Source organism: Caballeronia ptereochthonis, assembly GCF_001545075.1.
Lineage (GTDB): Bacteria > Pseudomonadota > Gammaproteobacteria > Burkholderiales > Burkholderiaceae > Caballeronia > Caballeronia ptereochthonis.
Map to the genome: position 1 here is coordinate 1 of NZ_FCOB02000040.1, position 57671 is coordinate 57671.

51 protein-coding genes and 2 pseudogenes (1 of these 53 running past the window's edge) are annotated in these 57671 nt (G+C 66.0%); 27 read left to right on the plus strand and 26 right to left on the minus strand.

Annotated features, from left to right (window positions below; genetic code table 11):
• Positions 1–115: 115 nt before the first annotated feature.
• Positions 116–859, minus strand: coding sequence for a response regulator transcription factor (locus AWB83_RS30520; RefSeq protein WP_087049363.1), 744 nt, complete (start codon positions 857–859; stop codon positions 116–118).
• Between the two features lie 540 nt (positions 860–1399).
• Between AWB83_RS30520 and AWB83_RS30525 the strand changes: the two genes are divergently transcribed.
• The 3 genes from AWB83_RS30525 (at position 1400) to AWB83_RS36575 (ending at position 4563) form a co-directional block, all read left to right on the plus strand.
• Positions 1400–2692: an MFS transporter gene (locus tag AWB83_RS30525; RefSeq protein ID WP_087049364.1), complete on the plus strand. Its 1293-nt coding sequence runs from the start codon at positions 1400–1402 to the stop codon at positions 2690–2692.
• Between the two features lie 113 nt (positions 2693–2805).
• The gene (locus AWB83_RS30530; protein ID WP_087049365.1) at positions 2806–4290 is read left to right on the plus strand and encodes an MFS transporter; all 1485 of its coding nucleotides are present in this window, start codon (positions 2806–2808) and stop codon (positions 4288–4290) included.
• A 105-nt stretch (positions 4291–4395) separates the two neighbouring features.
• Entirely contained in the window at positions 4396–4563 is a 168-nt protein-coding gene (locus tag AWB83_RS36575) for a hypothetical protein (protein ID WP_159463088.1), read from the plus strand.
• A gap of 86 nt (positions 4564–4649) precedes the next feature.
• Here the strand turns inward: AWB83_RS36575 and AWB83_RS30535 are convergent, their stop codons facing one another.
• Positions 4650–4922, minus strand: a complete 273-nt coding sequence (locus AWB83_RS30535) for a hypothetical protein (protein WP_087049366.1) — start codon at positions 4920–4922, stop codon at positions 4650–4652.
• A 124-nt stretch (positions 4923–5046) separates the two neighbouring features.
• Positions 5047–5886 (minus strand): helix-turn-helix domain-containing protein, encoded by an 840-nt coding sequence (locus AWB83_RS30540; protein ID WP_087049367.1) that lies wholly within the window; start codon positions 5884–5886, stop codon positions 5047–5049.
• 262 nt (positions 5887–6148) lie between these two features.
• Here AWB83_RS30540 and motA point away from each other — a divergent pair, with 262 nt between their 5' ends.
• From motA to AWB83_RS30555, 3 genes and pseudogenes are all read left to right on the plus strand, one after another.
• On the plus strand, positions 6149–7018 hold the full coding sequence (gene motA / locus AWB83_RS30545) for a flagellar motor stator protein MotA (RefSeq protein ID WP_087049406.1): 870 nt from the start codon (positions 6149–6151) through the stop codon (positions 7016–7018).
• Between the two features lie 33 nt (positions 7019–7051).
• Positions 7052–8026, plus strand: coding sequence for a flagellar motor protein MotB (gene motB / locus AWB83_RS30550; protein WP_087049368.1), 975 nt, complete (start codon positions 7052–7054; stop codon positions 8024–8026).
• Between the two features lie 213 nt (positions 8027–8239).
• Positions 8240–8398 (plus strand): annotated as a pseudogene (locus AWB83_RS30555) (transposase); the annotation flags it as partial.
• 47 nt (positions 8399–8445) lie between these two features.
• On the opposite strand, the gene AWB83_RS30560 reads toward AWB83_RS30555, so the two are convergent.
• Complete coding sequence (locus AWB83_RS30560; RefSeq protein WP_087049369.1) at positions 8446–9777, minus strand: Nramp family divalent metal transporter; 1332 nt, start codon at positions 9775–9777, stop codon at positions 8446–8448.
• A gap of 294 nt (positions 9778–10071) precedes the next feature.
• Between AWB83_RS30560 and AWB83_RS30565 the strand changes: the two genes are divergently transcribed.
• The 7 genes from AWB83_RS30565 (at position 10072) to AWB83_RS30595 (ending at position 19358) form a co-directional block, all read left to right on the plus strand.
• Complete coding sequence (locus tag AWB83_RS30565; RefSeq protein ID WP_244197930.1) at positions 10072–10410, plus strand: DUF4148 domain-containing protein; 339 nt, start codon at positions 10072–10074, stop codon at positions 10408–10410.
• A gap of 231 nt (positions 10411–10641) precedes the next feature.
• The gene (locus AWB83_RS30570; RefSeq protein WP_087049370.1) at positions 10642–10908 is read left to right on the plus strand and encodes a DUF4148 domain-containing protein; all 267 of its coding nucleotides are present in this window, start codon (positions 10642–10644) and stop codon (positions 10906–10908) included.
• A gap of 241 nt (positions 10909–11149) precedes the next feature.
• The gene (locus tag AWB83_RS30575; RefSeq protein WP_087049371.1) at positions 11150–14335 is read left to right on the plus strand and encodes an efflux RND transporter permease subunit; all 3186 of its coding nucleotides are present in this window, start codon (positions 11150–11152) and stop codon (positions 14333–14335) included.
• 21 nt (positions 14336–14356) lie between these two features.
• The gene (locus tag AWB83_RS30580; protein WP_087049372.1) at positions 14357–15595 is read left to right on the plus strand and encodes an efflux RND transporter periplasmic adaptor subunit; all 1239 of its coding nucleotides are present in this window, start codon (positions 14357–14359) and stop codon (positions 15593–15595) included.
• Positions 15592–17076, plus strand: coding sequence for an efflux transporter outer membrane subunit (locus tag AWB83_RS30585; RefSeq protein ID WP_087049373.1), 1485 nt, complete (start codon positions 15592–15594; stop codon positions 17074–17076). Before AWB83_RS30580 ends, AWB83_RS30585 begins: the two co-directional genes overlap by 4 nt.
• A 96-nt stretch (positions 17077–17172) precedes the next feature.
• On the plus strand, positions 17173–17886 hold the full coding sequence (locus AWB83_RS30590) for a heavy metal response regulator transcription factor (protein ID WP_087049374.1): 714 nt from the start codon (positions 17173–17175) through the stop codon (positions 17884–17886).
• Positions 17883–19358, plus strand: a complete 1476-nt coding sequence (locus tag AWB83_RS30595) for a heavy metal sensor histidine kinase (protein ID WP_087049375.1) — start codon at positions 17883–17885, stop codon at positions 19356–19358. The genes AWB83_RS30590 and AWB83_RS30595 overlap by 4 nt, the downstream gene beginning before the upstream one ends.
• Positions 19359–19392: 34 nt before the next feature.
• On the opposite strand, the gene AWB83_RS30600 is transcribed toward AWB83_RS30595, so the two are convergent.
• Together AWB83_RS30600 and AWB83_RS30605 are read right to left on the minus strand one after the other, a co-directional pair.
• Positions 19393–20004 carry a hypothetical protein gene (locus AWB83_RS30600; RefSeq protein ID WP_087049376.1) on the minus strand — a complete coding sequence of 204 codons (612 nt, stop codon included), beginning with the start codon at positions 20002–20004 and terminating at the stop codon, positions 19393–19395.
• Positions 20005–20148: 144 nt separating this feature from the next.
• Positions 20149–20856: a hypothetical protein gene (locus tag AWB83_RS30605; protein ID WP_244197931.1), complete on the minus strand. Its 708-nt coding sequence runs from the start codon at positions 20854–20856 to the stop codon at positions 20149–20151.
• Here AWB83_RS30605 and AWB83_RS37395 point away from each other — a divergent pair.
• Complete coding sequence (locus AWB83_RS37395) at positions 20807–21343, plus strand: hypothetical protein (protein ID WP_244197932.1); 537 nt, start codon at positions 20807–20809, stop codon at positions 21341–21343. The genes AWB83_RS30605 and AWB83_RS37395 overlap by 50 nt on opposite strands.
• Here the strand turns inward: AWB83_RS37395 and AWB83_RS30610 are convergent.
• From AWB83_RS30610 to AWB83_RS30640, 8 genes are all read right to left on the minus strand, one after another.
• Positions 21340–21687, minus strand: a complete 348-nt coding sequence (locus AWB83_RS30610) for a hypothetical protein (protein WP_208636823.1) — start codon at positions 21685–21687, stop codon at positions 21340–21342. The genes AWB83_RS37395 and AWB83_RS30610 overlap by 4 nt on opposite strands.
• 124 nt (positions 21688–21811) lie before the next feature.
• Entirely contained in the window at positions 21812–22159 is a 348-nt protein-coding gene (locus tag AWB83_RS30615; RefSeq protein WP_087049379.1) for a hypothetical protein, read from the minus strand.
• Between the two features lie 190 nt (positions 22160–22349).
• Entirely contained in the window at positions 22350–22514 is a 165-nt protein-coding gene (locus tag AWB83_RS36580) for a hypothetical protein (protein WP_159463089.1), read from the minus strand.
• Positions 22515–22813: 299 nt separating this feature from the next.
• A complete protein-coding gene (locus AWB83_RS30620) occupies positions 22814–25549 on the minus strand; it encodes a nitrate reductase (RefSeq protein WP_087049408.1) in 2736 nt (911 codons plus the stop codon).
• 24 nt (positions 25550–25573) lie between these two features.
• Entirely contained in the window at positions 25574–26839 is a 1266-nt protein-coding gene (locus AWB83_RS30625) for an NAD(P)/FAD-dependent oxidoreductase (protein ID WP_087049380.1), read from the minus strand.
• The gene (gene nirD / locus AWB83_RS30630; RefSeq protein ID WP_087049381.1) at positions 26836–27183 is read right to left on the minus strand and encodes a nitrite reductase small subunit NirD; all 348 of its coding nucleotides are present in this window, start codon (positions 27181–27183) and stop codon (positions 26836–26838) included. The genes AWB83_RS30625 and nirD overlap by 4 nt, the downstream gene beginning before the upstream one ends.
• Before the next feature lie 25 nt (positions 27184–27208).
• Positions 27209–29749, minus strand: a complete 2541-nt coding sequence (gene nirB / locus AWB83_RS30635; RefSeq protein ID WP_087049382.1) for a nitrite reductase large subunit NirB — start codon at positions 29747–29749, stop codon at positions 27209–27211.
• A 14-nt stretch (positions 29750–29763) separates the two neighbouring features.
• Positions 29764–31089, minus strand: coding sequence for an MFS transporter (locus tag AWB83_RS30640; RefSeq protein ID WP_087049383.1), 1326 nt, complete (start codon positions 31087–31089; stop codon positions 29764–29766).
• A 717-nt stretch (positions 31090–31806) separates the two neighbouring features.
• On the opposite strand from AWB83_RS30640, the gene cobA reads away from it, so the two are divergent.
• From cobA to AWB83_RS30690, 10 genes are all read left to right on the plus strand, one after another.
• Complete coding sequence (cobA, locus tag AWB83_RS30645) at positions 31807–32574, plus strand: uroporphyrinogen-III C-methyltransferase (RefSeq protein ID WP_087049384.1); 768 nt, start codon at positions 31807–31809, stop codon at positions 32572–32574.
• A gap of 87 nt (positions 32575–32661) precedes the next feature.
• Positions 32662–33237 (plus strand): ANTAR domain-containing response regulator, encoded by a 576-nt coding sequence (locus tag AWB83_RS30650; RefSeq protein WP_087049385.1) that lies wholly within the window; start codon positions 32662–32664, stop codon positions 33235–33237.
• A 22-nt stretch (positions 33238–33259) separates the two neighbouring features.
• Positions 33260–34390, plus strand: a complete 1131-nt coding sequence (locus tag AWB83_RS30655) for a CmpA/NrtA family ABC transporter substrate-binding protein (RefSeq protein ID WP_087049386.1) — start codon at positions 33260–33262, stop codon at positions 34388–34390.
• Positions 34391–34444: 54 nt separating this feature from the next.
• On the plus strand, positions 34445–34930 hold the full coding sequence (locus AWB83_RS30660; protein ID WP_087049387.1) for an adenosine-specific kinase: 486 nt from the start codon (positions 34445–34447) through the stop codon (positions 34928–34930).
• Between the two features lie 350 nt (positions 34931–35280).
• Positions 35281–35871 carry a DUF2760 domain-containing protein gene (locus tag AWB83_RS30665; RefSeq protein ID WP_087049388.1) on the plus strand — a complete coding sequence of 197 codons (591 nt, stop codon included), beginning with the start codon at positions 35281–35283 and terminating at the stop codon, positions 35869–35871.
• Positions 35868–37748, plus strand: a complete 1881-nt coding sequence (locus AWB83_RS30670) for an Hsp70 family protein (RefSeq protein WP_208636824.1) — start codon at positions 35868–35870, stop codon at positions 37746–37748. Before AWB83_RS30665 ends, AWB83_RS30670 begins: the two co-directional genes overlap by 4 nt.
• Positions 37749–40550, plus strand: a complete 2802-nt coding sequence (locus tag AWB83_RS30675; RefSeq protein WP_087049389.1) for an Hsp70 family protein — start codon at positions 37749–37751, stop codon at positions 40548–40550.
• 158 nt (positions 40551–40708) lie between these two features.
• Positions 40709–40867 carry a hypothetical protein gene (locus AWB83_RS36585; protein WP_159463090.1) on the plus strand — a complete coding sequence of 53 codons (159 nt, stop codon included), beginning with the start codon at positions 40709–40711 and terminating at the stop codon, positions 40865–40867.
• Positions 40868–41721: 854 nt separating this feature from the next.
• Positions 41722–43737: a hybrid sensor histidine kinase/response regulator gene (locus AWB83_RS30685; protein ID WP_244197933.1), complete on the plus strand. Its 2016-nt coding sequence runs from the start codon at positions 41722–41724 to the stop codon at positions 43735–43737.
• Entirely contained in the window at positions 43734–44693 is a 960-nt protein-coding gene (locus tag AWB83_RS30690) for a nucleoside hydrolase (RefSeq protein ID WP_087049410.1), read from the plus strand. The genes AWB83_RS30685 and AWB83_RS30690 overlap by 4 nt, the downstream gene beginning before the upstream one ends.
• On the opposite strand, the gene AWB83_RS30695 is transcribed toward AWB83_RS30690, so the two are convergent.
• Both AWB83_RS30695 and AWB83_RS30700 read right to left on the minus strand, forming a co-directional pair.
• A complete protein-coding gene (locus tag AWB83_RS30695) occupies positions 44682–45356 on the minus strand; it encodes an alpha/beta hydrolase (protein WP_087049391.1) in 675 nt (224 codons plus the stop codon). The two genes, AWB83_RS30690 and AWB83_RS30695, sit on opposite strands and share 12 nt — an antisense overlap.
• A 32-nt stretch (positions 45357–45388) precedes the next feature.
• Complete coding sequence (locus AWB83_RS30700; protein WP_087049392.1) at positions 45389–45778, minus strand: MAPEG family protein; 390 nt, start codon at positions 45776–45778, stop codon at positions 45389–45391.
• Between the two features lie 104 nt (positions 45779–45882).
• On the opposite strand from AWB83_RS30700, the gene AWB83_RS30705 reads away from it, so the two are divergent.
• Positions 45883–46278 (plus strand): PPC domain-containing DNA-binding protein, encoded by a 396-nt coding sequence (locus AWB83_RS30705; RefSeq protein WP_087049393.1) that lies wholly within the window; start codon positions 45883–45885, stop codon positions 46276–46278.
• Here the strand turns inward: AWB83_RS30705 and AWB83_RS30710 are convergent.
• The 3 genes from AWB83_RS30710 to AWB83_RS30720 all read right to left on the minus strand — a co-directional run bounded on the left by AWB83_RS30710 (position 46262) and on the right by AWB83_RS30720 (position 48707).
• The gene (locus AWB83_RS30710; protein WP_087049394.1) at positions 46262–47107 is read right to left on the minus strand and encodes a metallophosphoesterase family protein; all 846 of its coding nucleotides are present in this window, start codon (positions 47105–47107) and stop codon (positions 46262–46264) included. The genes AWB83_RS30705 and AWB83_RS30710 overlap by 17 nt on opposite strands.
• Entirely contained in the window at positions 47104–48096 is a 993-nt protein-coding gene (locus AWB83_RS30715) for a diacylglycerol/lipid kinase family protein (protein WP_087049395.1), read from the minus strand. Before AWB83_RS30715 ends, AWB83_RS30710 begins: the two co-directional genes overlap by 4 nt.
• A gap of 170 nt (positions 48097–48266) precedes the next feature.
• On the minus strand, positions 48267–48707 hold the full coding sequence (locus AWB83_RS30720; RefSeq protein WP_087049396.1) for a CBS domain-containing protein: 441 nt from the start codon (positions 48705–48707) through the stop codon (positions 48267–48269).
• A gap of 417 nt (positions 48708–49124) precedes the next feature.
• Between AWB83_RS30720 and AWB83_RS30725 the strand changes: the two genes are divergently transcribed.
• Positions 49125–50096, plus strand: a complete 972-nt coding sequence (locus AWB83_RS30725) for a chemotaxis protein (protein WP_087049397.1) — start codon at positions 49125–49127, stop codon at positions 50094–50096.
• A 133-nt stretch (positions 50097–50229) separates the two neighbouring features.
• On the opposite strand, the gene AWB83_RS30730 is transcribed toward AWB83_RS30725, so the two are convergent.
• From AWB83_RS30730 to AWB83_RS30740, 3 genes are all read right to left on the minus strand, one after another.
• A complete protein-coding gene (locus AWB83_RS30730) occupies positions 50230–50505 on the minus strand; it encodes a hypothetical protein (RefSeq protein WP_087049398.1) in 276 nt (91 codons plus the stop codon).
• Between the two features lie 319 nt (positions 50506–50824).
• The gene (locus AWB83_RS30735; RefSeq protein ID WP_087049399.1) at positions 50825–51256 is read right to left on the minus strand and encodes a response regulator; all 432 of its coding nucleotides are present in this window, start codon (positions 51254–51256) and stop codon (positions 50825–50827) included.
• Positions 51257–51322: 66 nt separating this feature from the next.
• Positions 51323–51718 (minus strand): hypothetical protein, encoded by a 396-nt coding sequence (locus tag AWB83_RS30740; protein WP_244197934.1) that lies wholly within the window; start codon positions 51716–51718, stop codon positions 51323–51325.
• Positions 51719–51949: 231 nt separating this feature from the next.
• Between AWB83_RS30740 and AWB83_RS30745 the strand changes: the two genes are divergently transcribed.
• Positions 51950–52972: a transporter gene (locus AWB83_RS30745; RefSeq protein ID WP_087049400.1), complete on the plus strand. Its 1023-nt coding sequence runs from the start codon at positions 51950–51952 to the stop codon at positions 52970–52972.
• 187 nt (positions 52973–53159) lie between these two features.
• Here AWB83_RS30745 and AWB83_RS30750 read toward each other — a convergent pair whose 3' ends face one another.
• The 4 genes and pseudogenes from AWB83_RS30750 to tssF form a co-directional block, all read right to left on the minus strand.
• On the minus strand, positions 53160–54635 hold the full coding sequence (locus tag AWB83_RS30750; RefSeq protein WP_159463091.1) for a DUF746 domain-containing protein: 1476 nt from the start codon (positions 54633–54635) through the stop codon (positions 53160–53162).
• A gap of 206 nt (positions 54636–54841) precedes the next feature.
• Complete coding sequence (gene tssJ, locus AWB83_RS30755) at positions 54842–55372, minus strand: type VI secretion system lipoprotein TssJ (RefSeq protein WP_279629101.1); 531 nt, start codon at positions 55370–55372, stop codon at positions 54842–54844.
• A gap of 201 nt (positions 55373–55573) precedes the next feature.
• Positions 55574–56680, minus strand: coding sequence for a type VI secretion system baseplate subunit TssG (gene tssG / locus AWB83_RS30760; protein WP_087049402.1), 1107 nt, complete (start codon positions 56678–56680; stop codon positions 55574–55576).
• Positions 56677–57671 (minus strand): annotated as a pseudogene (gene tssF, locus AWB83_RS30765) (type VI secretion system baseplate subunit TssF); it runs 819 nt beyond the window's last position. Before tssF ends, tssG begins: the two are co-directional and overlap by 4 nt.

Here is a 57671-nt window from a genome sequence, read left to right on the forward strand (position 1 = left end):
GGGTGTCGGCTTCTTAAGCATGACCTCTATTAAAGAACAAAGCCCTGGGCAGAGCCAGGGCTTTGTCAGCAGTCTGAATGCCGTCCCCGGGACGGCATTTTCACTTGATGAACCTTCAGGCCGCGATTTGCGCCGCCGTGGGCTCGGCGTGTTCTTCGTTGCTCTCCTTGCCTTCATCGTAGAGATGCAGGAGGCGGTATCCGCTCTTGTACACCGGCTGCAGGCGGAAGTTGTTGACCGGCTCGATCTCGAGCGCGAGACGCAGACGCGAGACGTGGCTGTCGATGGTGCGTGTGGTTTCGCGGAACTCGCGGCCCCAGACCATCGCGAAAATATGATCGCGCGACAGCACGCGGCCGATATTCGAGAAGAAGAGCTGCGCGAGACGGAATTGGGTGCCGCTCAGCTGGACAGGCTTGCCGCGCACCGTGACGGTTTGCTGGCGCGCATCGAAACGATAGGGACCGACTTCCAGACAGGTGTTGGACGTCGTGGGATACGCGCGGCGCAGCAGCGCTTCGACACGCGCGCCGAACTCGCCAGGGCGAACCGGATAGACGACGTAATCGTCCGCGCCCGCGGTCAGCGCGCAGACCACGTTGTGTTCGGCGCCGTCGGGCGTCGCGAACATCACCGGCACGCGCTCACCGAAGCTCGAGCGCACGGATTTGAGCAGGTCGAGCCCGCACAGGCCCGTGGAGTTCCAGTCGAGAATCAGCAGATCGACGGTCGAGCGAGACAGCGCCTTGGAGAGCACGAGGCCATCGCCGAAGGTCACGCACGTGTGGCCGAGTCGTTTGACGACATCGCTGATGAGATTTCGGTAGCTTGGGTCGGTTTGCAGAACGGCGACGCGCATAGTGTCTAACCTGATGAGTCCAAGGGACATTAAGCGGATGCCGCTTTTCGGCGCCCGCGGGGCGTCTCGTCGCGGGATGAGACGGGGGAATCAAGCTGCGCATTCTGGGGAGCAGCGAGAACCTTTCCCATCGGACTCGTCCGAATTGTCAACGCATGTGACTGCCCAAGCGCCTGCTCGCGTGCCGGCCACGGCGGCGTCTCATGCGCGCAACCATCTTGAAAATAGAACGGCTTTTCTGTTTTTCGCCTGCTTTCATCCTGTAACATGCCGCATCTGGCTCACCAGGTCCCGCTTCCGCCGTTTTACCGAGACGTCGCGTAGCACGCTGCGCCGCGACTGTCCGTCGCAGCCGCAGCGCGGATGACGGGCGGCGGCTCCCGAATCCGCACCCGCCCCGGTCCTTGGCCTGGTTCTTCGCTGCACCTCGCCTCGGCCTTCGCTTCGCGTCCATCCGGCGCGTCCGAGATTCCCGCAGGACAAAGCCTCGTCCTACCCGCGCGTCACGCGTGATCTTTCCACTCACGGGTTCTCTTTTCGATGCAGGCAACACCTCTGTCCGACGCCCCGCGCGCGGCCGGCCGCGCCCTGACGCGCGGCGACTACAAGACACTCACGCTCGCCGCGCTCGGCGGCGCGCTCGAGTTCTACGACTTCATCATCTTCGTGTTCTTTGCGCCGGTCATCGGCCAGCTGTTCTTTCCGCCGTCGATTCCGGACTGGCTGCGGCAACTGCAGACGTTCGGCATCTTCGCCGCGGGCTATCTGGCGCGCCCGCTCGGCGGAATCATCATGGCGCACTTCGGCGACCTGCTCGGCCGAAAGCGCATGTTCACGCTCTCCGTGCTGCTGATGTCGGTGCCGACGCTGCTGATGGGCCTCCTGCCCACCTACGCGTCGCTCGGCCTGATGGCGCCGGTGCTGCTGCTCCTTTTCCGCGTGATGCAGGGCGCGGCCGTGGGCGGCGAAGTGCCGGGCGCTTGGGTATTCGTCTCGGAGCACGTGCCGAATCGCCACGTCGGCTACGCGTGCGGCACGCTGACCGCCGGCCTGACCGCGGGCATTCTGCTCGGCTCGCTGATCGCCACCGCCATCAACAAGGCGTTTGCTCCGGCCGAAGTCGCGGATTTCGCGTGGCGCCTGCCGTTCCTGCTCGGCGGCCTGTTCGGGCTGTGCTCGGTCTATCTGCGCCGCTGGCTGCATGAGACGCCGGTGTTCGCCGAACTGCAGAAGCGCAAGTCGCTCGCGGCGGAAATTCCGCTCAAGGCCGTGCTGCGCGACCACGGCCGCGCCGTGATCGTGTCGATGCTGCTCACGTGGATGCTCTCGGCGGCCATCGTCGTCGTGATCCTCATGACGCCCACGCTGCTGCAGAAGCAGTTCCACATCGCGCCGGCGACGGTGCTCGTCGCGAATTGCGCGGCGACGCTGTTCCTCACCATCGGCTGCGTGCTGGCGGGTGCGATCGCGGGCAGGATCGGCGCGGGCAAGACGATCTTCATCGGCGGCATCGCGCTCGCCGTCTCGTACTGGATGCTGTTCCGCAGCGTCGCGCTCGATGCCTCGGTGCTCCTGCCGTGGTACGCACTGGCGGGCTTCACGGTCGGCGTGATCGGCGCGATTCCGTTCGTGATGGTGAAGGCGTTTCCGCCCGCCGTGCGCTTTTCGGGCATCTCGTTCTCGTACAACGTCGCGTATGCGGTGTTCGGCGGACTCACGCCGATCGCCGTCTCGCTGATGATGAAATCGAGCCCGATGGCGCCCGCGATCTACGTCGCCGCGCTGTGCGCGGTCGGCGCGCTGACGACGCTCTTCATCAGGGAAGCGCGTTAAGTCTCTCCCGGCCGATTCGTCCGATGGCGCACCCTTCTTGCGGTGCGCCATTTTTTCGCCCGGCTTTCACATTTCACCCCGCGCCGAAACATCGAACGGACCTCGCGCCTACGATGAGCGGCATGAACTCGAACCTTTCCCCATCCAAAACGCGTCTGTCCGCGGGACAGATGCTCGTCGTGACGGCGACCAGTGTCGGCTTCGTCGTCTCCCAGCTCGATGTCTCGATCGTCAATGTCGCGCTCGCGAGCATCGGCCACGATCTGCATGCGGGCGTCGCGAGCCTGCAATGGACGGTCGACAGCTACGCGCTCGCCTTCTCCGCGCTCATGCTCTCCGCGGGCTCGCTCGGCGACCGCTTCGGCGCGCGGCGCATGTTCCTCGGCGGACTCGCGCTTTTCGCGCTGGCGTCGCTCGCCTGCGCGTTTTCCCGCGATGCGACGGAGCTGATCGCCGCGCGCGCGCTTCAGGGCGTCGGCGCCGCGGCGATGCTGCCGAACTCGCTCGCGCTGCTGAACGCGGCGTGCGGCCACGATCGGCGCCTGCGGGCGCGCGCAGTCGGCCTGTGGACGGCGGCGGGCGCGGTGTCGATCGCGGCGGGGCCGATCGTCAGCGGCTTGCTGATCGCGGCGTTTGGCTGGCGCAGTATTTTCTGGGTCAATCTGCCGATCTGCGCAGCGGGCATCGCGGCGACCTGCAGGTGGGTCGAGAACGTCCGGCCCAAGGATGCCGGACACGCGCGCGGCATCGATCTGCCTGGCCAGGCGCTCGCCATCGTCGCGCTCGCGGCGTTCGTCGGCGCGGTGATCGAACTGCGTCCGCTGGGTCTCGCGCATCCGCTCGTCTCGGGCGGGCTCGTGCTCGCGCTGGCGGCGGGCGGCGCGTTCATCGCGGTCGAGCGCAGGAGCGCCTCGCCTCTGCTGCCGCTCGCGCTCTTCGGCGAGCGTACTTTCAGCGCGGCCGTCGTCTTCGGCATCGGTGTGAATCTCACCTATTATGGGATGGTGTTCGTGCTGAGCCTGTATTTGCAGCGGGTACTCGGCCACACGCCCTTGCAGACTGGTCTCGCGTTCCTGCCTCTGACGGGCGGCTTCCTCGTCTCGAATCTGGCGAGCGGGCCCGTGGTGGCGCGCTTCGGCTCGCGCGGCCCGATGATCTTCGGCGCGCTTCTGGACGCTGCCGGCTTCGCCGCGCTCGGCTTCGTCGATGCGACGACACCCACCGCCGCGCTGCTCGTGCCGTTCCTGCTGATTCCGTCCGGCATGGGCCTCGCGGTCCCCGCGATGACGACGGCGTTGCTCGGCACCGTCGGCCAGCAGCGCACGGGCACGGCGTCGGCGGTGCTCAACACCGCGCGGCAGGCGGCGGGCGCGATCGGCGTCGCGGCGTTCGGCGCGCTCGCGGGTCACGGTGAAAGCGCCATGCACGGCGGAGGCGCGGAACATATCGTCGATGCGGTGCGCTGGTCGGCCTGCATTTCACTCGGATTGCTGCTGTGCGCGGCGCTGGCCGCGTGTCACGTGAGCAATCCGCCGAGCGCGCGGAAGACCGATGAACGGACCCGCGCATGCGGCCCGGTTCCGGACGAAGCCGAATGACCGAACGACCCAAGCGCTGCAGCGGGAACGCCCGTTGCAGCGGCCGGGCAAAGCGCTCTGAAAAAACGAGCCAGCGCGCGCCATCGACCCATCAAGGAGAACGCCATGTCGACAATGCCTCGCTCCCCGGAGGAGCCGCGCGAGCCCGATCCGGACAAGCTGCGCGACCCGGACGCGCCGTCGAATCCCGACGACCCGGACATGCCCGACGGCCCGGATTCCGCCACGCCGATCGTGCCCGCCGATCCGCAGAACGGCGAGCCGCGCATGTAAGCCCGAGCGTTCGGAGCGCGCATGAAGCAATGCCCGCGCGGCTACCTGAGCCGCGCGGGCATTCCTGTGCCGCGTGTTGCTGGGGACTACAGGCTCGTCGTCTGCACGGTGCCGGTATCCAGCGCGCGCTCGATCAGCGCTTCCTGCTGCGCCTTGCGCACGGCATCGGCGACGAGCGTGTCGGGCGCTTCCACTTCCGCCCTGATCGTCCCGATGATGCCGCCGGCCTCGACGATCACGAGCGATTCGGCCGAATCCGCGCGACTGATGATGACGCGCGGCGGCCCGCCGCCTTCCGCGATGCTCGCGCAGAACTGCATCTTTTGCCCGCCGATCACTTGCTCGAATGTTTGAATCATCGTTGCCTTCCGTGTTGGTTGGACAAAAGCTGACCAGCTGCGCGTGATGCGCAGCCTGCTTTCTCATTGATCCGCGCGCTTGCAGCAGGTTCAATTCTGTAAGCTCGCGGGCGGCGGCGCAAGCTCAACGTCTCGCGTCGGCGAGCTGACGCAGGATATTGGCGGTGGCCTCATCGGCGGGAAACAGGGCTTCGATCGCGAGTTCCGACAGCGTGATATCGACCGGTGTGCCGAATACCGTCGTCGTGCTGAAGAACGAGAGGACGCCGTGCGACGTGCGCATGCGCAGGGGCACGACGACCGGATCGGTCTCGCCGCGCGCGGCCTGTTCGGCATGCGCCGGCGCGGGATACGCCTCGAGCTCCGCGAGCAGCGCGACGAGCGCGGCATCGCCCGAGACTTCGATCTGCCGGCGCAAGCGCGCGAGCAGATGCGCGCGCCACTCGTGCCAGTTGTCGACGATGCCTGCGAGACCGCGCGGATGCATCGACAGGCGCAGCACGTTTACCGGCGGCGCGAGCAGTTCCGGATCCGCCGCTGCGACGAGCGGCGCGAGCGCCGCGTTGGCCGCGACCATCGTCCAGTGGCGATCGATCGCGAGCGCGGGATAAGGTTCGTGACCCTTCAGCACGAGATCGACCGCGCGCCGCGCGGCGGCGAGTTGCGGATCGGCGAGCGCCCGTTCGCGATAGAGCGGCGCATAGCCCGCTGCGATCAGCAGCGTATTGCGCTCGCGCAGCGGCACGTCGAGTTGCTCGGCGAGGCGCATCAGCATTTCGCGGCTCGGCAGGGAGCGCCCCGATTCGACGAAGCTCAGATGGCGCGTCGAGACATCCGCCTCGCCCGCGAGATCGAGCTGGCTCATGCGGCGTCGCTGACGCCATTCGCGCAGGAGCGTGCCGACGGTCGCGCCGGGCATGGGCTTCGTCCAATGGGCGGCCGGGTGTGTGAGGGTCGAGTTCATGCAGACGATCTTAGACGAAGCGTGCACGCGCGTTCCATTACCTGCGACGTAATCGCGGGGGCGCCGCCATCGCTCTCCATCGAACGACCGTAAGAATTACTGCGCAAACCTTTGCGCAGAAAAACGTGCGCGCATCACCCTAAATCTGCGGGTGTTCCGGGCCGTTAAGAGCCGATAACAAGCGAACAATGCGTCGCGAGCCATGCGCGTCTTATCCGAACGCGCGCACGGCCCGCGGCGCGCGAATATCTGCGGAGAAATCATGTTTGTCATCATCGGATGGGTGGTGGTCATCGGCTCGGTGATCGGAAGCTTCCTCGGCGTCGGCGGCCACCTGGCGGCGCTGGTGCAGCCGTTCGAGCTGCTGTGTATTTTCGGGGCGGCGATCGGCGCGTTCGTCGTGTCCAATCCGACATCGACGCTGAAGAAAACGTTGCAAGCCTTGCCGAAGGTCTTCAAGGGCGGCGGCTATACGAAGGAGAAATATCTCGCGCTGATCGCCCTGCTCTACGAACTGCTGCAGAAGGCGCGCAAGGAAGGGATGATGGCGCTCGAAGCCGATGTCGACGCGCCCGAATCCAGCGCGCTCTTCCAGAAGTACGAGCACGTGATGGCCGATCATCATCTGCTCGATTTCATCATCGACTATCTGCGCATGATGTCGGCGGGCAACGTCAACGCGCTCGAGATGCAGGACCTGATGGATGAAGAGCTCGAGACGCATCACGCGGAAAGCTCGGTCGCGGCCAATGCGATCCAGAAGATGGCGGACGGTTTGCCGGCGTTCGGTATCGTCGCGGCGGTGATGGGCGTCGTGCATACCATGGGCTCGGTCGGCGCCGCGCCGGCCGTGCTCGGCGAGATGATCGCGGGCGCGCTCGTCGGCACGTTCCTCGGCATTCTGCTGGCGTACGGCTTCATCGGGCCGCTCGCGGATCTGCTCCACGCGAAGGGCGCCGCCGAAGCGAAGCCGTTCCAGTGCGTGAAGTCGGTGCTGCTCGCATCGATGAACGGCTATGCGCCGACGGTGGCCGTCGAGTTCGGCCGCAAGGTGCTCTTCACCGCGGACCGTCCGAGCTTCAAGGAACTGGACGACGCGGTGCGCGCGACCAAGATGCCGAAGTCGGCCTAGTGATCCTGTCGCGCATGCAAGGGAGTTCCGCTCATGGCTGAGAAACCGTCACGCGATCCGCTGCAGTCTGTGCTCGCGCCCACCGTGGTCGTGAAGCGCAAGAAGAAGGCGCACGGACACGGTCATCATGGCGGCGCGTGGAAGATCGCTTACGCCGACTTCGTCACGGCGATGATGGCGTTCTTTCTGTTGATGTGGCTGCTCGGGTCGACTTCGAAGTACGACAAGGCAGGGATCGAGCAGTACTTCAACACGCCGCTCTCCGCGCTGTTCGGCAACGATGGCGGCGCGTCGGCGCATACGAGCGTCATCACGGGCGGCGGCAAGGACTTGTCGAGCTCGCGGCCCGGCGAAGGGAACAAGAGTCAGACGCAGCCGGTGCCGCAATCGATCGCGCGGGCGGCGGTTGCCGTGGATGACATGCAGAAGCTGCAGCAGCTCAAGCGGAAGCTCATGGCGCTCATCGAGCAGATGCCCGCGTTGCATGCGTTCAAGGATCAGATTCGGATTGCGATCACGAGCGAGGGATTGCGGATCGAGATCGTTGATTCGCTCAAGCGGCCGATGTTCGCTTCAGGAAGCTCGAAGCTCGAGGGTTATGCGACGACGATTCTGACCAATATCGGGGCGTCGCTGAATGATGTGGATAACCGCGTGTCGATCGCGGGGCATACGGATGCGGTGCCCTATTCCGGGAATCAGGCAGGGTATTCAAATTGGGAGTTGTCGAGTGAGCGCGCGAATGCGGCGCGGCGTGCGCTGGTTGCGGGGGGGATGAAGGAAGGAAAGGTGCTGCAGGTGCGCGGGTTAGCCGATGTGCTGCCGCTCAATAAGGATGTTGTCGATGAGCCTACTAATCGGCGGATCAGTATTCTCGTGCTGAACAAGGCGGCTGAGCAGGCGTTTTTTCGGGACGGTGGGCGGACTACGGTGGATCAGGGGCAGCCTGTCGAGGGGGCTGTTCCGGCGGCGGTGGCGGCTGGGGCGAATGTGGGGGTGGTGAAGTAGTGGGGGTTGGGGGCGGTTGGTTGGGGGCTCTTTGTCAAGTGGCGGCGTTCGCCGGTCGTCGCGATGATGATGCGTCTGCGTTAAAACACTTTCCGGTTGTCGGCCAAAGCCGGACCTATCCGTGATTTCGTGGGCGGGGCATATCATGAAGTGTAAAGATCATAGCTATGCCAATGAAGAAGAAAAGGCAAACCGTAGCGCGTCAGGCAGCGGGGCTACCCGCCTGGACAACCCAAGCCGCCCGGTCAGGCCAACGAGCGCAACGGCGCCAGCGGCAAGACGGTCATCACCGATCGTGGCCCGGTTCGGGTCGAAGTCCCCCGCGATCGAGACGGCAGCTTCGAGCCGATCCTGATTCCCAAGAGAAGCCGGTAAAGCGACGCTCGTGCCGACGAGCGCATCATCGCCAGCCGCCCCCCTCACCCACCCCACTCCACCCCCGTCTGCACCACCAGCCACCCATTCGCCGCACTAACCACCCCAAAAAGCCCCCACCCAACGATCTTCATAAACCTCGTATTCGCGAACTCCCCCATCAACCCCCGATCGCTCGTCATCCGAATCAACGGATAAAGCGCAAACGGCAATTGCAAACTCAGCACAACCTGACTAGCAACAAGCAGCTTCCCAACCGCCCCATTCCCCAACAGATACACGCCGATCAACGCCGGCACGAGCGCCAGCGCCCGCGTAATGAACCGCCGCTGATAGCAAGGAATCTTCAGTTGCAGAAACCCTTCCATGATGACCTGCCCCGCGATCGTCCCGGTGAAGGTCGAGCTTTGCCCTGAAGCGAACAGCGTCACCGCAAAGAGAACCGCCGCGAGCCCCGTACCGACGATCGGCGCCAGCAACTTATACGCATCCTCGATTTCCGTAACCTGCGTATGGCCCGTCGCATGAAACGCCGAAGCCGCAAGAATCAGGATCGCCGCATTGATGAGCAACGCGAGAACGAGCGACGCGATGGTATCGAGCCGCGAAAGATTGATCGCGGATGCAAGACTCCGCGCATCCCGACTGACCACCCGCGTCTGCACGATCGACGAATGCAGATACAGGTTATGCGGCATGACCGTCGCGCCGAGAATCCCGATCGCGAGATAAAGCGGCTCCCGCTCGCTCAACGCGTGAAGGGAAGGCACGAGCCCCGCCGCGACCGATGGCCAGTGCGGCTTCACGAGCACGAGCTCGACGACATACCCCACGCCGATCGTCGCAATGAGCCCCAGCATGATCGCTTCGAGATCGCGAAAATTCTTGCCCTTCAAGCCAAGCACGATGAGCGTGTCAAACGCAGTGAGCACGACGCCCCAAATCAACGACACGCCAAACAGCAAGTGAAAGGCAAGCGCACCGCCGAGCACCTCAGCAAGATCGCACGCGATGATCGACAACTCCGCGAGCATCCACTGCGCATTCGCGACCGGCTTCGCATACCGCTCGCGCGACAACTGCGCCAGATCCTTGCCCGTGACGATGCCAAGCCGCATCGAAAGACATTGCAGGACCATCGCCGCGAGGCTCGACAGCACGACGACGAACAGCAGGCTGTAGCCATATCGCGATCCGGCTTCGATGTCGGTCGCCCAATTGCCCGGGTCCATATAGCCGATGGAGATGAGCAAACCCGGCCCCGCGAACTGAAGAAGCTTCCTCCATAGCGGCGCGCTCGGCGATACGGCGACGGAGCCTTTGACTTCGGATGGACAGAACGGCGCGGTGGCCGTGGTCGGCAGATTGAACGGCAATTTATCGGTCCCTGATGCGATGAAGCGATACGCATGCGATACGGATCGCGATACGGATCGCGATACCTGAAGCACGCGCCCCGCGCGGCGAAACCGGCAACATCCCCGGCGATCATTTCCTTGCAGCTTACAAAACGGCCAGCGCGAGCGAGTCTATCACCGGCTGCGCGCCTTTTCAGACAGCCTCGAAATACCTCCAACGCCCATTCAGCACGCGCTCCATTCTGACCATTGCGCCATATGGACGCCAGCATGTCGTCACGGTGCGACAAATAGAATGTACGGGTGGATACGGTGGCGGTGCCGACGCTGCAAATCGCGCAACTGCGCGCCGCGTTCATCCTTCACTCGCTTGAGGAGTACGTCATGAAACTAGTCACACGCATCGCCGTCGTCGCACTCGCGGCCGCGCCGCTGGCCGCGCTCGCCCAAACGGAAGGCCTCACGCGCGCCCAGGTCAAGCAGGATCTGCAACGCCTCGAGCAAGCCGGCTACAACCCGTCCGAGCGCGACGCGTACTATCCGAACAACATCCAGGCCGCGGAAGAAAAACTGCAATCCTCCACCGCCTACGGTTCGCCGTCCGACGGCTCGTCCGCTTCGGGACAACCGGCAACGCAAAACTCGCAATAACGCCTCGACCATGAGACACGCGCGGGCGACCCCGCGCCGTCTCGCTCTTCCTCCTCCGCGCGCTTGCGCACCCCCGCGTTCCCGCCTTTGTTTCGCGCGATCGTTCGATTAATTGCCTGATACAGGCTAAGTGCCGCCGCCCCGAAAATCTACAATCGCAAGGCGGCTGCCCGAGCACCGCGCTCGCGTCGTCAGCCGCGTTCATCCCATCATTCGCATGAGGAGTACGCCATGAAGCTTGTCACGCGCATTGCCCTCGTCGTTCTAGCCGCAGCGCCGCTTGCCGCGCTCGCCCAATCGAATGGCTTCACCCGGGAACAGGTCCGCGAGGATCTCGTCAAGGCAGAACGAGCCGGATATCGTCCATCCGAGCATGACGCGCAATATCCCGGCAGCTTCCTCGACATCAAGGAAGGCATCTATACCGGTTCGAGCGTCTATCGCGTGCAACCGGGCTATCCGAACCTCGCTCCCAATGCGGAAGGTTACCTGCGCTGACCCCCGGCTATTCCCATCGCATTCGAAAACGCGCGCGGCTCTGACCGCGCGCTTTCGCATGCTTGCTTTCAAAACGCCTAATCTGACAGAAAAGCCATATTCACGCCATATTGTCGTTGGCACCCGGCCACTACCATAGCGACACTGATGGCGAACCCCCTGCCTCGCTCCGTCATTGCGTCTCGCGCGCTGCATCCGTTGCCCTTGTCGCGCTCCTTCCAAGCATTCTTCGAACGACTCAATGTGGATAGTCAACGTTGCGCTTAAGCGGCCGTACACGTTCATCGTGATGGCCATCATGATCCTGCTGGCGACGCCCTTCGTCCTCTTGACGACGCCAGTGGACGTGCTCCCCGAAATCGACATTCCCGTCGTCAGCATCATCTGGAACTACACGGGCCTCTCCGCCGAGGACATGGCCAATCGCATCACGTCGGTCAACGAGCGCAGCCTGACGACGACCGTGAACAACATCGAGCACATCGAATCGCAATCGCTGCAAGGCATCGCGATCATCAAGCTCTTTCTGCAGCCCACGGCGAACATCCAGACCGCGATCGCGCAGACGGTGGCCGTCGAGCAGGCGCAACTGAAGCAGATGCCGCCGGGCGCCACGCCGCCGCTCGTCATCAGCTATTCGGCGTCCAGCATTCCGGTGATCCAGCTCGGTCTTTCTAGTCCGAGGCAGTCGGAGCAGGACCTGAACGACACGGCGCTCAACTTCCTGCGCCCGCAGCTCGTGACGATTCCCGGCGCCGCCGTGCCCTACCCCTATGGCGGCAAGACGCGCCTCATCTCCGTCGATCTGGACACGCGCGCGCTGCTCGCCAAGGGCCTGACGCCGACCGACGTCGTGCAGGCCGTGAATGCGCAGAACCTGATCCTCCCGACCGGCACCGCTAAGATCGGCCCGAAGGAATACACGATCAACATGAACGGTTCGCCCGCGACCGTCGCGGGACTGAACGACATTCCCGTGCGCACGATCAACGGCGCGACCACCTATCTGCGCGAAGTCGCGCACGTGCGCGACGGCTTCTCGCCGCAGACCAACATCGTGCGGCAGGACGGGCGTCGCGGCGTGCTGATCTCGGTCCTGAAGAACGGCAACGCGTCGACGCTCTCCATCGTCAACACGCTGAAGGATCTGCTGCCGCAAGCGCGCGCCTCGCTGCCGCCGGATCTGAACATCAGCGCGCTCTTCGATCAGTCGGTGTTCGTGAAGGCCGCCGTGCAGGGCGTGGTGCGCGAGGCGCTCATCGCCGCCGCGCTCACCGCCGCCATGATCCTGCTCTTTCTCGGCAACTGGCGCAGCACCTGCATCATCGCGATCTCGATTCCGCTCTCCATTCTCTCGTCGCTGATCGTGCTGCATGCGCTCGGGCAGACCATCAACATCATGACGCTCGGCGGCCTCGCGCTCGCGGTCGGCATTCTGGTGGACGACGCGACGGTGACGATCGAGAACATCGAGCGCCATCTGCACATGGGCACCAACCTGCACGACGCGATTCTCGAAGGCGCTGGCGAGATCGCCGTGCCCGCGCTCGTCTCGACGCTGTGCATCTGCATCGTGTTCGTGCCGATGTTCTTCCTCACCGGCGTCGCGCGCTATCTCTTCGTGCCGCTCGCCGAAGCCGTCGTGTTCGCGATGCTCGCGTCGTACATCCTGTCGCGCACGCTCGTGCCGACGCTCGCGATGCTGCTGATGGGCCACGCGCACGCGCACGACGCGAAGGCCAGGCCCAATCTCTTCATGCGCCTGCATCGCCGTTTCGATCGCGGCTTCGAGCGCATGCGCGGCGCGTACATCGTGATTCTCTCCAGCCTGCTCGTGCGCCGGCGCCTGTTCGCATCGCTCTTTCTCGGCTTCTGCCTGCTCTCGGCGGGCCTCGTGTTCGTGCTCGGCGAGGACTTCTTCCCGAGCGTCGACGCGGGCGACATCCGCATGCACATGCGCGCGCCGACCGGCACGCGCATCGAGGAAACCGCGCGCCTCGCGGACGAGATCGAAAAGGTCGTGCGCCAGATCGTGCCGCAGAACGAACTCGAGACGATTCTCGACAACCTCGGCCTGCCGTATAGCGGCATCAACCTGTCGTACAGCAACGCAGGAACGATCGGCACGCTCGACGGCGAGATTCAGGTCGCGCTCAAGCCCGATCACGCGCCGACGCAGAACTACATCGACGAATTGCGCGCGCTCCTGCCGCGCCGCTTTCCCGGCGTCGAGTTCTTCTTTCAGCCCGCGGATATCGTCACGCAGATCCTGAACTTCGGCCTGCCCGCCGCCATCGACGTGCAGATTCAAGGGCAGAACGCGCAGGCGAACTTCGAAGTCGCGAGCAAGCTGATGAAGCAGATCCGCATGATTCCCGGCAACGTCGACACCCACATCCAGCAGAAGCTCGACGAGCCCGCCATCGATCTGCAGATGGACCGCACGCGCCTGCAGCAGCTGAACCTCTCTGCGAGCAACGTCGCGCAGAACGTGCTGGTTTCACTGTCGGGCAGCTCGCAAACCGCGCCGGGCTTCTGGTTCAATCCGCGCAACGGCGTCGAGTACAACCTCGCGGTGCAGACGCCGCAGTATCAGGTTTCGTCCATCGACGAGTTGCTGCGCACGCCGGTGTCCGCCTCGATCAACGGGCCCACGCAACTGCTCGGCAACCTCGTGCGCCTCTCGCCGCAAACTCAGTTCGCAGTGGTCACGCACTACAACATCCGGCCCGTGATCGATCTCTTCGTGAGCGTCGAAGGGCGCGATCTCGGCGGCGTCGCGCGGCAGGTGAATCATCTCGTCGACGAGGCGCGCAAGTCGCTCCCGCGCGGCAGCCAGATCGTCGTGCGCGGCCAGGTCGAGACGATGCGCACGTCGTTCTTCGGTCTGGGCATCGGCGTCGCGACGGCGATCGTGCTCGTGTATCTGCTGATCGTCGTGAACTTCCAGTCGTGGATCGATCCGCTCATCATCGTGAGCGCGCTGCCGGCCGCGCTCGCGGGCATCATCTGGATGCTCTTCCTCACCGGCACGCACTTGAGCGTGCCCGCGCTCACCGGCGCGATCATGACGATGGGCGTCGCCACCGCGAACAGCATCCTGATGGTCTCGTTCGCGCGGCAGCGTCTGAACGCCGGCATGCCGCCGCTCACCGCCGCCCTCGAAGCGGGCGCGAGCCGGATCCGCCCGGTGCTGATGACCGCGTTCGCGATGATCATCGGCATGATTCCGATGGCGCTCGGCCTCGGCGAAGGCGCGGAGCAGAACGCGCCGCTCGGCCGCGCGGTGATCGGCGGCCTCCTGTTCGCCACCGTTTCCACGCTCTTTTTCGTGCCGCTCGTCTTCGCGGGCATTCATGCGCGGCTCGCGCGCCGTGCCGCGCGCAAGGGCCCGTCGCAGCATGAAGACGCAAGCAGCCAACACTGACATCAAAGCAAGATCACGGACATGACCGAAAAGAACCACGCATCGCTTGCGATTCCCGCACGCGACCCGAACGAAGGGCCCGCGCTGCCGCCGCGCAATGTCGAATGGAAACGCGCGAAAATCGCGCTCGTCATCGTGCTCGCGCTGCTCGCGATGGGCGCCGCGCGCACCGTCGTCACCGACATGCTGCACAACCGCTCCATCGCGGCGCGCACGCAGCAGAACGCGCAGCAGTACGTGAACGTCGTCATGCCGGCGCAGACCGACGGCGGCGCCGAAACGACGCTGCCGGGCACGCTGCGCGGCTTCGTCGAATCGCCGATCTATGCGCGCGCGACGGGCTACCTGCTGCACTGGTATGTGGACATCGGCACGCGCGTGAAGCAAGGCCAGCTGCTCGCCGATCTCGACACGCCCGAGATCGATCAGGAGCTTGCGCAGGCAGTCGCGCAACGCGACCAGACAGCCTCGAGCCTCGGTCTCGCGAAGAGCTCGCTGGATCGCTGGACGCAATTGCGTCAGCGCGATGCGGTCTCGCAGCAGGAGCTCGACGAGCGTCAAAGCACCTACAACCAGGACGTCGCGAATCTCGCCGCCGCCGACGCCAACGTGAAGCGCCTGCGCCAGCTCGAATCGTTCAAGCGTATCGTCGCGCCGTTCGCGGGCGTCGTCACGCAGCGCAACGTGGATGTCGGCGATCTCATCGACGCGGGCAGCGGCACGAGCCGCGCGTTGTTCGCGCTTGCGCAGTCGGACCCGTTGCGCGTGTTCGTGCAGTTGCCGCAGGCGTATGCGCAGAACGTGTCGGTCGGTCAGGACGTGACCGTCACGCAGGCCGAGCTGCCAGGCGAGCAGTTCCACGGCAAGATCACGCATGTTTCCGGCGCGATCGACGTGCCCACGCGCTCGCTGCAGATCGAAGTGACATTGCCCAATCCCGACGGCCGGCTGCGGCCCGGCGCGTACGTGCAGGTGGCGCTGCCCGCCGCCGCGCATGCGGGCCTGCTCGTGCCCGGCAACGCGCTGCTCTTTCGCGCGGAGGGCCCGCGCCTCGCCGTCGTGGACGGGAACGGACACGTGCATCTGCACAAGATCGTGATCGCTCAGGATCTCGGGCAGTCGCTCGAAATCGAGAGCGGCATCGAGCCTACCGACAAGGTCATCATCAACCCGAGCGATTCGATCGCGGACGGCGATCATGTCGTGATCGCGCCGCAGCGGGGGCAGCAGCATCCGTCGAATCAGAAGGCCGCATCATGAAACGCGTTGCATCGTTCGCCCTGCTCTCGCTGCTCGCGGCGTGCACGGTCGGGCCGGATTATCGTCGGCCCGTGGCCGAAACGCCGCCGGCCTGGAAGACCGATTCGTACTGGCGCGTCGGCGAGCCCTCGCATGCGCCGCTCGCGCCCGACTGGTGGCAAGGCTTCGACGATCCCGCGCTGAACGCGCTCGAAACGCAGGCGCTCGCGCGGAACCAGACGCTCGCCGCCGCGAGCGCGCATTACGCGCAGGCGCGCGCGACGCTGGCGCAAACCTCGGCGCTGGCGCTGCCCGAAGTCGATCTCGGCGCGAACGCCTCGCGTTCGCGCATCTCGAAGAACCGGCCGGTCACCAACTACAACACGCCGAACTCGACGACGGTACAGAACGACCTGAAGCTCGCCCCGACCGTCAATTACGACGTCGATCTCTTCGGACGCATCCGCCGCGAAGTGGAAGGCGCGCAGGCGTCGGCGGATCAGTCGCGCGACGATCTCGCCAATGCGCGCCTCGTGCTCACGACCGACCTCGCCAGTGATTACTTCTCGATGCGCGAGCTCGATGCGGAAATCGACGTGCTGAACCGCTCCGTCGATCTGCAGAAGAAAGCGCTCGATTACGTGCAGGCACAGCACGATCTGGGCGCCGTGTCGGGGCTCGACGTGCTGCAGCAACAGGCGCAGCTCGACTCGACGCGCGTGCAGGCGCAATTGCTCTTGAATCAGCGTGCGCAGGTCGAGCACGCGATCGCGGCGCTCGTCGGCACGCCCGCTCCGCAATTCTCGATCGCGCCGGAACTGGCCGAGCACCCCATCCCGCCGGTTCCGCTCGGTCTGCCGAGCGACGTGCTGCAGCGCAGGCCGGACGTCGCGTCCGCCGAGCGCGCGATGGCCGCGGCCAACGCGCAGATCGGCGTGGCCAAGGCCGCCTTCTTTCCGAGCCTGACGCTCAACGGCACGGTCGGCTGGGAAAGCACCGCGTTTTCGAGCCTGATTTCCGCGCCGAGTCTCTTGTGGACCATCGGCACGATGGCGAGCCAGGTCGTCTTCGATGGCGGACGGCGCTCGGCCGCCGTCGACTTCGCGAATCAAGGCTATATCGCGGCCGTCGCGAACTATCGGCAGACCGTGCTCGGCGCGTTTCAACAAGTGCAGGACGGCATCGTCGGATTGTCGGTGCTCGACGGCGCCGCGAAACAGTCGCACGCGGCGGTCGTGGATGCACAGCGGTTGCTCTCGCTCGCGAACGATCGCTATTCGGGCGGGCTGGTCGCCTATCTCGACGTGATCACCGCACAGCAGCAATTGCTCACGAGCGAGCGCCAGGACGTGCAGATTCGCGGACAGCAGCGGACCGTGTCGGTGGCGCTCGTGAAGGCGCTGGGCGGCGGCTGGGACGCGAATGACGCAGCGCAGAAACCGCTCGCCGCGCATGATGGCCAGGAAGTTGCAAACGCAACCGATAAGACCCCCGCCCGCTGATGTCGGACGAGACGTAAGCAGGATGGCCGCGAGGCTCGTATAGTTAGCGGTGGGACAATACGGTAAACACACACTGAACGCGCACAGGTGCCAGGCATGAAAGTCCTGATTGTCGAAGACGAACACAAGGTGGTGGATTACCTGCGCTCGGGGTTGACCGAGCAAGGATGGGTCGTCGATGTCGCGATGGACGGCGAGGAAGGCACGCATCTCGCCGTCGAATACGACTACGACGTGATCGTGCTGGACGTGATGCTGCCGCGACGCGACGGCTTCGCCGTGCTGAAGGCGCTGCGCATGCAGAAGTCGACGCCGGTCATCATGCTCACCGCGCGCGATCACATCAACGATCGCGTGCGCGGACTGCGCGAAGGCGCCGACGACTATCTCACGAAGCCCTTCTCCTTCCTCGAACTGGTCGAGCGGCTGCATGCGCTCGCGCGCCGCACGCGCGCGCAGGAATCGACGCTCATTTCCGTGGGCGATCTGTACGTCGACCTGATCGGCCGCCGCGCGACACGCGATGGCGTGCGCCTCGATCTCACCGCGAAGGAGTTCCAGCTGCTCTCCGTGCTCGCGCGCCGCCACGGCGATATTCTCTCGAAGACGGCGATCACCGAACTCGTCTGGGAAGTCGATTTCGAAAGTCATACGAACGTGGTCGAAACGGCCATCAAGCGCCTGCGCGCGAAACTGGACGGACCGTTCCGCACGAAATTGCTGCACACCGTGCGCGGCATGGGCTACGTGCTCGAAGTGCGCGAGGCCCGCGACACGCGCGAAGCAAGGGAAGACGCGAGACCATCATGAACACGCAGTGGGCTTCGTTGCCGCAAGGGCCGCGTTCGCAGCGCTCCATTTCGCGGCGTCTTGCCGTGATGTTCGCGCTCGTCGCGCTGTTCGTGTTTGCGCTCGTCGGCTCGGGACTATTCCTCGTGCTGCGCGTGCAGCTCGAACAGCACTTGCGCGACTCGCTCGACAATCGTGCGGAGATTGCACGGCTCATCGTCACGCACGTGTCGAGCCCGGACAAATGGAAGATCGCGAAGGAGAAGCTCGCCGACATCACGCCGCGCGACGGCTCCACGCTCTTCGCCGTCTCCAGCAACGACCCGCGCTATGAGTACGGCTCGCCGCCCGCCGGGCGCGTCATCAAGCGCGTGATGGGCGGCTATGCGCACTTCCGGCCGGAAGACCGCGCATATGACATGCTGATGACCACGCTGACGATCCCGCCCAACGCCGATCGTCCGCCCCTGCAGCTCTTCGTCGCGATCGACTGCTCGCCCAACGTCCGTACGATGCGCGCCTTCGGCCTCGCGCTCGCGGCGTTGATGGCGCTCGCCACCGTCGCCGTGCTGCTGCTGAGCTATTCGGTCGCGCGGCTCGGTCTCGCGCCGCTCACGCGGCTCACGCGCGACGCGCAGAAGCTCAGTCCGAACAATCGCTCGCAGCGCCTGAACACGCGCTCGCTGCCGATGGAGCTCGAAGACCTGGCGCGGTCTTTCAACGGCGCACTGGAACGGCTCGATCACGCGTACGGACGGCTCGAATCGTTCAACGCCGATGTCGCGCACGAGCTGCGCACGCCGGTCACCATTCTCATCGGTCAGACGGAAGTGGCGCTGACGCGCGACCGTTCGATCGACGAATTGCGTCATACGCTGCAATCGAATCTGGAGGAGTTCGAGCGCGTGCGCGCGATCATCAACGACATGCTGTTTCTCGCACGCGCCGATCAGGGCGAGCGCGCGACGGGGCTGGTGGAGGTGTCGCTCGCGGCGGAAGTCAACCGCACGCTCGAGTTTCTGGAGATTCCGCTGGAAGAAGCACAGGTCGGCGCGGTGGCGAGCGGCGACGCGCGAGCCTTCGTCAACACCTCGCTGTTCGGACGCGCGCTGTCCAATCTCGTGATGAACGCGATCCAGCATTGCGCGGCGGGCGCGACGATTTCCGTATCGATCATGCGCGAGCACGGGCGCGTCCGGATCGCCGTGGCCAATCCCGGCGAGCCGATTCAGCCGCATGTGATGGAGCATCTCTTCGACCGCTTCTATCGCGCCGAGAGTTCGCGCACGAACAGCCGCGAGAACCACGGCCTCGGGCTCGCCATCGTGAAGGCGGTGGCGGAGATGCACCGCGGTACGGTGTCGGCGACGAGCGAGAACGGCATCAACACGTTCTCGTTCTCGGTCGCGCGCTTCGGCAATGAATCCCGGACTGCGCAGGATGTGGCCTTGCCGGTGCCCCCGGTCGTCGAAACGAAATCGGCCGCGACGTGAGCGAGCGTATCCTCACATCGAACGGCCGCGCCTCTCACTGACAGAAATATTCGTCGGAAGCCGCGACCGGCGCCTCGGGCGTCGCCGGCTTGAAATGACTGTACTTGCGATACGTCTTGCCGTTCACCGTCACGGATTCGGCCGCTTCGGTCTCGCCCGAGCCCGATGCAATCGCGCTGCTGTGCGCCTCCACGTTGCTGTTGCTCCAGGCGCTCGCCTTTGCATACGAGCCGCCATTCGACGTATCCGTCGTGCTTTGCCCGGACATCCGGGTCGTCACGGGATTGCCGAAGCGCTCCGTATCCAGCGACGACTGCGGCGTCTTGTAGCCCCACTTCGACGTGAGCGTGCTCATGTCGATCTCCTGCGGCTTCCAGCCGATCGCGAGCGGCGACAGCTCCACCGCGACGATCTTCGTGCCGCGCCGCGCAACGAGCAGGCACTTGCCGCCCGAGGTCTGCAGCGGCACATAGCCGCTCGAAGCAAGGAGCGCGAGCGCCTGCTCGTTGGGCATCGCCTGCACGCCGACCGGGTTCGCCGCCCATATCACGCCGGCACTCGCATCGGCGTGCGCGCTCATCGGCATCGTCGAGAACATCACGCTCGCCGCGAGCGCGATGGCCGCCGCTTTCATCTGACTCTTCATCGCATGCCTCAGCGGGAAAACGAGGGTTGGCTCGCCGGGACCATAAAGATCAAGCCAACCCCTAAAAGGGAGAGACAGCCCTGAATGACGAGGCGCGTCTCTTCTGCTCCATGGCGCCACTTTGCCATTGGATCGACTGCTTCCTCACTTCACCAGCGAGACCTCGATCTTTTCACCAATGGGCGCGCTCGCCACTTCGACGCCGTCCGCGTCCGCCTGATCGTACACGCGCGCGGCGACCGGTGCTTCGGCAGGCGCGGGCTGCGCGATCTGCTTGGCGGCCGCCGGCTCCGGCTGCTTGATCTCGGGCGCGGCCTGGGTCTTCAGGTTGACCTCGGGATTGTTCGCCGCGGTCATCGGCAGGCCGAGACGCGCGCGGACGAGCGGGTCGCGATACTTTTCGTCGTCCGACAGCACGGCGTCTTCGCCCGACTTCGCGAGCGGCTTGGTCGTGCCCGGGCACAGGTGGCCGGTGGCCTCGACCGCGCGGCGGTTCGCGTCGCTCTGGCAGAGGAGCGCGAGCGCGACGTCGGTCAGGCCCATCGCGCGGAATTCGCGGGCGTCGAGACGGCGCACGCAGGCCTGATCGACCAGGGTCGTGCCGCCCGTCGCGCCGAAGCCGGTGATCGACAGGCCGAAGCTGGCCGAGCCCATGCAGGTGTCGGAGAGCGTCGTCGTCAGAGCGGGCGCGGCGATCGCAGGTGTCGTGCGCACCGAGTACGAGCTCTGGTTGTAGTCGACCGTCGTGCGCGTGTCGAACGCGCTGGTGCCAGGGCCGGTGGAAGCCTTGCCGGTCGCATCAGTGCCGTTCGTCGTGCCGGTGCTGCCGCTCGCGCCGGTGGTCGACGCCATGTTCGTGGAGGCGCTCGAGCTCGAGTTCGTGAGCGACGGCATCGTCAGCGAGATGTTGACGTTCGAGGAGCCGCCCGATGCCGACGAGGACGAACGGCCGCCGGTGGCCGTCGACATGCCGATGCCGCCGACCGAGGAGGAATTGGAGGTGGTGTTGGCCGTCGAGTTCGCGGACGTGCCGATGTTATTCAGGCTGGAACCGCCGCCCTGGCCGATGCCGGTGGAGGTCGACCCCGAGATCGAGCCCGAAGAGGAATTGGCCGTGGTGTCAGCGTGGGCAAGTTGCGCGGCGCAAAACAGAACCGCACATGCCAGTTGCAAAGTGGTCTTGTTCATTATGGTTCTCCGGAAGGAAAGGGGAACGCCGTGGCGCGAGGCGATCCCGGAGCACGACTTGGAATTTTTATTGGGTTGGGCAAAGGCCGCGTCCTGCAAACCCGCGGCTCGTCACGACGCCGCCTCTGCCGTGGCTCACAGGCCGCTTTAACGCCAGCCGCCGCCGAGCTTGCTCCATGCGTTCGCCGCGGCGTCCGCGCCGGAGGTGCCGCCCGCCTGCGACGTGCCATGGCCGAAGCCGCCGGCATTCGACGTGTTGCTGTGGCTCGTCGTGGCGTTCGTGAAGTTGCCGGTTGCGCCGAACAGGTTGCCGCCGCCCGCCTGTGCATTGCCGTTGGCCGTGCCGTAGTCGGTCGCGGTGAAGTGGCCGAAGCCCGAGACGGAAGCCGAGGTCGAACCGCCCGAGGTCGAGCTCGAGCTGGAGTTCGTGCTCGTGGCCATCGCGGAGACGGAAACGAACGAGAGCAGTGCGGCAGCGATCAGAGTGCGCTTCATGATTTGCATTCCTTATCGATCGAGTAAGATTGGATTTAGTTTTGTATTCATCGAACTGCGGTTACACCGGTTTTTGGAAAGCGAACCCGCGTCGCGGCGAAGTCCGCCGTCCGTTTCCGGCTGCTTAGCGCCAGCCGCCGCTGAGCTTGCTCCAGGCGTTCGCCGCAGCGTCGGCGCCGGAGACGCCCGTTGCCGACGAACCACCGAAGCCCTTGCCGCCAACCGACGACGTGTTGATGTGGCCGGTCGTCGCGTTGGTCGTATTGCCCGTCGAGCCGAAGCCCTGGCCAGCCGTCGCCGAAGCGTGGCCGTTGGCGATGCCGGCGTCGGTCGCCGTGAACGCGCCGAAGCCGTACACGGCCGCCGCGGTGGTGCCGCCCGAGGTCGAGCTCGAGCTGGAGTTCGTGCCCGTTGCGAAGGCGGCGGCGGAAACGAGCGAGAGGACTGCTGCTGCGATCAGTTTGCGTTGCATGGTGAGGTCTCCAGGTGTAGGCGCACGGTTGAATCCAGCTACATCGACGCCGATATGTAGCCGGCACAGCAATAAGATCATTTGGTTAGCATTCCTACTTCAATGACCTGTCCTGATTTCGCCTCGGATAACCGGAACGAATATCAGCGCTCAAGTGAAGCAGGATGCGCCGGAGCGCGAGCCAACTCGTTTAGAAGCGGTGTGAAGTGATCACGTCGCGGCCTTCGATGAGGCGAAGCCGCCGTTCGTGAAGATCCGGATCGATGCTTGAGTGAGACGGGCTCTCGTTTCCCGTCGAGCGGATCGCGGCGCAAAGGCCTCCCGCTCTTTCGATTTGTTTTGCGTTCTTCTTCATCACAATCCCCGTATCATCTTTTCGATGATGTTCTCAGGCGTTTTCGTATTTACTGAGTGCCTGTGTTTTGACGTGACTGTACGGAAGATGAACCGGGCCAAGCGTGGGAGAGCCAACACTCGGTCTCACGTCATGCCGAATCGTGAGAAATTTGGTTGGATAGCGCTCATTTGAGGGGGCAATGACCCGCAAACACCCTGTTTTTGCGGGTTTCACGGATGCACGCGCACGGTGCGGCGCGTCGTGAAGCAATCTCGCGGGCGGTGCGCACCCGCGTTCGTGCGGCAGACCACGCAGCTTCACACCGTGCTCAGGCGCGCCATCTCCGTCTCGACGATGAGCTTCCTGAGCTCCGGCACGCACGATCCGCAATTGCCGCCCGCCTTCAGGCACGACGTGATCTCCGCCGCCGTCTTCAGGCCCTTGTCGCGGATCGTGTTGCAGATCGTGTTGCGCCCGACGCCGAAGCACGAGCATACGGTCGGTCCCGTGTCCTCGCCCTTGCCGATCGGCTGGCCGAGCAGCAGGCTCGCGCGGTCCTCGCCGTCGAGCCGGTCCTTTTCGAAGAGGCTCGCGAGCCACGCGCGCGCGGGCAGATCGGGACGTTCGGAGATGAACACGCAACTCTCGATGCGATCCTCCACCACATGCGCCGCGCGATATACGCCCGCGCTCTTGTCCTCGTACTCGATCCAGTCCGCGTGATGATCGTCGATGCGAAAGAGCGCGCGCGCCCAGTCGTGATGATCGTCATGCGCCGCATCGAAGCGATTGCGGCCCGCCATCTCGTAGCGCACGAAGCGCGCGCCATGCACGCGCGTCCAGTGGGTGACCATGTCGAGATCGGGCGTGGCCCGCGAGAGCGAGAAGCCGTGCCACGCGACGTGGAATTTCTCGATCGAAACAGGCGTGTGCTTGAATTCCGGCTCCCCCGAAACCGGGTCGACGACGGGATTCACCACCGCGCCGACACGCGCATCGGATGCGACCTGATCGTTCCAGTGAATCGGCACGAACACGCTGCCGCGCGGCATGCCGCCGCCGTGCTGCACGCGCGCGATCATCGAGCCCCAGCGGCTCGTCACGCGCGCGAGCTCGCCCTCGCGCACGCCGCAAGCGAGCGCATCCTGCGGATGCATGTCGATGAACGATTCGCTGATGTGCCCCGCGAGCCTGGCGGAGCGGCCCGTGCGCGTCATCGTGTGCCATTGGTCGCGCACGCGTCCGGTGTTGAGCACGAGCGGATAGTCTTCGTCGGGCGCGTTCACCGGCGCGCGCGGCGCGGTCGCGACGAAGCGCGCGCGGCCGTCCGCATGAGTGAAGCGGCCGTCTTCGAAGAGCCGTGCGACGCCCTTCTCCGTTGACGCAGGCAACGGCCACTGCACGGGCTTCAGCGCATCGTATTGCGCGCGGCTCATGCCGCTCAGGCCACCGATGTCGAACGCGCGGCGCACGCCTGCATCGGCGTCGTTGCGATACGCGCTCAGGCGCGCATGCTCGTCGAAAATCTCGTGCGGCCCGGCAAAGTCGAAGCCGTCGAAGCCCATGCGCCGCGCGACGTCGCAGATGATGCGCCAGTCCGCGCGCGCGTTGCCCGGCGCCGGAATGAAGGCGCGCTGACGCGAGATGCGCCGCTCCGAGTTCGTCACCGTGCCGTCCTTCTCGCCCCAGCCGAGCGCGGGCAGCAGCACGTCCGCGAACGCGTTCGTATCGGTTTTCTCGATGATGTCCGAGGTCACGACGAGCTCGCACTTCGCGAGCGCGCGCTTCACGCGGTCGCCATCGGGCAGGCTCACGACCGGATTGGTGCCCATGATCCACACGGCCCTGACGCGGCCCGCGTCGATCGCATCGAACAGCTCGACGGCCTTCAGTCCGGCGCGCTCGGCAAGCGCGGGCGAGTTCCAGAACGTTTGCACGATCTCGCCCTGCAGCGGATCACCCAGCTCCAGATGCGCCGCAAGCGTATTCGCGAGGCCGCCCACTTCACGGCCGCCCATCGCGTTGGGCTGTCCGGTGAAGGAGAACGGCCCCATGCCCGGCTTGCCGATGCGCCCCGTCAGCAGATGACAGTTGATGATGCTGTTCACCTTGTCCGTCCCCGCGCTCGACTGATTCACGCCTTGCGAGTACACCGTCACCACACGTTCGGTGCGCGCGAAGAGGCGATAGAACGCCATGAGGTCGTGCTGATCGAGCTTGCAGTCCTTCGCGGTTTGCGCGAGGTCCGAAGGCCCGGCTGCGGCGAGCGCCGCATCGAAGCCGCTGGTGTGCGCGTCGACGAACGCGGCATCGGTCGCGCCGTGTTCGGCGAGGAAGGCAAGCAGGCCGTTGAAGAGGCGCACGTCGCTGCCCGGCCTGAGCGGAAGATGCAGATCGGCCATTTCGCAGGTCGCGGTATGGCGCGGATCGATCACCACGATCTTCATCTCCGGCCGCGTCTCCTTCATCTTCACGATGCGCTGAAAGAGGATCGGATGGCACCACGCCGTGTTCGAGCCGACGAGCACGATCATGTCCGCGAGCTCGAGGTCTTCGTAGCTCATCGGCACGAGGTCTTCGCCGAACGCGCGCTTGTGCCCCGCCACCGACGACGACATGCACAGCCGCGAGTTCGTGTCGATGTTCGCGCTGCCGATGTAGCCCTTCATCAGCTTGTTGGCGACGTAATAGTCCTCCGTGAGCAGTTGCCCCGACACGTAGAACGCGACCGCATCCGGACCATGTTCCGCGATGATGCGCCCGAAGCCGCTCGCGACCGTGCCGAGCGCGTCGTCCCACGAAACATCGGCGAGCGCTCCCGTATGCCTGTCGCGCAGTTTCGGATCGAGCAGGCGCCCTTCGAGTCCCACCGTTTCGCCGAGCGCCGCGCCCTTCACGCAGAGGCGCCCGAAGTTCGACGGATGCGCTTCGTCGCCCGCGATCGTCACTTCGATGGCGCTCTTCGGCGTCGCCTCGACACCGCAGCCGACGCCGCAATACGGGCACGTGGTCTTGATGGAAGCGGGTTGAAGCGGGATGATGGGCAGGCTCACGTTCAAGGTCTCTCTTGCTGATGCTCAGTTGCTCGCTTCGCAAAGGGTCTTGCCGAAGAGAAGCTTGTTGCGCAGATGCGAAACGTCGGTACGGTTCTGGATCAGGTCGAAATACCAGCCGCCGTCCTTCACGTCGCCGTACAGCACCGCGCCGATCACACGTCCCGCCTGCAGCACGAGACGCTTGTAGACGCCACGGCGCGGATCGCGCAGTACGAGATCCTCGCTGTCGCCGCCGCCGATGAAATCGCCCGCGGAATACAGGTCCACGCCCGTCACCTTCAGCTTGGTCGCGGTCGCGCGCTGCACGTAGCGGCGATGCCCCGCGCCCGCGAGATGCGCGCCCGCCACGCGCGCCTGATCCCAGATCGGGGCGACGAGGCCGAATGTCGCCGAGCGATGCTGCACGCATTCGCCCACCGCATAGACGCGCGGATCGTAGGTCTGCAGCGTGTCGTCGACGACGATCGCGCGCTCGCAATGCAAGCCCGACGCTTGCGCCAGCGCGATGTTGGGCCGCACGCCCGCCGTCATCACGACGAGGTCCGCGTCGATCTGCGTGCCGTCCGCGAAGCGCACGGCTTGCACGCGGCCGCCGCCGATGATTTCCGTGGTCTGCGCGGCCATCGCGAAGCGCAAGCCCTTTGCTTCGAGCGAACGCTTGAGCAATGCGGACGCGCTCGCATCGAGCTGACGGTCCATCAGGCTATCGCTCGCATGCACGACCGTCACCGACATGCCTTGCCGCAGCAAGCCGTTGGCCGCTTCGAGCCCGAGCAGGCCGCCGCCGACGATCACCGCATGACGATGATCGCGCGCCGCCTCGAGCATCGTCTCGACGTCCTGGATGTCGCGGAACGCGATCACGCCGGGCAGATCGCAGCCCGGCACCGGAATGATGAAAGGCTTCGAGCCCGTCGCGATCAGCAGGCGGTCATAGCGCGCCTCGACGCCCTTCTCCGAGCGCACGATGCGCTTCGCGCGATCGATGCCCACCACGGAATCGCCCGCGTGCAGCGTGATGCCGTTCGCGTCGTACCAGTCGCGCGTGTTGAGAATGATGTCGTCGACGCTCTTTTCTCCCGCGAGCACGGGCGACAACAGAATGCGGTTGTAGTTGCCGTACGGCTCGGCGCCGAACACGGTGATGTCGTACAGTTCAGGCGCGATCTTCAGCAACTCCTCGACCGTGCGCATCCCCGCCATGCCGTTGCCGATGACCACGAGGCGCTGGCGCGGCCTGGCCTCCTTGAGCGCCGCAATGCCTGCAACCGCATATTCGGTTTTCATGCCGCGACCCACACCTTGCCGCCCGCGACCTTCACGCGATATGCGCTCACCGAGAGCTCCGGCGTTTCGAGGCATTCTCCGGTGCGCAGGTCGAAGTGCTGCTTGTAGATCGGCGACGCAACGACGATACGTTCGCCGAGACTGCCGACGATGCCGCGCGACAACACCGCGGCCTGCGAATGCGGATCGTAGTTGTCGATCGCGTACACGGTGCCCTCTTCCTCGCCGGCGAGATGAAACACGGCGACCTGCGTGCCCTTCACGAGCGCGCACACGCCCGTGTCCGGCACGATGTCGTCGAGTTCACAAACGGCGGTCCAGTCCTGTTCTATGCGGTCGTTCATGATGATCTCCTTGCGTTGCGATGGATCAGACGGTTTCGACTGTGACGGGAATCCCGGCGAGCTTCGACTTGCGTTCGTCCGGCGTCGCGGGGCGAATCTGGCCGCGCTCCTCGACGAAGGCCACGTTCGCATCGCCTGCGTCGCTGTTCACGAAGTGACGGAAGCGCTTGCGCGTCTCCTGATCGGTAACGGCTTTCTTCCACTCGTCTTCATACGTATCGACGACGAGCTGCATCTCCGCTTCGAGCTCCGCGGCAATCTCGAGCTTGTCGTTGACGATCACGTCGATCAGATAGTCGAGACCGCCTTCGAGGTTGTCGCGCCAGACGCTCGTGCGTTGCAGGCGGTCCGCCGTGCGCACGTAGAACATCAGGAAGCGGTCGATGTAGCGCACGAGCGTCGCGTGATCGAGATCCGATGCAAGCAGCTCGGCATGGCGCGGCTTCATGCCGCCGTTGCCGCAGACATAGAGGTTCCAGCCCTTTTCCGTCGCGATCACGCCGACGTCCTTGCCTTGCGCTTCGGCGCATTCGCGCGTGCAGCCCGAGACGCCGAACTTGATCTTGTGCGGCGCGCGCAGGCCCTTGTAGCGGTTTTCGAGTTCGATCGCGAGGCCCACCGAGTCGCCGACGCCATAGCGGCACCATGTCGAGCCGACGCACGACTTCACGGTGCGCAGCGCCTTGCCGTAGGCATGGCCCGACTCGAAGCCCGCCGCGATCAGCTCTTCCCAGATGAACGGCAACTGCTCGACGCGCGCCCCGAACATGTCGACGCGCTGGCCGCCGGTGATCTTCGTGTAGAGACCGTATTTCTTCGCGACCTGGCCGACGACGATCAAGCCGTCCGGCGTCACTTCGCCGCCCGGCATGCGCGGCACGACGGAGTACGTGCCGTCGCGTTGAATGTTCGCGAGGTAGTAGTCGTTCGAATCCTGCAGGCTCGCGTGCTCCTTCTTCAGCACGAACTCGTTCCAGCACGACGCGAGAATGCTCGCGACGGCGGGCTTGCAGATGTCGCAGCCGCGTCCCTTGCCGTGCCTGGCGAGCAGCGAGCCGAACGTGCGATGCCCTTCCACGCGCGCGATGTGATACAGCTCCTGGCGCGAATACGGGAAGTGCTCGCAGATGTGATTGTTGACCGCGAGACCTTGCCGCTTCATCTCGGACTTCACCACCTGCGTGACGAGCGGCACGCAGCCGCCGCACGACGCACCCGCCTTGCACGACGACTTGATCGCGCCGATGCTCGTCGCGCCCGCGCATACCGCCGCGCAGATTTCGGCCTTGCTCACGTTGTTGCACGAGCAGATCTGCGCGCCGTCGGGCAACGCCTCGACGCCGAGCGCGGGCTTCGCCTTGCCGTCGCTCGACGGCAGGATGAGGAATTCGGGCGCCTCGGGCAGCTCGATCCTGTTCAGCATCATCTGCAGGAGCGTGCCGTATTCGGCCGCATCGCCGACCATCACGGCGCCGTGCAGGAACTTGCCGCAATCGGACACGACGAGCTTCTTGTAGATCTGCTTGCGCTCGTCGCTGTACTGGTACGTACGGCTGCCGGGCGTCTTGCCGTGCGCATCGCCGATGCTCGCCACGTCCACGCCCATCAGCTTGAGCTTGGTGCTCATGTCGGCGCCCGCGAACGCGGCTTCCTCGCCGAGAATCTGCTTCGCGACGATGCGCGCCATGTCGTAGCCCGGCGCCACCAGGCCGAACAATTGTCCCTTCCACAGCGCGCATTCGCCGATCGCGTAGATGTCGGCGTCGCTCGTGCGGCAGGCGTCGTCGATCACGATGCCCCCGCGCGCGCCGATCTCGAGGCCCGCGGCACGCGCGATATCGTCGCGCGGACGAATGCCCGCCGAGAACACGATCATGTCGGTGTCGAGATGCGTGTCATCGGCAAAGTTCATGCGGTTCACGGCGCCTTCGCCCTCGACGATCGCGAGGGTGTTCTTGCCCGTATGCACCGTGACGCCCAGTTCCTCGATCTTGCCGCGCAGCATGCGGCCGCCGCCTTCATCGACTTGCACGGCCATCAGACGCGGCGCGAATTCGACGACGTGCGTCTCCAGGCCCAGGTCACGCAGCGCCTTCGCCGCTTCGAGGCCGAGCAGGCCGCCGCCGACCACCGTGCCCGTCTTCGAACGCGCGCCGAACGCCTGCATCGCCTCGAGATCTTCGATCGTGCGATACACGAAGCAGCCTTCGCGGTCCTTGCCCTCGACCGGCGGCACGAAAGGATACGAACCGGTTGCGAGCACGAGCTTGTCGTACGCAAGCACGTCGCCATTCGATGCCGTGACGGTGCGCGCTGCGCGATCGATGGCGACGGCGCGCGCGTTGAGCTTCAACGCATAACCCGAGCGCTCGAAGAAGCCTTCCTCGACGAGCGAGAGATCGTCCGCGCTCTTGCCCGTGAAGAATTCCGTGAGATGCACGCGGTCATACGCGGCGCGCGGCTCTTCGCACAGCACCGTCACCTGCAGCGCATCGTTGCCGCTCTCGGCGAGACATTCGAGGAACTTGTGGCCGACCATGCCGTGGCCGATGACGACGATTTTCATGACGGGCACCTTCCTCAGTTTGCAATCGCGTTGTTGGCTGCGAGCGCGCTTTCGCGCAGGGCGGCTTCGCGCGCCTTGTGTTCGGGGGAGAAGCGCACCGCGAGCGCGCACAGCGCCGTGCCCGCGACGATCACGCCGAGCATCGAGAGCGTCGCCTGCGCGTTGCCGAGCCCTTTCATCAGGAAGCCCGCCGCGACCGCGCCGACATTCCCGCCCGCGCCGATCACGCCGGCCACACCGCCGAGCGCCTTGCGGTCGATGAAGGGAACCAGCGCGTAGGTCGCGCCGCACGCCATGTGCGTGAAGAGGCCGAACGCGAGCATCGCGGTCACGGCGAGCACGACGCCAGGCGCATGAGCGAACGCATAGAGACCGATGCCCTCGCCGGCGATCAGCGCGAAGAGGAGCGTCGAGCGGATGTCGAGGCCTTTCTTGGCAGCGGCCTTGTCGGAGAGCCAGCCGCCGAGCGCTCGGGCGAATAGCGCGAGCAGGCCGAAGCTGCCCGCCGCCATGCCCGCCTGGCCGAGCGTGAGATGAAAATGATCGACGTAGTACACCGCCGCCATGTTGTGGATGAACACCTCGACGCCAAAGCACGCGCCATAGGTCACGAACAGCATCCATACGCGATAGTTCGAGCACGCCGCCAGGAAGCTCTGCCAGCCGCCCTTCTTGCCGCCGTCGATGGCGATGCCAGCGCGGCGCAGCGTCGCGAAATCGCCTTGCGGGCAGTCCTGCGTATAGCGCCAGTAGAAGTAGGCCATCACCGGCATTGCGATGCCCGGCACGATCAGCGCGATGCGCCATGCCGATGCATCGCCCGCGCCGAGTGCGATCGCCGCCGCGACGAGCAGCGGCACGATCGCCTGCGCCGCGCCCGCGCCCGCGTTGCCCCAGCCGGCGGTCGTCGCGTTCGCGGTGCCGACGACGTTCGGCGCGAACATCACCGACGTGTGGTACTGCGTGATGACGAAGCTCGCGCCGATCGCGCCGATCGCGAGGCGGCACCACAGGAAGCTGTCGTAGCCCGTGGAGAGCGCCGCGCCGATCACCGGCACGGCTCCCGCGAGCAGCAGCGCGCTATAGACCTTGCGCGGGCCGAAGCGGTCGCACATCGGACCGACGACGAGGCGCACGAGAATCGTCACGGCCACGGCCGCGATGTTGATGTTGGCGACCTGATCCGCCGTGAGACCGTACTCGCGCTTGATGAGCGGCATCAGCGGCGCGCAGGCGAACCACGCGAAGAAACATACGAAGAACGCCATCCACGTGAGATGGAACGCGCGCATCGGCGCGCTGCGCATGCTGAAGAGATCGATCCGGGTGGCTTTGTCCATCGTCTAACCGCCAAAAAGAAAGGCGTCCCGCGCATGCGGCCGGTTAGCCGATGCGGGGGACGCCGTTGTCCGATGCCCGCATGTCTGAAACCTGCCGGGCGCTGTATTCAGGACGGATCGCCGTTGATCCGATGGCGAGTCATAAGGCAAGGGCTATGCCATGCGCGGGGCAGCGGCGTGAAACGCTTGCTGGGCAAGACTCCGCGGGAAGCGTGCACCGCTTCTGCGCACACGGTTCACGTCGCGTTTCGATGCAGGCGGGCACAGCGATGGTGCGACGCAGCACTGATGGCGTGCGAACGCGCGCATCGGGCGATGCGGAAAGAAGATCCTTCACCGGGCTCTTTTGTACGATCCGGTTAGCCCGTTCGAGCCCTTCGCGACGGCAACGGGTTCACTCGAACGAAGCACGTTCGCGCCGAAGCGGTGCCGTGCGAGCCGGGCGCGCACAAAGGCAGTGCCGTGAAGGACGTCGTTCGAACCCGCGAATGGCTTGTTGCATCAGGACTTGCCGGCACGCGCCCGCGAATGGCCCGCTTATTGCATCGATCCAGGCGCTGCGGGCAACGGCGTTCGCGGCATCACCAACAACTGAGGCAAGGACAATGGCGTCCCCTTCGTGCAGCGACACGAGCGGACGCCATTTGCGTTTGCCGCGCCGATGCGCCCCATATACACGTGAGATCGACACTCGCGAAGCCGAATCAGGAAGCAACGATGAGCACCGTACAAGGCAAGGTCACTCTGTTGAGCGCAGGCCCCGGCGATCTGGACTTGCTCACCTTGCGCGCCGCGAAGGCGCTCGCCGCCGCCGACATCCTGCTACTCGACGATCTCGCCAATGCCGACATCGCCACGCTCGCGCCGAATGCGCGCGTGATTCGCGTCGGCAAGCGCGGCGGCTGCAAGTCCACGCCGCAGGCGTTCATTCAGCGCCTGATGCAACGCCATGCGAAGAAGGGCCTGCACGTCGTGCGCGTCAAGGGCGGCGACGCGCTGCTCTTCGGCCGCGCCGGCGAGGAGATCGCCGCCTTGCGTGAGGCGGCAATTGCCGTCGACATCATCAACGGCGTGTCGTCGGGATTCGCGGCGGCGGCCGGACTCGGCATCTCGCTCACGCATCGCGATCATTGCCAGGGCGTGACCTTCGTCACCGCGCACATGCAGGATCACAGCCAGCCGGACTGGGCCGCGCTCGCCGCCACCGGCACCACGCTCGCCATCTACATGGGCATGAGTCGCATCGCGAGCCTCACCGCGTCCCTGCTCGAGACGCTACCGGCGAGCACGCCCGCCGCCGTCGTGCAGCACGCGGGATCGCAACAGGAACGACGTCTCGTCACGACGCTCGATCGTCTGGCGGAAGAAGCCACCGCCGCCGGTCTCGGCAGCCCCGCCGTGATTCTGATCGGCGGCGCGATCGGCGAAGCGGCCGGCTTTGCAGCGCATGCGGAAACCGTCGAGGGATTCGCGCATGCCGCATGAGGCAGGTTCTCAAACGGCATGCGGCGCGTTAAAGTCGTATCAGCCGCTTTTGCCGTCCTTCGCATGACGCACTCCCCCGCTTCCCGCATGCTTCGCGTTCTTCTCGTCACCGACACCGACAAGCCGATCGGCGACTTGCGCGAGCAACTCGCGCGCATGGGCTATGACATGCTCGCCGAAGTCGCCGCGCCCTCGGCGCTGCACGCGGCCGTCGAGAGCCAGAAGCCCGACGTCGTCATCATCGATACCGAATCGCCCTCGCGCGATACGCTCGAGCAGCTCGCCGTGATGAACAAGGCTGCGCCGCGTCCCGTGCTGATGTTCAGCAACGACGCCGACCAGCAGTTCATCCGCGCGGCGGTCGGCGCGGGCGTGACCGCGTATTCCGTCGAAGGGCTCGCGCCCGAGCGCCTCGCGCCGATCATCGAAGTCGCGCTGGCGCGCTTCGCACACGAGGAACAGCTGCGCCAGCGTCTCGCGCAAGTGGAGAACGAACTGGAGCAGCGCAAGGTCATCGACCGCGCCAAGCGCCTCCTGATGGACAAGCGCGGCATGTCCGAGCACGACGCCTACGCCGCGCTGCGCAAGCGCGCGATGGATCAGGGCGTGAAGGTCGCGGAGATCGCGCGCCAGCTTCTCGCGATGGCCGATCTGCTGCGCTAGCCGACGCATTCAAGAACCCGATATGAACCCGCCCGACACGAATTCCTCCGCGCCCGAACGCACGCATCTGCGGCTCGGCTTCGTCGCCCTCTCCGATGCCGCGCCGCTCGCCGTCGCCGCGCTGCGCGAACTCGGCGCACGGCACGGCCTCACGATCGAGCTGTGCCGCCAGCCGTCGTGGGCCGCCGTGCGCGACAAGCTGCTCTCCGGCGAGATCGACGCCGCGCACGCGCTCTACGGCCTCGTGTATGGCGTGCAACTGGGCATCGGCGGGCCGCAGGCGGACATGGCCGTGCTGATGGTGCTCAACCGCAACGGGCAGGCGATCACGCTGTCGCGCCCGCTCGCCGATGCGATCGACGAAGGCGCGAGCGTCAGGGACGCGCTGCTCGCGCTCGGACGGCCGCCCGTCCTCGCGCAGACCTTCCCGACCGGCACGCATGCGATGTGGCTGTACTACTGGCTCGCGGCGCACGGCGTGCATCCGCTGCGCGATGTCCAAAGCGTCGTGATTCCGCCGCCGCGCATGGCCGATGCGCTCGTCGAAGGCGCGCTCGACGGCTTCTGCGCCGGCGAGCCGTGGCATGCCGTGGCCGAGGCGCGCGGCGCGGGCAGGACGGTCGCGTACACGAGCGAGATCTGGCCGGATCATCCGGAGAAGGTGCTCGCATGCCGGCGCGATTTCGCGGCGCTTTATCCGAACACGGCGCGCGCGCTCGTGCGCACGATGCTCGACGCATGCGCCTGGCTCGATGCGCCCGCGCATCGCGCTGAGATCGCCGGGGCGCTGGCGTCGGCGGAGCTGCTCGGCGTGCCGCGCGGATTGATCGAAGCGCGGCTCGCGACGACGGACGGCGGCGATGCGCGCGCGTTGCCGGTGCGCTTCTTCGATGGCGGCGCGGTCAACTATCCGCGCGTGTCGGACGGGCTGTGGTTCATCACGCAGTACCGGCGCTGGGGCATGCTCGATGCCGACATCGACGATGCCGGCATCGCGGCGGCCGTCAACCAGACCGCGCTTTACCGCGAAGCGGCGCAGGCGGCGGGCATCGCCGTGCCCGGCGAGCGCCGCGCGGCCACCTTCTGCGACGACCGCGTCTGGGACGGCGGCGACGCGGCGGCCTATCTCGCCGGCTTCGAAATGCGCGCGTAGGGCCGACCAGAAGCGCCTACCATGGAATCTCCAGCGCGCACCGGAGATTTCGCCATGGAACTGCTCGCCATCGCCATCGACAAGCCCGAGGACACCAACTTCATCCTTGGCCAGTCGCATTTCATCAAGACGGTCGAGGATCTGCACGAGGCACTCGTCGGCGCGGTGCCCGGCATTCGTTTCGGGCTCGCGTTCTGCGAAGCGTCGGGCAAGCGGCTCGTGCGCACCTCGGGCACGGACGACGGTCTCGTCGAGCTGGCCGCGCGCAATGCGCAGAACATCGGCGCGGGGCACTGCTTCATCATCGTGCTCGGCGACGGCTTCTTTCCCGTGAACGTGCTCAATACCGTCAAGGCCGTGCCGGAGGTCTGCCGCATCTTCTGCGCGACCGCCAATCCGACGCAGGTGCTCGTCGCGCAGACGGATCAGGGACGCGGGATCGTCGGCGTAGTGGACGGGATGCCGCCGCTCGGCGTCGAGACGCCTGAGGACGTACAGTGGCGCAAGGACCTCCTGCGCAAGATCGGCTACAAGGCCTGAATGCCCCGAAACCCGCGCCACGCCTTGACTTGGCGGCGCAATTCGCGAGAATGGGGCCCGCCGCCGCGCCGCCCGGCGGGCGGGTTTTTCCGGCCGGACGGCGACATCATGGAAAATATCGGGATACGGTATAAACGCCGTTAGCGTTTTTCGTGCGTTTTCGTGCTTTTTCGTGTCCCGCAGACCGCCCGGACGCCGCCGCGCCAGCGGCACGCGTCCAGCTGGCCGCGCCGGACCGGGCACGAACCGGCAAGCATCCCGGCATCACACCCGCCGACACGGCATCGAACACCGGCCACCCGCGCCGCCCGAGGATAGGGTCGTCCTCGCGCGGCCTACAGGAGCATCACATGACCGACATGAATCCGTCCTTCTTCGGCAGGATATCCATTGCCTTCGGCGCCTTCTTCGGCATTCTGGGCAACGCTGCGTTCGCGGGCCGCGTGCAGCGCCTGCGTGAAGCGCCGCATGCGCCCGAAGCCGCGCCGGCGCCCGCTGCACCGGAAGCGCCCAAGCCCGCCGCAGCGCCGGTTCAGCCCGCGCCGTCTCCGCTGAAGGAAGCGAGCCCGGTCGCGGCGCTGCAACTGCTCGGCCTTCTGCAGCGCGACGCGCGTTTCATCGATTTCGTCGAAGAGGACATCGCCAATTACAGCGACGCCGATATCGGCGCGGCCGCCCGTCTCGTGCACGACGGCTGCCGCGCGGTGCTGCGCGAGCATTTCACGATCAAGCCCGTGCGCGGCGAAGCCGAAGGCAGCCGCATCACGCTGCAGGAAGGCTTCGACGCGGCGGCGGTGCGCCTGACGGGCAATGTCGTCGGCAAGCCGCCGTTCAACGGCAGCATCAGCCATCGCGGCTGGAAGGTCGAGGACACGCGCCTGCCGAAGCTCGCGCCGTCCCATGATGCGAGCATCGTCGCGCCGGCGGAGGTGGAACTGTGAGCGACATCGACCAGAACCAGCCGCGTTACGCCATCGGCGTCGACCTGGGCACGACGCATTGCGCGCTCTCCTACGTCGACATGAGCGCGAGCGACGGCGAAAAGACCGCGCAAGGCGTCCTGCCGGTCGCGCAGCTGACCGCGCCCGGCGCGGCCGAAGAGCGCGATCTGCTGCCGTCTTTCCTCTATCTGCCGCACGAGAACGAGCTCGCGCCCGGCGATCTCACGCTGCCGTGGACGCAGGAGCGCAAGTTCATCGTCGGCGAGCTGGCGCGCAGCCGCGGCGCGGGCACGCCGATCCGCCTCGTCTCCAGCGCGAAGAGCTGGCTGTGCCATCCGGGCGTCGACCGGCGCGCGGCCATTCTTCCCTCCGATGCGCCCGAGGAAGTCGAGCGCGTCTCGCCGCTGGAAAGCTCGGTGCGCTATCTGACGCACCTGCGCGAGGCGTGGAACCACGCGCATCCCGATGCACCGTTCGATCAGCAGGACGTCACGGTGACGATCCCCGCCTCGTTCGATCCCGCCGCGCGCGAGCTCACCGCCGAAGCGGCCGCCGCCGCGGGCTATACGCGCATGACGCTGCTCGAGGAGCCGCAAGCCGCGCTCTATAGCTGGATCCAGAAGTCGAGCGGCGGCTGGCGCAAGCAGGTGAGCGTGGGCGACGTGATTCTCGTCGTCGATGTCGGCGGCGGCACGACCGACCTGTCGCTGATCGCCGTCGTCGAGCGCGACGGGAATCTTGAGCTGCATCGCGTCGCGGTCGGCGAGCACATCCTGCTCGGCGGCGACAACATGGACCTGGCGCTTGCGCACACGGTCGCGCGCAAGCTCGCGGCGCAAGGCACGCAGCCCGATCCGTGGCAGTTGCGCGCCCTCACCTACGCATGCCGCGCGGCCAAGGAAACGCTGCTCTCCGATCCCGCCACCGACGCCGTGCCGCTCGTCGTGCCGAGCCGCGGCTCGAAGCTGATCGGCGGGACGCTCCGCACCGAGCTCACGCGCGCCGAACTCACGCAGATCCTGCTCGAAGGCTTCTTCCCGCAGGTCGACGGCTCCGCGCGGCCCGTTTCCCGCGCGCGCGTCGGCCTGACGCAGTTGGGCCTCCCCTACGCGCAGGACGCCGCCGTCACTCGCCATCTCGCCGCGTTCCTCGGCCGTCAGGTCAACGCGCTCGCCGAAGTCGAAGGCCTGCGGCACGAAACCCCGCAAGGCGCGACGCTCCTGCACCCGACCGCCGTGCTCTTCAACGGCGGCGTGTTCAAGTCGCCGCTGCTGGTCGAGCGCGTGATGACGACCCTGAACGCGTGGCTCGCCGCCGAGAACGCGCCCGCCGCGCGTCTGCTCGAAGGCGCGGACCTCGATCTCGCGGTCGCGCGCGGCGCGGCCTACTACGGCTACGTGCGGCGCGGCAAGGGCGTGCGCATCCGCGGCGGCACGGCGCGCGCGTACTACGTCGCGGTCGAATCGGCGATGCCCGCCGTGCCGGGGCTGGAGCCGCCCGTGCAGGCGCTGTGCGTCGCGCCGTTCGGCATGGAGGAAGGCACCGAGGCCGAGCTGCCCGCGCAGGAGTTCGGGCTGGTCGTCGGCGAGCCGGTGCATTTCCGCTTCTTCGGCTCGTCGGTGCGGCGGCAGGATCAGGTCGGCACGCTGCTCGAATACTGGCAGCCGGACGAATTGCAGGAGCTCGAAGAGATCGAAGCGTCGCTGCCGCCCGAAGGCCGCACGCCCGGCGAAGTCGTGCCCGTCAAGCTGCACGCGCGCGTGACGGAAGCAGGCACGCTCGAACTCGAAGCGATTCCGCGCGGCTCGTCCGAACGCTGGAAGGTGGAGTTCGACGTGCGCGGCGGCGTGAGCGCCGATCAGGGCATGGGCCTGTAAGTGTCCGCACGCAAGAAAAAGGCGACGGGCGCGCGCTACAGCGTCGGCATCGACCTGGGGACGAGCAACACGGTCGTCGCCTACGCGGAAGCCGGCTCGAACGATATCCGCGTGTTCGAGATCGAGCAGCTCGTCGGTCCCGGCGAAGTGACCGCGCGGCCGCTCCTGCCGTCGCTGCGCTATCACCCGGCGCCCGGGGAGCTCGAGGCGGGCGATCTGCAACTGCCGTGGCCGCCCGCTTCGGCCGATGACGACGCGCCGCCCGCCGTGATCGGCCGGCTCGCGCGCACGCTCGGCGCGCAGGTGCCGGGGCGGCTCGTGTCGAGTGCGAAGAGCTGGCTCTCGCATGCATCGGTGGATCGGGTCGCGCCGATTCTGCCGTGGGGCGCGGGCGACGACGTCTGGAAAATCTCGCCTGTCGCCGCGAGCGCGAGCTATCTCGCGCACGTGCGCGCGGCGTGGAATCAGCGCTTCCCCGATGCGCCGCTCGAAACGCAGGATCTCGTGCTGACCGTGCCCGCCTCCTTCGACGAAGGCGCCCGCGCCCTCACGCTCGAAGCGGCGCGCATGGCGGGACTGGGCGCGCTGCGGCTGCTGGAGGAGCCGCAGGCCGCGTTCTACGACTGGCTTTTCCATCATCGCGCGACGCTCGCCGACGCGCTCGCGGCCACGCGGCTCGTGCTGATCGTCGACGTCGGCGGCGGCACGACCGACCTCACGCTCATCCAGGTGGCGATGGAGAACGGCGAGCCGGTGCTCACGCGCATCGGCGTGGGCAACCATCTGATGCTCGGCGGCGACAACATGGACCTCGCGCTCGCGCATCTGGTCGAGAAGCGTCTCGCGGGCAGCGACGCGCGGCTCTCCGCCGCGCGCCTGTCGCAACTGGTCGAGCGTTGCCGGGCCGCCAAGGAGCAACTGCTCGGCGAGCATGCGCCCGACTCCACCTCGATCACCCTGCTCGGCGCGGGAGCGAAGCTCATCGGCGGCGCGCGCTCGACCGACGTCACGCGCGAGGAGATCGAGCGGATCATCGTCGAGGGCTTCTTCCCGATGGTGTCCGCAAGCGACCGGCCGAGCCGCGCGCGCGGGGGCATCGTCGAGTTCGGACTGCCTTATGCGAGCGATCCGGCCATCACGCGGCACATCGCGGCCTTTCTCAGCCAGCACGCGGGCGAGGCGCGCAAGGCGCTCGACGTTGCCGCGGAAACCGTCGCGATTCCGGACACCCTGCTGCTGAATGGCGGCGTGTTTCGCGCCGGCCCGCTCGCGCGGCGCATCGCCGACACGCTTTCCGGCTGGCGCGGCGGCGCCGTCAACGTGCTCGAGAACGGCGACCCCGACGTGGCGGTCGCGCGCGGCGCGGTCGCCTACGCGCTCGCGCGCGCGGGGCATGCACCGAGGATCGGCGGCGGCTCGGCGCGCAGCTTCTTCCTTCTGCTCGAAGACGATGCCGACGCCACGCGCGGCGTGTGCGTGCTGCCGCGCGGCACGGAGGAAGGCCAGGCGATCCATCTCGCCGACCGCACCTTCGCACTCACGCTCGGCGCGCCAGTGCGTTTTCACCTTGCATCGTCGGTTGCGGAGACGGCGTACGAGGCGGGCGAGCTTGCCGACCTGAGCGCCGCGTCGGGCGATTTCGTGCGTCTGCCGCCGATCGCGACCGTCGTCGATCCACGTGCCGAGGACAAGGGCAAGCCGCGCGAAACGCCGGTTCAGTTGACGAGCTCGCTCACCGAGGTCGGCACGCTGGAGATGCACTGCATCGCCGTCGAAGCTCCCGCGCAGCGCTGGCTGCTGGAATTCCAGCTGCGCCGGGAAGCGCCCGGCAGCGGCGAAGCCGCGGCCGAAACGCATCCGGCGCTGCCCAGGGCGATCGAGCTGATCGACCGCACGTTCGGCACGCGCTCGCAGGACGTCGGGCCGAAGGAAGTCAAGCGCCTGCGCGCGCAGCTCGAACAGACGCTCGGCACGCGCGATACCTGGGACATCGCGCTGCTGCGCGAGCTCTTCGGCGCGCTGTGGGAGCGCGCGAAGAAGCGCCGGCGCTCCGCCGATCACGAGCGCCTGTGGCTCAATCTCGCGGGCTTCTGCATGCGGCCGGGCTTCGGCCATCCGCTCGACGAATGGCGCGTCGAGCAGTTGTGGACGCTTTTCGATCAGGGCATCCAGTACGTCAACGAAAGCCAGATCTGGTCCGAATGGTGGACGCTCTGGCGCCGCGCGGCGGGTGGCCTTTCCGAAGCGGCCCAGTTGCGGCTGCTGGACGACATGGCCTTCGTGCTCCAGCCGCCGGGCACGAGCCGCTATCGCAAGGCGGCGGGCGCGGCGCGCGCGGGCTACGAGGACATGGTGCGGCTCGCGGCATCGCTCGAACGCGTGCCGGTCGAACGCAAGATCGAGGTCGGCGAGTGGCTGCTCACGCGTCTCAGGAAGCCTTCGGAGAACGTGCAGAGCTGGTGGGCCGTGGGACGCATCGGCGCGCGTCAGCCTTTCTATGGCAGCGCGCACGGCGTCGTGCCGCCCGAGGTCGCCGTGACCTGGCTCGATGCGATCCTCGCTCTCGACTGGAAGAAGGTCGACCCCGCCGCGTTTGCCGCGGTTCAGATCGCCCGCATGACCGGCGACCGCTCGCGCGACCTTCCCGACGAGGCCCGCGCGGCCGTCGTGCAACGCCTCGAAGCGATGGGCGCGGCGCAGGCGTGGATCGCCATGGTCCGCGAGACCGTCGAGCTCGATCGCGCCGACGAAGGCCGCGTGTTCGGCGAAACGCTGCCGGCGGGGTTGAAGCTCATCCGCTGATCGCTTCACGGCGCGCCACGCATCGATGGAAATGCTTCGTCGTCAGAAGCTTTCATGGCCGGGCGTTGCGCGCAAGCCGCGCCCAGTCTTGAATACCGGCTGGCTCCATCCTATGGTTATCAATGTGTCGATATGGACACACACTGAAGGAGGTCAGCATGCCATCCCCACGCAAGGCTCAAGCGAGCCAACCCGCTGAAACGGAAATGTCGAGCCGCAAGAAGACCGCCGGCAGCAAGGCGTCGCCCTCGAAGGCCGCAAGCGCGAAGGAAATGCAGGTGACGAAGCGCAGCACCAAGGCCAAGCCGAAAACCTGAGCATCGATCGAAAGACCGCCCTCGACGTCGTGCGGGGGGCATTCGTTGTGGCTGTCCTTCGAAACGGCGAGCGAGATTCAGACGCTCGCCGTTCGACATTCGGCGACCCGCCCGCGGCGCGCCGCCACTCGATCCGGGTCCTTCGCCGCCGCCGGTTTCCTGCACAGGGCAAGACATTCGGCCGCCTGCCCGGGATTCATGCCGCCTTTCACGACATATCCGTCCCACCGGATCACGAGAATCGACGGCGTAGGGATATATTGATCGCTTCCTTCGGCAGGAAATCGCCATACTCCTCGTGTGATTCGAGGATGGGTATGCGCACGATCCGAGCATGACTGTCGACGGTTTTATCCGTGAAAAAGGATTCTGGTCGCGGAATTCGCAATGCACGGCGGACAGAGCGAGCGCATGAGAAACGAGAAGCGAGAAGCGAGAAACGGATTGGCCGAATCCGCCGCGCAGATCGTCACATTGCGCAAATCGAGTTTTGAGTTGGCGTCCATATGAAAAGACGCCGTCGGACGTGCATGCATGTCCTGATATTTAATACTCGTGCAATCGATCCGGTTACTTGCAGCAATGCAATAACGCATGCGATTCATTCGCCGCCTGGATTTGCGCAGAAATATGACAGATTCGCCGCTTCTCCTTTAATATCCGATTAAACGCCTCGCGTGGGCCCGGGCCGCCTCCGTCTGATGCACAAGTTCGCGAAGCACAGAAAATTCGAGAATGCGGGCTTTCCTTTATGAGCCGCCGAACGGGATCGAGTGTTCCGTTCGCTGCTAGATCTCGGCGTATTGGTATGACCGAATTAGCCTAGAGTAGATATCCCGACTCCGTGAGTGAGCATGAAGATGGCCGTACCGCAACGCGCCGCCGGCGTGCGCACCCCAGGCATTCTCTCCGCCGCCGCCCGTGAGGCCGGCGCGAGCCTGGTGCGCAATCTCTCGATTCCGGCGCCGTTCTCCGACCCCGCCGTCGAGGCGCAGTTCCTCGAAGACCACAGCCAGCGCTTCTGCGCGTTCCGGCGCGCATCGGCGCTGCTCGCGCTCGTCATCTGGACGTGCTTTCTCTGGTGGGATTTCAGTTTCGTGCGCGGCAACAAGGCGCTCAACGTGCGCCTGGCCGACATTCTCGCGCTGCGCTTCGCGGGCGTCGCGCTGCTGATCTTCGTCGGCGCGCTGGTGCTGAGGCCGTCGTTCCGTTCGCACGCGACGGCGCACCGCGTCATTCTCACGGGCATCTACGGGCTCCTGTGCCTGATCCTCACGATGGTCGCGATCACGCCCGCGCCCTACAACTACACGCAGTATTTCATCGGCCTCTATCTGGCGCTGTTCTTCCAGTTCAGCTTCTTCTATCTGCGCTCGCGCGTCGCGCTGACCGTCGGCGTCATCACGATGGCGTCGGTCATCTTCCTGCAGATCACGATTCACCTGCTCAACACCGAGGACTTCTTCGCCGGGCTCTTCTATATGTTCAACGTGGTGATCGTGGGCCACGGCGTCTGCACGCACGCCGAACGCGTGTCGCGCGAACGTTACAGCTCGGAGCGCGCCCTCGCCTCGCTCAACGACGAACTGCGCACCGCCAATGTCTCGCTCGGCCGCAAGAACCGTGAGCTCGAAATCTCGAAGAAGGATCAGGAGAACAAGACCAACGCGCTGCTCGCGCTGCGCGAGCAGCAGATGATCGCCGCGCAGACCGCGAGCCGCGAGAAGTCCAACTTCCTCGCCGCCGCGACGCACGACCTGCGTCAGCCGATGCACGCGCTCAACCTGTTCCTGCAGGCGGCGGCCGAGGCGATCCACAACGGCGAATTCGATCAGGCGGAGCGGCTCATCAACGAATGCGGGCGCTCGTCCGTGATCCTGGCGCGGCTCCTGAACGCGGTGCTCGATCTGTCGCGGCTGGAATCGGGGCGCGTCGTGCCGCGCTATCACGTCTTCGACGTGCGGCAGATCGTCGAGGAGGCCGCCGAGCAGTTGCGTCCGTTCGCGATGAGCCGCGGGGTCGAGTTGCGGCTGCGGCTGCCCAGGGAAGACGTGGTCTGCATACGAAGCGACGCGCACTGGCTCGGGCGCGCGGTCGCGAATCTGGTCTCGAACGGCATCAAGTACGCGGATCAGAGCAAGTCGTCGAAGCCGACGGTGATCGTCGGCGTGGTGCGCTCGGCCACGCGCGCGCGCATCGACGTGCTCGACAACGGCATCGGCATTCCGGGCGATTATTTCGACGCGATCTTCCAGCCGTTCTTCCAGGTCGACAACCCCGAGCAGGATCGCGACAAGGGGCTCGGCCTCGGGCTGTCGATCGTCAACGCGGTGATCTCGATGCTCGATCAGCATCGCATCGAGCTCAAGTCCACCGAAGGGCGCGGCTCGCGCTTCTCGCTCGAAATGCCGCTGTGCGGGCCGTCGCCCGACAAGCCTTCGGCGCGCGCCCCGGCGCGCTCGGAAGCGGCCGAAGCGGCGCAGCTCAAGGGGCGCTATGTCCTGCTCGTGGAGGACGACGGCCTCGTGCGCGCCTCCACCGAAGCGCTGCTGTCGCAATGGGGCGTGCTCTTCGACTCCGCCGCGAGCTTCGAGGAATACGAGGCGATTCTCGGCGACATCGAGCGCTTCCCCGATCTCATCATCACCGACTTCCGCCTGCGCGACGCCAAGACCGCGCGCGAAGTGGCGATGCTCGGCGCGGCGAAGCTCGGCCGGCCCTGCCCCTGCCTCGTCGTGACGGGCGAGCCCGCCGCGAGCATCGTGCCGCTCGCGTGCGAGCAGGACGTGCTTTCCAAGCCCGTCAGCCCAGCCGACCTGCGGCGCGGGATACTCGGCCTGCTCGCGCACGAATGCACGGCAACGGCATGACGAAGCACAGGATCATCTACGACACCGATCCCGGCATCGACGACGCCATTGCGCTCGTGTTTCAGGCGCGCCATCCGCAGATAGAGCTCGTCGGCATCACGAGCGTGTTCGGCAACGCGGACATCGACACGACGACCACCAATGCGCTCTATCTCGCGTCGCGGTTCGCGCCGGGCGTGCCGGTCGTGCGCGGCGCGGCCGCGCCGTTGCGACGCCCGCCGCCCGGACCGATCCCGCATGTTCATGGCAAGGACGCGCTCGGCGACATCGAGCGGATCGGGCGCGTGGACAAGCACGAGGACGGCCGTGACGCGCATCGCTTCATCGTCGAGACGGTGCGGGCGCATCCCGGCGAGATCACGCTGCTCGCGGTCGGGCCGCTCACCAATCTCGCGCTCGCGCTGAAGGAAGATCCGGCGATTGCGGCGCTCGTGCGCGAAGTCGTCGTGATGGGCGGCGCGTTCGGCATCAACGGCGTGCTCGGCAACGCGACGCCCGCCGCCGAAGCCAACATGCACGGCGACCCGGATGCGGCCGATATCGTCCTGGGCGCGCCGTGGAAAGTGTCGATCGTCGGGCTCGACGTCACTCACCAGACCGTGATGACGACCGCCTTTCTCGCGTCGCTGCGCGACAGCGCCGGCGACGCGGGCCGCTTCGTGTGGGACGTGTCGCGCTTCTACGAGCGCTTCCATGCGGGCGACGGCATGTCGAAAGGCATCTACGCGCACGACTATTCGGCGGCGGCATTCGTCGTCGCGCGCGAACTCTACACGACGCGCAGCGGCCCGGTGCGCGTCCTGACCGAGGGCATCGCGGCCGGGCTCACGATACAAAAGCCCGATTCGGTGCGCGCGAGCGCACCGGACTGGGACGCGCGGCCGAGTTGCGCAGCCTGCATCGGCGTCGATTCCGACGCGGTGCTCGACCTGTTCGCCAGGACCTTAAGGAACTAGCCGCGCGCCGAGCCACTCGCGCAAGGCCTCGACTTCCTCCATGCAGACCGAGTGCGGCATCGGATAGGTATGCCATTCGACGTTGCAGCCCTGCTCGCGCGCGAACTCGCAGGCCTGCTCGCCGAGGCTCACGTTCAGGACGTCGTCGAAAGTGCCATGCGCGGCGAAGATGGCGATCGAGCGATTGGCTTCGCTCAGCGATTCCACGATCAGGCCTTCGGAAGGAATGTAGCCTGACAGCACGATGAGCCCCGCGAGCCTGTCGGGATGCGTGAGGCCCGCTTGATACGTCATCGCGCCGCCCTGCGAAAAGCCCGCGAGAAAAATGCGCGAGGTCGGAATGCCGCGCCCGTTCTGTTCCGCGATGAGCGCGCGCACGCGTTCGACCGACTGCTCGATGCCCGCCTCGTCCACGCGCCGGTTGATGCCTTCGAACGACAGGATGTCGTACCACGCGCGCATCACATAGCCGTTGTTCGCGGTCACGGGAATCTCCGGCGCGTTCGGAAACACGAAGCGCATGGCGGGCGCGTCGGCGAGGCGCAGCTCGGGCACGAGCGGCACGAAGTCGTTGGCATCTGCGCCGAGGCCGTGCATGAGGATCACGGCATACTCGGGATTCGGCGCGGTTTCGATCTCGATGGTCGAGGGTTGGTCGGTCATTGCTCGGCACTCCATTCAATTCGCACGATGCTTCAGATGATAGGCACGAGCACCTGGACGATGCCCACGATAGACACCAGCCATACCAGCGAGCGTACGAACGGCACGCCCGCCGCGTACAGCGGCACATAGACCACGCGCGCGACGAAATATGCGAGCGCGCCGTAGTGCGTGAGCACGTTTTCGCGCCCCGTCACGTGCACGATCAGCACGGCGGCGGCAAAGACCGGCAGCGTCTCGAACAAATTCGCCTGCGCCCGCATCAGCCGGCCGGAAAGCCTGCCGGGCGGCGGTACGGGGCCGTCGCGCGGACCGGCGTTGTACTTGAGGCCGACTTCGCGGTTGCGTACTACGGCGGGCAGCAAGACCTGCACCAGCGCGAGCACGAGCGTCCACGCCAGCATCGTCAGTTCGAAACTCACGGCGTCTCCAGAAAAGAAATGGCCAGGATGGATCGCAGCCATCATGCCATCATGGCCTGCGAGCGTGTAATCTTGAGTGCGACCCGGCTCCGTCCCTCACATTCATGCACGCGCTGACTTTCCGCCTGTCGCCCGGCGACGACCTGCGCGCCGCGCTCGATCATGCCTTCCATGCGCGCGGCCTTTCGGCCGCGTTCGTGCTTCAGGGAATCGGCAGCCTGAGCGTCGCGCGGATTCGCTACGCGGGCCGCGACGAAGCGGCCGAACTGCGCGGCGACCTCGAAATCCTCACGCTCGCCGGCACGCTGTCCGCGCAGGGCCCGCACCTGCACATGAGCGTGTCCGACGCCGGGGGCCGCGTCCACGGCGGCCATGTCACGCCGGGCTGCATCGTGCGCACGACGGCGGAGCTCGTCGTCGCGAGTCTGCCGGACGTTCGTTACACGCGCGAGCACGATGCCGCGACGGGCTTCGCGGAACTCGTCATCCGGCCAGCGTGACGGCGACCGGAGGCGTCGCGCCGTCGAGCGACAGATCGTGACGCGCGATCATCTCGAACGCCTCCTCGATCTCCGAATAATCCCAGCGTTCGACGCTCGCCTGCCGCGCACCGCCTGCGCCCGCATCATGGCGGATCAAATTCACCGAATTGTCGATGCTCCCGCGCGTGCGCCGCGACAGCGCTGTGCCCGCCTGCACGGCCCACATGCGGCGCGGCAGGCCGGCGAAGGTATCGTGCAGCGGCAGCACGTACGGCAGATGAATGTGTCCGCCGAGAATCAGATCCGCGCCCGCGCGCGCCCAGCGCTGCACCGCGCGCTCGCGTCCGCGCAGGAGATTCTTTTCGTCCTGCGCGCGCGTGACGGCCACCGGCTGATGCGTGACCACGACGCGCAGTTGCGCCGCGCTCGCCGCCTCCAGGCGCGAGGCGACGCGCCTGATCTGACGCATCGACACCTCGCCGTCCGTGTGGCGGTACGGTCGCGTCGTGTTGACACCGAGCACGAGCAGCTCCGGCGACTCGAACGAAGGCTCCAGATCGGCGCCGAACGCGCGCTGATGGTTCGCGTACGGATAGAAGAGCCGCGCGAGCGGATCGAAGAGCGGAATGTCGTGATTGCCGGGCACGACGAGCGTGGGCGTCGCGCCGAGCGCATCGAGGAATGCGCGCGCGGCGGCGAACTGGCGCTTGCGGGCGCGCTGCGTGATGTCGCCCGACAGGACGACGAGATCGGGCGCGAGCGCATCGATGAGGCGCAGCAAGGCCGCGACGACCCGCGGCCGTTCGGTGCCGAAATGCGTATCGGAAATCTGCAGCAGCAAGGTCATGAGCGATTCGCCTGCGCCACCGCCGGTTCGGGCTTGAGCAGGAGCAACGGTCTGTCGGACACGCGGAATTCCAGCGGCATCCGCAGCCGCGTGATTTCGCCGTCGGTGGCGATCTTCACGAGCCGGCGCTTCTTCGACGGATGCGTCACGACAATTCGCTCGAATGTGAAGCTCATGACGTGATCCGAATCGGAAAGCCGCCCCGCCGCGCCGTGCAGCGACAGCCACAGATGCATGAGCCGCCCCACCGGCCGCGGCGCAATCGCGGCGAGCAAGCCATGTTCCAGCGCGCGCGCTTCCTCGGGCATGCCGATCTGCTCCATCTGCAGCCGGTTGTTGCCGACGAAGAGCGTCGACGAGCGGATCTCGGTCGTGCCGCCTTCGTGTTCGAGATGCAGGCGCAGGTGGCGGTGCGGCCTCAGCATCGTGAAGAGCGCCGACCACAGCGCGACGAGCCGGCTGCGGCCGAACTGCCGCTTGTACGTCTCGCGGTCTTCGAGCAGCCGGGGATACAGTCCGAGACTGGCGTTGACGAGAAACATCCGCCTGTTCACGAAGCCCACTTGCGCGGGATAAGCGCGCGCATCGAGCAGCAGTCTGGTCGATTGCTCGAGATCGGCGGGAATGCCGTGATCGCGGCTGAAGTAGTTGAACGTGCCGCGAGGAAGCACCGCGAACGGGCAGCCCGCATCGAGCGCGGCGTGGGCGACGGTGCAAAGCGTGCCGTCGCCGCCCGCGCCGACGAGCACGCCATCTTGCGCGCGGGCCGCCGCCGCGGCTTCGCGCGCGACGCTTTCGAGGCGGCGCGGATCGTCGACGACGCGCATTTCGAAGCGGCGTCCGGCCGCGCCGAGTTCGCGCTCGAGCACGGCGCGCGTCGCGTCGGCTTGATGGCGGCCCGAGCCTGCGTTCATCACGATGAAAAACGGCGCGTCGGCGGCGAGCGCGTGGCCGGCTTCGGGGGCGGAGGATGGGGCGGTTGGGGTCATCGGCAGCGATCCTTCGCGGTTTCGTTGCGACTCCCGTGCACGAAGGACACGGCGATCCTGCCTCGCGCTTCCCGCACGAGGCTTGCCGATTATAACGAAAGGCTTACAGGTGGATCGCCGGCCGACCTGGCGAACACGCGGGCGCGCCCGGCCCGCGTCTCTGCCGCCGCTTACGTGTGCTCGCCGCGAATGTAGTACTCGAGCTGCTGAATGGTGAACTGCTGCTCGGAGATGATGTTCTTCACCAGATCCCCGATGGAGATCATGCCGACGAGCTTGCCGCCGTCGATCACCGGCAGATGGCGCATGCGCTTGTCGGTCATGAGGGCCATGCAATCGTCGGTGGTCTGGTCCGGGCGCACGTAGCGCACGTGCGAGGTCATGATGTCGCGCACCGGCGTGTGTTTCGACGCGCGATCCATCAGCACGACTTTGCGCGCATAGTCGCGCTCGGTCATGATGCCCACGATCTCGTCGCCCTCGGTGACGATCACCGCGCCGATATGCTTGTCGGCCATCAGCTTGATTGCATCGAAGACCGACGCCGTTGCGGCAATCGTATAGACCGTCTGGTCGGGTTTCGAATTCAGAACCTGTGCGACTGTTGCCATCGAGCGCCTCCGACTGGTGTCGCGCTGCCTGCCGATGCATCGTGCCGGCCGACTGCGTGTTGTTGTGTGCGGGATACGGTGCTGCGCCTGGGCGACGGGTTGTACTGCGCCATGACCAGCGCGCTGCGCGGGCCGGAGCAGGCGCTGAAGCGCCGACTCTGGCCGACAAGCCTAAAGCCTTGCGCTCGACGCCTTCATCGGCATTAACCCGACCATTCGAAAAAGTATAGATCAACGGCGAAGCGCGCAAGTGCGGCGCGCCACCCCCATCGTAAAGCGCGGTTGTTCCATATGCGTGACGTTTCAGCTTCAGTTTCGCCGATTCATGCCGCTAATCAAGCATTCGGCGGGAAGTCACCGCAAGGCAGCAATACGCGAAGGGCAACGCGGCGCGAAGCGCCGTTCAGGGAGCGCAAGGTGAGTCAGTCACAACAGGATATCGAGCAGCGCGTGCGGCTCGCGGGCAGCAACATGTTCGAACTGCTTCTGTTCAGGCTCGGCGAGGCGCCCGGCCAGGAGCAGCGCGGCGCGGTGCGCGAGCTTTACGGCATCAACGTGTTCAAGGTGCGCGAGATCCTCGCCATGCCGACGATCACCGCCGTGGCCGGATCGCGTGAGGACATTCTCGGCGTCGCGGATATTCGCGGGCAGATCATTCCCGTGATCGATCTTGCACGCACCGCCGGCTGCCGTCCGAAGAACGGGCCGAAGATCCTGCTCGTCACCGAGTTCGCGCGCACGACGCAAGGCTTCGCGGTCGAGGAAGTGGACGACATCGTGCGCCTGGAATGGAATCAGGTGCTGTCGGCGGAATCGCACTCGGGCGGCTGCATGGTGACGAGCTTCGCGCGTCTGGACGGCAACGTGGACGGCTCGCGGCTCGCGCAGGTGCTCGACGTCGAGCGCATCGTGCGCGAAGTGCTGCCGGCGCGGGAATCGGACATCACCGAGGCGAACACCGGCCGCCTGCAGATCAGGCCGGGCGCGCGCGTGCTCGCGGCGGACGATTCGGGTGTGGCGCGCGCGCTCATCGAGCAGAGCCTCACTGCCATGGGCGTGCCCTTCGTGATGACCAAGACTGGTCAGGAAGCGTGGGACGTGCTCGAAGCCGCGCTCAGGAAGGCGCAAAAGGAAGGCACCGAAGTGGCCGATCAGATCGCGCTCGTGCTGACCGATCTGGAAATGCCCGAAATGGACGGCTTCACGCTCACGCGCCGCATCAAGGCGGAAACGGGCCTGATGCACATCCCGGTGGTGATCCACTCGTCGCTGTCGGGCTCGGCGAACGAGCAGCATGTGCGCAAGGTCGGCGCGAATGCGTATGTCTCGAAGTTCGAGGCGGGGGAGCTTGCAAACGTGATGCGCGACGCGCTCGCGCCCGGGGCTTGATTCCGGAACGGAAAACGAGGGGCAAAAACGATCGGCGCCCGGTAAACACAGACCTCGTGAGTCTGTGTCACCGGGCGCCGAAGCAGTCTTTCAGCCAATCAGCCCAACGGATGAGTCGGGCAAGCTGACTCGATTAGTGACCGAAGAAGACCGATTGCGGGTTGTTGCTCGATTGCGCGCGGTTGCCCGACTGAGCCAGCGTGTCGCGCGAGCCGCCGAAAGCGGTCGTGTCGACGCCGTGAGCGTTTTCCTCGGCGGCGATCGCCTGCGCGCTCGGGCCTTGTTGCGACGTCGGCGCGCCGACGGCCGGACGGTAGAACGGAGCCGGGCCGTAGCCGCTCGCGAAAGCGGGCGCAGCGAGGGTGGCAGAAGCGGCGATCAGGAGAGTTGCGAGAAGAGTGCGTTTCATGGTGTGCTCCAAAGACGGTTGACGTTCATTCAGAAAGCGCCGCAGCGGTCTTGCGAGAAACTGTCTGCTACGTCGATGGAAGCCAGTGTATACCCCTACTATCGGTTTTTTATCCCCATAAGTTTCAATTCAGTTTTCGCTCTGTGCCAACAATCACTGGCCGCACGATCGTGCCATTTCATCTGGGTGGCACGCCCGGCAAGGGTTTGAGCGTATTGCACTGCAACCCGTTGCGTGGGGTCGTTTAGCAGGGACGGAACAATTATTTAGCGAACGAGCGCACGAAAATTCCGCAATGCGCGGGAATCTCGACGTTATCTCAGTGAACGAGGCGCTCGATCAGATGGACGAGCGCCCCGGGCGGATTGCCCTTCTGGCAATAGCCGTCGAACCCGGCATGCAGGCCTTCGGGCCGCACGCTCTCTTCGCCGAGCGCCGTGAACGCGATGATCACGGCGTCGCGCGTGCGCGCGATCCGGCGCAGCACGCGCGCAGTCGCGTAGCCGTCGTGCTCGGGCATGGTGATGTCGAGAATGACGACATGCGGCACCCACGGGTCGATCAGGTGCAGCGCGTCGACGCCGGAGAGCGCGAAGCGCGCATCGAATCCATCGGCTTTGAGCGCGGCCGCGAGTGCTTCGGCGCTGGACGCGTTGTCGTCGACGACCAGAATGCGCCACAGGTCGCGGTCCACGCCCACGCGGCGGTTCGACCACAGTGCGCAGCGAGGAGAATGCAGGGTTACGGACATGGCCAATCGACGAATGCACACAACCGCACTGCAGCACGTTTCGCGCCCGGTCAGACCGGGCCGGGTTCAGGCGTCGCCGTCTTTCTTGCTCTTGCGCCGCTTGTTCGACGAACTGTCGCTCTCGCGCAGCCGCGCATTCGCCGCGACGAGCGATGCCGCGTCGCGCTGGCGCAACGCGAGATCCAGCTCGCCGAGCGCGCCGAGGAGCGCCGCCTGCTCGGTTTCGTCGAGCGGCGCCGGGCCGCGTCCGGACACGCGCCGCGCTTCCTTGTCGAGCCGCCTGAAGAGCTTCGCGCCGAAGCGCGTATCCAGCGCGCCCTCGCGCGCGAGCCCCGCGATCACCGACGCGAGCCGGATGAGTCCTCCGGCGGTCGTCTGCGTCGCCCCGTCCAGATCGTCACGGTCTTCCACGGCCTTCTCCCCAGATTGGCACTCGGCGCCGCGCGCGCGGCGGAACTCCATGCAGGCTCCGCGTGTGCGCCCGTCCTGCGTGGCGCGATGATACGCCATCAATATGACAGTCATATTTGCACGAGCCGATGCCCATGCGGCGATTGTTTCACCGGCCGGTTCGCGCGCTACGATCGCGATTCAGGGCGCGACCGGTGGCACACTACCGCGTAGCAGCGCGCACGACTCGCGCATCGAGGCGAGCGCCAGCAGACAGACCCAGAACCGCAACCGAATTCCCGCATGAATCCCGCTACCCTGCAAAGAGCGCCCTACGGCTCCGATTTCTCCGGCCTCGTCTGCGGCTTCCGATTTCATGTCGATCGGCCCGGCGAGCCGATCGACGCCGAAGCCGCGAGCGAATGGCTCGCCCGCGGCGACACGACCAAGGAATTCGTCTGGCTGCACTTCGATCTGGCGAACAGCTCGTGCGAACGCTGGATGCGAGGTCCCCTTGGCCTGCCCGACGCGTTCTTCGACACGCTGCACGAAGGCTCGCACTCGACGCGCATCGAGCATCAGGAAGGCGCGCTCTTCGCGGTCATCAACGACGTGATGTTCAACTTCGAGCTGACGCCCTCGGAAATCGCGACGCTGTGGGTCTACACGCATCAGAAGCTGCTCGTCACGGCGCGCCTGAAGCCGCTGCGCTCGGTCGATTCGCTGCGCGAGTCCGTCAGGCGCGGCGAGCTGTTCCGTTCTCCCGCCGAGCTGCTCGCGCATCTGCTGCGCGATCAGGCGGACCTGCTCGTGCATATCGTGCGGCGCACGAGCGTCGAGGTCGACGGCATCGAGGACCGCTTTCTCTCGATGCGCCGGACCGAAACCCGCACCGATCTCGGCGGCCTGCGGCGCGTGCTCGTGAGACTGCAGCGTCTGCTCGCGCCGGAGCCCGGCTCGGTGTTCCGCCTGCTCGCGCGGCCGCCGCGCTGGCTGCACGCGCAGGACATCCAGGACCTGCGCGACGCGACCGAAGAGTTCTCGCTCGTGCTCAACGATCTCGCGGGGCTCGTCGAGCGCATCAAGCTTCTGCAGGAAGAAGTCGCGACGCGCATGGACGAGCAAAGCAACCGCACGCTCTTCACGCTGACGCTCGTGACCGTGCTCGCACTGCCGATCAATATCGTCGCGGGCTTTTTCGGCATGAACGTGGGCGGCATTCCGCTCGCGGAGAATCATCACGGCTTCTGGCTGCTGGTGGCGATCGTCGCGAGCTTCACCGCGCTGGCGGGATGGTGGGCGTTCCGGCGCAGCCGCAACCTGTAGCGGCGGGCACGCGTGATGCGGGGTGCGATCGGCGGAACGCCAGAACGCCCGGATGCCCGCTTCAGCCGCGAGGTCCGCGCGCAGGTCGCTTATTTTGATTGCCCAATGTAATCCGTGCCCGTCAACCTGTGCTGCCCGATCCGACAGACTACCGCTTTATTTCCGCGAGCGGTCCTTTCGCCACGCGTCATGCCCGCCGCCATGTGCTCTCCTCGCCGTGTTCATGTGCGTCTGATTTGCCTCTGCGGACTGACCGATGGGCGCCGGGTAAAGTCTCCACCGGCACATTGAAGAAGCGGTCGCATGCCGAGCATTGGAACCGACGCAGTCGTCCGGTCGGAATGGACTTTCTGCGCATGAAACCCCGGGGTTTCGCCGGCGCTTCCTGTCCGCATTTCGGGCACGGGAGGATGGGCCACGCAGACTTCAGTCCGAGCCGGACACGTTGCTCATGGCGGCCGGACGAGTCGAGCTTGAGCAACCAGGCGCGAAACCGGCGGACCCATTCGGTGATTGTTTCGGGTGCGACGCCGAACGTCCCGGCGGCATGCGCCGCCGGTCGGTGTTGCGACAGCCACGGCAGAAAGGCCATGAGCATATCCTTGCGCAACATCTTCGACATCGGCGTGCCGGTTGTCCGCAAGAACCTGCGCATGCACGTACCGCATTGAAATTCCGGCAGGCTCGGGGGCTTTCGATGTCGGCGGGTGAACCATGTGTTGCCGCCCAGGCAGTGCGGGCAGCACGGCACCGGCTCTGTCGCCTGCGAGAAGACCTTGGCGATTTCCGCCTCGAGATACGCGGTGAGCTCCGTATCCTCGGCGTAGCGACGCGGCAACGGACTCTTCGTGGTGAGCGGCTGTCGGAAGTCGAACCGGTGCGCCTGCGGCGCGGGCACATCGGGGGCGTTGACGGCAGGGACGTCGGGCCGTGGCGCCCGTGGCGGGATAGTCAGCACGCCCTGCTCCGCCCTCGCCAGGTCGGGAACCGGCCAGCCCTCCCGGCGACGCCGCCTGACTGCGGTCAATGCCGGATCGTGTGCGATCTTCACGGCGATCCGCGTGCCGGTGTCGTCGGTGGTGAGCGACCCGATGCGGCCGCATTCCGGACACCTCACGCGGCGTCGGCCGTCTCCGCCAAAGCCGCCGCCCTTCATCTGTCCGCGATAACGGCAATGAGCGCAGATGCCTTGCGGCTGATACCGGATGCCGAGTTTCACGCGTCCAATCCATTGACCATCGGGATCGTGCAGATCGATCAACTGCCGAAAGCGCATCAGCCAGTTCGACATGCCGCCGTACTCGAGGCCCAGTCGCCTTGACGCTTCTTCGAGCGGGATCGGCTGCGACAGCATCCGGATGAAAGCTGGCATCCTTTCCGGGAGGCGCAGGTTCGCGAGCGGCGAGCCGGTCAGACGGGTGAAGAAACGCCGGCAGTCGCGGCACCGGAATAGCGGCAACTTGCTACGATGATTGTTCGAAAGCGCATGCAGGCGTGCATGCGCGCCGCCGCAGCGCGGGCACGGCGGTATTGGACGCGGATCGCGCGAGAAAAGCTCGTCCCACAGCGTCATCACGAACGCCGTCAATGCCGGATCGTCGGCGTCCGCGAATGCGCGTCGACTGCCGCTGGTCAGCGGCTGCGCGGCGTCGAACTGAAGCACGGGTTCATCATCTGCACTCTTCCGTGTCCGCCGTTTGCAGTGCGCCACGCAGCAGGTCAAGCCTTGGCAATAGTTCAGAGTACCGGCGGTTGAGACCCGCCAGGCAGTCGAAACGGGAGGGTTCCCGGGTGTTTGTCTGCATTCCGCCATGCCTCGTCATTCGTCGGTTCCTCCCACACAGACCGCCCTCGAACCTGCTTCCGACTTCATCGGGAGGTGTTCTGAGGCGCGCCATTGGATGCGATGAGCAACTGGTCGACCAGTTCGAGCTTCAATGGCTTGTCGGCGGCGAGGTTTTTCTTCTCGATCACGTATTTCCAGCCGTCGCCGCTGCCCGGATTTCGGTAAAACGCGACGATCGCCACGTATTTCGTGTCGGCCTGCATCGGCTGCGTGAGGCTCGCGGACGCCCCCGGGTTCAGCACGGAGGCAATGCTCGCCTGAAGATCCTGCGCGAGCATGGTCCGGTCGTTCCGCAGAAGATCCTCGTACGATGCGCCGTCGAACATCCCGCGGTCCTTGAGCTGATACACGCGTACCGCAACCGACGTCGGGCGGCCGGCGTCATCGGGGTTCAATGCTTCGCGCGCGGAAAGATCGACGTTGAGCACCTTGACCTGCTTGAAGAACACGGCGCGATACGCGCTGGATGACGCGTCCGAGACGGACTGCCACGCGCCGCAACCCGACAGCAGCAAAGCGGACGCAAGCGTTGAAAGGGTGACACGGATGGGCATCGGAGCTCCTTGATCCTGCATGGTGGCGTTGAGATTCGGCAGCCCGGCATGACTGCCCCAAACCACGTGAAGAGAAATCGGCCACGCTGAAGTTCGGTCTGGGCTGGCAGCCGAACGCTTTGGCGACGAGCACGCCGGGCAGCTTCCGGGTCTGCGCGTCGTAGTCCTGAACGGAAGCGCACGGCCATGATCTTTTCCCGGTCAGGCATGTCGTGGAGTCAGGTGTGGATTGGGCCCGGGTGTGGGAAACGCTTCGTAGACGCCGAGAGCGATGTTGATGAAGCGTTCCTCGTCGGCGGGTAGTACGGTCGTCCAGCCAAGGCGCGGCGCCGTGCCGGTCGACGCGGGGCCGATGGCAGGTTCGGGCGCAAGCCGCGACGAAATTTCCATGCGCAGGTGCACGTCGGCCTTTACGCCTACATACAACCGCACGAACGCCATCAGCTCGCGATGCAGCCAGGCGCCGGGCAGGAGATCGTGGGCCTGCTGCGCATTGGCTGGACGCAGCGTCGCGCGTACCGCGCGGCTGCGATAGGCGAGTCGCCGGCCGAGCACATAGCCGCCCCCAAGACCCCGGCGCGTGCCGTCTTCTGAAGCAGCGGCAAGGCCCGCGGACGTCAGCGGCTGCGGCCGTCCGCCACGCGTGATGGCCGGAAAGAATTCGTCGACGCGCACGCCGGCACCGGGCACGGCCAGCGCGATGACGCCGGCGAGACCTTCCGGCGTGCGGGTGCGCTGGATCAGTAGCCCGAGCAGCGCCAGCATGCGCGAATCCGGCAGGCCGGCGCGCTGCGGCTTGTCGCCGCACCCGAAACCGGCCAGGCACAACAGATTGCGCGAATGCGCGTCGCTGCCGCCTGGGCGGAAGCTTTCCGGATAGCGGTACTTCTTCCACGCGCGGTACAGCAGCGTGACGAAGCGGTGATTGAACTGGTCGAGAAACGCTTCGACGACTTCGTGCCCTTCCTCTCGCAGCACGATCTCATCGATCATGTGCGGGGGCATCGCCGCATCGACGCCATAGAGGCCCATGAAAGTCGTGCGCACGGTGGGTGGCGCAGCGGGCCCGAACGTGTCCGACCCGTCGTCGAATTCGACTGAGGCAATCTCGCCAGCCGGAAAACCGATACGCGGCCGCGGCCGGAAGCGCACCGGTTCGTGCTGGGGCGTATCTCGCGTGCCGAACCCCGGATGCGCCGGTACACACCCCTCGAGCAGCCGGCATAGCTGCATGAAGTTCATCTTGGGCGCGCGAGTAAGCAGCGAGGCGACGAGCGCCTCGAGATTCGGTAGCTCACGCGGTTTCATAGCGGCGCCCGTTGCGCCTTGCTGCGCGGCCAGCCGGTGCGGGTCTGCGACGGCAGGCTCACGATCGACAGCTTCGTGAACAGGTTGATTTCGGCATACTGCGCGAAGAAGCGGTGCAACAACTCGCCGAACAGCATCACGTCACCCTCGCCCGCGAAGGCATGGGAATCGAGCGTTACCTCGATCAGCACGCCGCGCTCGACCGAGCCGCCCGAAACCTCCTCGAGCAGCTCCTGCGAAACCCGCAGGATGCCGGCGAGCCGCCGGCGGTTCAGTTCGTCGTTGGTCCAGTCGTAAAGCGCGAGCGCGCCGCGCAGTACTTCCGCGTTCATCATCGACAGGAAATTCGGTGCGAGGTGCGACAGCACCCGCCACTGGAAACAGTCGCCGGTCGGCGGATAGAGCGGCAAGGTCGGCGCGACCAGACTCTTCACGCCCACGACGTTCGGCGTACTCGCCGCCAGTCCGGCGATACTCGCTTCGCGCAAGCCCTTGCGCGGCAGCATGCCGTTCGTACCCGTTACGCGCAGCGACAGGCTTTCCTCCGGCAGCGTGTCCATCGTCTCCCACGCGTGGCCGCCGAGAATGACCCACGTCTCGTGCAGGCCCGATACCCCGGGGCGTACGCGTGCGTGGAAATACCGCTCCGGCGCTTCGTGGCGCAGCATGCCGCCGCGATGCCGGAACGTCGCGAACGGTACGTATTCGTACCGTTCGGCGGTTTCGTGGTCGAACGCCTCGATCGCATCGACCGAATACGTTTCGACGTGCTCGCCTTGGTGGCCGGCCGGCACCACGCGATATTCCGTCTCGTGGTGATCGATTTCGATGGGCTCGGCGTCGAGTTCGAACAGGTTGATGACCGGCGTGCAGAACAGCCTCATGTTCTCGGCGCTGAATCGCTGGTCGGATGACACGTGTGCTTCAGCACGATCTCGAGTTCGAAGCGCGTCGACTTCTCTGGCAGCTTCGCGATGTCGAGCCCGCACAG

Bases quoted from the DNA above. Each gene is read 5' to 3' on its own strand.
- AWB83_RS30715 (WP_087049395.1), bottom strand. From the start codon at position 48,096: ATGACCCCAACCGCCCCATCCTCCGCCCCCGAAGCCGGCCACGCGCTC.
- AWB83_RS30540 (WP_087049367.1), bottom strand. From the start codon at position 5,886: ATGAACTCGACCCTCACACACCCGGCCGCCCATTGGACGAAGCCCATG.
- AWB83_RS30730 (WP_087049398.1), bottom strand. From the start codon at position 50,505: ATGAAACGCACTCTTCTCGCAACTCTCCTGATCGCCGCTTCTGCCACC.
- cobA (WP_087049384.1), top strand. From the start codon at position 31,807: ATGAGCACCGTACAAGGCAAGGTCACTCTGTTGAGCGCAGGCCCCGGC.
- AWB83_RS30665 (WP_087049388.1), top strand. From the start codon at position 35,281: ATGACCGACATGAATCCGTCCTTCTTCGGCAGGATATCCATTGCCTTC.
- AWB83_RS30595 (WP_087049375.1), top strand. From the start codon at position 17,883: ATGAACACGCAGTGGGCTTCGTTGCCGCAAGGGCCGCGTTCGCAGCGC.
- AWB83_RS30585 (WP_087049373.1), top strand. From the start codon at position 15,592: ATGAAACGCGTTGCATCGTTCGCCCTGCTCTCGCTGCTCGCGGCGTGC.
- AWB83_RS30605 (WP_244197931.1), bottom strand. From the start codon at position 20,856: ATGGCGTCGACCACCGGCGCGAGCGGCAGCACCGGCACGACGAACGGC.
- AWB83_RS30520 (WP_087049363.1), bottom strand. From the start codon at position 859: ATGCGCGTCGCCGTTCTGCAAACCGACCCAAGCTACCGAAATCTCATC.
- AWB83_RS30625 (WP_087049380.1), bottom strand. From the start codon at position 26,839: ATGAAAACCGAATATGCGGTTGCAGGCATTGCGGCGCTCAAGGAGGCC.
- nirB (WP_087049382.1), bottom strand. From the start codon at position 29,749: ATGAAAATCGTCGTCATCGGCCACGGCATGGTCGGCCACAAGTTCCTC.
- AWB83_RS30705 (WP_087049393.1), top strand. From the start codon at position 45,883: ATGCACGCGCTGACTTTCCGCCTGTCGCCCGGCGACGACCTGCGCGCC.
- AWB83_RS30655 (WP_087049386.1), top strand. From the start codon at position 33,260: ATGAACCCGCCCGACACGAATTCCTCCGCGCCCGAACGCACGCATCTG.
- AWB83_RS30735 (WP_087049399.1), bottom strand. From the start codon at position 51,256: ATGTCCGTAACCCTGCATTCTCCTCGCTGCGCACTGTGGTCGAACCGC.
- AWB83_RS30580 (WP_087049372.1), top strand. From the start codon at position 14,357: ATGACCGAAAAGAACCACGCATCGCTTGCGATTCCCGCACGCGACCCG.
- AWB83_RS30660 (WP_087049387.1), top strand. From the start codon at position 34,445: ATGGAACTGCTCGCCATCGCCATCGACAAGCCCGAGGACACCAACTTC.
- AWB83_RS30740 (WP_244197934.1), bottom strand. From the start codon at position 51,718: ATGGAGTTCCGCCGCGCGCGCGGCGCCGAGTGCCAATCTGGGGAGAAG.
- motB (WP_087049368.1), top strand. From the start codon at position 7,052: ATGGCTGAGAAACCGTCACGCGATCCGCTGCAGTCTGTGCTCGCGCCC.
- tssG (WP_087049402.1), bottom strand. From the start codon at position 56,680: ATGAAACCGCGTGAGCTACCGAATCTCGAGGCGCTCGTCGCCTCGCTG.
- AWB83_RS30575 (WP_087049371.1), top strand. From the start codon at position 11,150: ATGTGGATAGTCAACGTTGCGCTTAAGCGGCCGTACACGTTCATCGTG.
- AWB83_RS36585 (WP_159463090.1), top strand. From the start codon at position 40,709: ATGCCATCCCCACGCAAGGCTCAAGCGAGCCAACCCGCTGAAACGGAA.
- AWB83_RS30650 (WP_087049385.1), top strand. From the start codon at position 32,662: ATGCTTCGCGTTCTTCTCGTCACCGACACCGACAAGCCGATCGGCGAC.
- AWB83_RS30570 (WP_087049370.1), top strand. From the start codon at position 10,642: ATGAAGCTTGTCACGCGCATTGCCCTCGTCGTTCTAGCCGCAGCGCCG.
- AWB83_RS30600 (WP_087049376.1), bottom strand. From the start codon at position 20,004: ATGAAGAGTCAGATGAAAGCGGCGGCCATCGCGCTCGCGGCGAGCGTG.
- tssJ (WP_279629101.1), bottom strand. From the start codon at position 55,372: ATGCCCATCCGTGTCACCCTTTCAACGCTTGCGTCCGCTTTGCTGCTG.
- AWB83_RS30690 (WP_087049410.1), top strand. From the start codon at position 43,734: ATGACGAAGCACAGGATCATCTACGACACCGATCCCGGCATCGACGAC.
- AWB83_RS30695 (WP_087049391.1), bottom strand. From the start codon at position 45,356: ATGACCGACCAACCCTCGACCATCGAGATCGAAACCGCGCCGAATCCC.
- nirD (WP_087049381.1), bottom strand. From the start codon at position 27,183: ATGAACGACCGCATAGAACAGGACTGGACCGCCGTTTGTGAACTCGAC.
- AWB83_RS30590 (WP_087049374.1), top strand. From the start codon at position 17,173: ATGAAAGTCCTGATTGTCGAAGACGAACACAAGGTGGTGGATTACCTG.
- AWB83_RS30615 (WP_087049379.1), bottom strand. From the start codon at position 22,159: ATGCAACGCAAACTGATCGCAGCAGCAGTCCTCTCGCTCGTTTCCGCC.
- AWB83_RS30640 (WP_087049383.1), bottom strand. From the start codon at position 31,089: ATGGACAAAGCCACCCGGATCGATCTCTTCAGCATGCGCAGCGCGCCG.
- motA (WP_087049406.1), top strand. From the start codon at position 6,149: ATGTTTGTCATCATCGGATGGGTGGTGGTCATCGGCTCGGTGATCGGA.
- AWB83_RS30710 (WP_087049394.1), bottom strand. From the start codon at position 47,107: ATGACCTTGCTGCTGCAGATTTCCGATACGCATTTCGGCACCGAACGG.
- AWB83_RS30535 (WP_087049366.1), bottom strand. From the start codon at position 4,922: ATGATTCAAACATTCGAGCAAGTGATCGGCGGGCAAAAGATGCAGTTC.
- AWB83_RS30685 (WP_244197933.1), top strand. From the start codon at position 41,722: ATGAAGATGGCCGTACCGCAACGCGCCGCCGGCGTGCGCACCCCAGGC.
- AWB83_RS30745 (WP_087049400.1), top strand. From the start codon at position 51,950: ATGAATCCCGCTACCCTGCAAAGAGCGCCCTACGGCTCCGATTTCTCC.
- AWB83_RS30610 (WP_208636823.1), bottom strand. From the start codon at position 21,687: ATGAAGCGCACTCTGATCGCTGCCGCACTGCTCTCGTTCGTTTCCGTC.
- AWB83_RS30530 (WP_087049365.1), top strand. From the start codon at position 2,806: ATGAGCGGCATGAACTCGAACCTTTCCCCATCCAAAACGCGTCTGTCC.
- AWB83_RS36575 (WP_159463088.1), top strand. From the start codon at position 4,396: ATGTCGACAATGCCTCGCTCCCCGGAGGAGCCGCGCGAGCCCGATCCG.
- AWB83_RS36580 (WP_159463089.1), bottom strand. From the start codon at position 22,514: ATGAAGAAGAACGCAAAACAAATCGAAAGAGCGGGAGGCCTTTGCGCC.
- AWB83_RS30720 (WP_087049396.1), bottom strand. From the start codon at position 48,707: ATGGCAACAGTCGCACAGGTTCTGAATTCGAAACCCGACCAGACGGTC.
- AWB83_RS30525 (WP_087049364.1), top strand. From the start codon at position 1,400: ATGCAGGCAACACCTCTGTCCGACGCCCCGCGCGCGGCCGGCCGCGCC.